The following is a 57,671-nucleotide window of genomic DNA, read 5'->3' on the forward strand; positions in this document are numbered from 1 at the left end:
AAATGCGGGCATGCAAAGAATTTTGACCGGTTTAATTTCATCTGTTTTCGGGATCATGCTGTTTGCACAAACAGCCGCGGCGCAGTCCGTTGACCATTCACTGGATGAAGCGTTTAAACCGGTTTCTGACAAGGTGCAGTCCATTGTTTTCTATTCCGTTAAAATCTTCAAAGGTACGGAATTTGAACAAAGCGCGCCGCTGATTTTGGCCTGGCTTGTGATGGCGGGGCTGTTTTTCAGTTTCTATTTCGGTTTCGTCAATGTGCGCATGTTCGGCCATGCGCTGGATTTGCTGCGCGGAAAATATGATAAGGAAGAGGGCGGTGAGGGTCAGATTAACCGTTTTCAGGCATTATCGACCAGTCTGTCGGGGACGGTCGGCCTCGGGAATATCGCCGGGGTAGCTGTGGCAATTTCCGTCGGCGGGCCGGGGGCGATGTTCTGGATGATGGCAATGGGCTTTTTCGGCATGTCGACAAAATTCACCGAATGCTCGCTCGCCGTTAAATTTCGTCACAAAAATCCGGATGACTCTTTTTCCGGCGGGCCGATGTATTACATCAGCGACGGCTTTGCGGAAAAGGGACGGACATTGGGGAAAATCGGACGGCTGATGGCAATGTTTTTTGCCGTTTGCTGTATCGGCGGCGCGATGGGCGGCGGGAATATGTTTCAGGCCAATCAGTCCTTTCAGCAATTTGTGAATATCACGGGCGGTGAAGCCAGCTATTTTGCGGATAAAGGCTGGCTTTTCGGTCTTATTCTGGCGGTGCTGGTGGCGCTGGTGATTATCGGCGGTATCCAGTCGATTGCCCGCGTGACATCGAAAATCGTTCCGTTGATGGCTATTATTTATATCTCGGCGGGGCTGGTGATTATTTTTATGAATATCACGGCCATTCCTGCGGCATTCGGCACCATTCTGCGTGAAGCTTTCGGCGTTGATGCGCTGGCGGGCGGCTTCTTTGGTGCCTTGTTGCAAGGTGTGCAGCGGGCGTCATTCTCCAATGAAGCAGGGATCGGTTCTGCGCCGATTGCACATGCCACGACCAAAACAAAAATTCCTGTCAGTCAGGGCGTTGTCGCCATGCTGGAGCCGTTTATCGATACGATTATGATTTGTACGATTACGGCGCTGGTGATTGTCGTCACAGGATCCTATAACAATGGCGGTAATATGGAGGGAGTCGAGTTGACGTCCCGCGCTTTTGCCAGCGCCTTTTCATGGTTTCCCTATATTTTGGGGATTGCCGTGATCCTGTTCGCCTTTTCGACAATGATTGCCTGGTCCTATTACGGGCTGAAAGCTTTCACTTATCTGGTCGGAGAAAATAAAATACTGGGCACGCTGTATAAGCTGGTGTTCTGCTCCGTCATTATTCTTGGCGCGGCGGCAAATCTTAGCAATGTCATCGGCTTTACCGATGCGATGATTTTTGCGATGGCACTGCCGAATGTGATCGGGCTTTATGTTTTGGCGCCCGGATTGAAAAAGGATTTGAAAGCTTATTACAAAGGCGTGATCAAGAAAGAGCATATTGCGGAAGAAAAAACCGCCGCCAAGGAAGCGAAAAAGGCGAAAAGCAAAGCGAAGCAATAGCGGCTGTTGCTTTTTACCGGAAAAGACGGTTATTATGCTAGGGTATGTGCTGTTCCACGGATAACCTGTGGTAGTGCATATCAAAACGATTTTTCTTTCAGGGAGGCGGCTTTGCCATGAGTGATGAAGACAACGATTTGCCGGAAGGCGGAAATGAGCCTGTTCAAGCAGCGGAAGCTTCGGAAGGCGGCGCAGATGATGCCGAATCCGGTGGTGTTGATTTCGCGGAAATGACAGATGAAATGATGAGCGCAGGTTTCGCGGATTCACCGAAGGATGTCGAGGCGATTTACGACATTCCGGTACAGATTTCCGCTGTTCTTGGTCGTGCAACCATGCAGGTCAGCCAGCTGCTGAAACTGGGACGTGGCGCGGTTGTCGAGCTTGACCGCAAAGTCGGCGAGGCGATCGACATCTACGTTAATAACCGTCTTGTCGCACGCGGCGAGGTTGTCGTGAATGAAGACCGGCTTGGCGTCACCATGACGGAAATCGTCAAATCAGACCGTACGCGGCAATAGCCGTCGTTATCTTATATTTTTATTGAGAGGCTGTCCGCAGGGGAATGGCAAAGGAAAAATCAGCATCGCAGGCGGATTCCGCCCCCGAAGGCGCGGATGTTCAGGTGAAGCTGCCGCAGGCCTCCGTGCTCAGGACGGTACAGAAACGCAAAGCGGATCTTTCCATTATTATCGGTTTACTGCTGGCGATCGGCTTGATCGTCGCAGCGCTGTTTATGGGCGGAACGCCGGAAGCCTTTCTGGATGCGCGGGCGCTGCTGATCGTGCTGTTCGGCACGCTGGCGGTGACGGCGGTGTCTTTTAACGGTGAAAATTTCAAAACGGCTTTTACCGTCATTGGCCGCGCCATGGTGCGGCATGAAATCAATTTCGAGCTGTCTTCAAAACAGTTGCTGGAACTGGCCTTGATCGCGCGGGCAAAAGGCTATCTGGAATTACAGAAATACGAAGCGCCGCTGCGTCATAACCGTTTTCTGCTGCAGGGGACGCAAATGCTGCGCGACGGCAGTACGGGAGAGGAAATCGCCCGTATGCTGGGGCGCGAGATTGATGCGCAAACCAGCATGTATTACAAAAGCGCGAGTATTCTGCGCCGTGCGGCGGAGGTTGCGCCGGCAATGGGATTGATCGGAACGCTGATCGGTCTTGTGCAGATGCTGGCTCTGCTGGATGATCCGGCCAGTATCGGCCCCAGCATGGCGGTGGCTTTGCTGACAACCTTTTACGGTGCGTTCCTGTCCACGGTTGTGTTTGCGCCGCTGGCGGCCAAGCTGGAGCATAACGCACAAAGCGAAGCGACGGAAAAACGCCTTGTCATCAATGCACTGATGTCGATGTCGCGCAAGGAAAACCCGCGCCGCCTTGAAATGATTTTGAACAGCATTCTGCCCCCGCAAAACCGTATCCGGTATTTCGACTGACGGGGGAAGGTAAAAGATTATGCGTCTAATGATCGTCGGCAGTCTCGAAGGACATATCAGCATGGCAGGCAAAATCGCCTTGTCACGCGGTGCTGACGTTATTCATTGCGAAGATATCGGCGAGGCTTTGGGCGCGCTGCGTGCCGGGCGCGGTGCTGACCTTGTCATGGTCGATGTGCGCCAGAATATCAGTGAATTCATCAAGGGGCTGGAGGCTGAACGTATCGCCGTGCAGGTCGTGGCCTGCGGGCTGGATAACGATGCCGCCGCCGCCGTGAAGGCCATCAAGGCCGGAGCAAAGGAATATGTGCCGCTGCCGCCCGATGCCGATTTGATTGCTGCGGTTCTGGAAGCCGCCTCGCAGGAAAACAGCGATATGATCGCGGGTGACCCCGCCATGAAAGCCGTGATGAAAATGGCTGACCAGATTGCCCCCAGCGAAGCAACTGTGCTGATTACCGGATCATCCGGTACGGGTAAGGAAGTCATGTCGCGCTATATCCACATGCACAGCAAGCGCAAGACCAAGAAATTTATTTCTCTGAACTGTGCGGCCATTCCTGAAAACCTGCTGGAATCCGAATTATTCGGCCATGAAAAAGGTGCCTTTACGGGCGCGGTGGCAAGGCGGATCGGGAAATTTGAAGAGGCTGACGGCGGCACATTGCTGCTGGATGAGGTCAGTGAAATGCACCCCTCCCTGCAGGCCAAGCTGCTGCGTGCCGTGCAGGAGCGTGTGATTGACCGTGTTGGCGGCAAGGAACCGGTCAAGGTTGATATCCGCCTGATTGCCACCAGTAACCGCGATCTGGCCGAAGAAGTTAAAAACGGCAATTTCCGTGAAGATCTGTATTTCCGTCTGAATGTCATTAATCTGCAATTGCCGGATTTGAAAGACCGTCCGTCGGATATTTTGCCGCTGGCAAAGCTGTTTGTGGAAAAATACACGGCAGAAAACGGGTTGCCGGTTGTGAAAAAACTCTCGGACGCGGCGATTGACAAAATGCAGCATTATCACTGGCCGGGTAATGTGCGCGAGCTGGAAAACACGCTGCACCGCGCCGTGCTGATTTCGACCGAAGACGAGATTGAGCCCGCCGCGATTATTCTGTCGGAGGCCGCGCCGGAATCCGCTGCCGCAGCGCCTGCCGCAAAAGCCGCGACGCCGCCCCCGCAGGAAGATGACGGCGTCGAAAACGCAATGGCGGCACTGGTCGGGCACAGTATGGCGGAAATGGAACAGGAAATGATAATGCGTACGCTGGATCATTGCCTCGGCAACCGCACCCATGCCGCCCGTATCCTCGGTATTTCCATCCGTACCTTGCGCAACAAGCTCAATCAATATGATGGCGACAATAAATCCGCATCGGGTTGAGCCTGTTTGCACGTTTTTTCGCTATATTCCCGCCCTTTTCCCGTGTTAAGATAACAGTGCGGAACTCTTGGGTTTTGCAAGCGAAGTGACAGGTATAATAAAAACGGATTACAGTCTTTATGGCTGATGACAGCTTACAAACAGCGGGAGCCGGTAAAGGTTTCGGCTTCAAAATGCGCGGCGATGTTGTCTTCGCGCTGCTGATCGTTTGCGTCATTGTTGTCCTGATTTTGCCGATGCCGACATGGATGCTGGATATCAGCCTTGCCTTGTCGATGAGTTTTTCCGTGCTGATTTTGATGACGGTTCTGTTTATCGAAAGGCCGCTTGACCTTAGCTCATTCCCGACCATATTGCTTGTTGCCACTTTGGTGCGGCTATCGCTAAACCTTGCCTCGACCCGTCTTATTCTGGCTAATGGCCATGAGGGACACGGTGCGGCGGGGCAGGTGATCGAGGCATTCGGCGCCTTTGTCATGCAGAATAATTTCGTGATCGGGATTATCGTTTTCGGGATTCTGGTGCTGGTGAATTTTGTCGTTATCACCAAGGGTTCTGGCCGTATCGCCGAGGTCTCGGCGCGTTTCAGCCTTGATGCCATGCCCGGTAAACAGATGGCGATTGATGCCGATTTATCCGCAGGACTGATCAGCGAAGATGAAGCCAAGCTGCGCCGCTCGGAACTGGAACAGGAAAACAAATTCTTCGGCTCCATGGATGGTGCCGCGAAATTCGTCCGCGGTGATGCCATTGCCGGATTAATGATTGTCTTTATCAATGTCATCGCCGGCATGATTATCGGTATTGTCCAGAACGGATTGACGTTGGGCGAGGCGGCGGAAACCTATACGCATCTGACGGTCGGTGACGGTCTGGTTAGCCAGATTCCGGCGCTGATCGTTTCCATCGCCGCCGGTATGCTGGTGTCGAAATCAAGCGTGTCGGGTTCGGCGGATAAGGCGCTGTTCGGTCAGCTGAGTCGTTACCCGCATGCGCTGGCGCTGAGCGCCGTGCTGATGATGGCGCTGGCGGTGTTGCCGGGTGTGCCGTTTTTCCCCTTTATGCTGATGTCTGTTGTGACAGGTTTTATGGCCTTTCAGGTCTTCCAGCGCTTTGATCGCGAGGAAGAAGAAGTGCGGATGCAGGAAGAGGCCGAAGCCGCCGAGAAACCGCCCGCAGAAGAGCCGATTTCCAAAACGCTGGCGATTGACTACATCCGGCTGGAACTTGGTTATGCCTTACTGCCGCTGGTCAATAATGAAAGCCCCGATGCTGCGCGCCTGACCGATCAGGTCAAAGGACTGCGCCGCCAGCTGGCAGAGGATATGGGCTTTGTTCTTCCCTCTGTCCGCATTCAGGATAATCTGCAGCTGCCCTCCAACACCTATGTGATCCGTATCAAGGAAATCGAAGCAGGACGCGGTGAAATCCGCCCCGATATGCTGCTGTGTATGAGCCCGACAGGCGAGGATATTGACCTGCCCGGCGATGCCACCCGCGAGCCTGCTTTTGGTCTGCCCGCGATGTGGGTCAGCAAAGATTACCGTGAGGAAGCACATTTCAAAGGCTATACGGTGGTTGATCCCTCGACGGTAATTACGACGCATGTGACGGAAATCGTCAAAGACAACATGTCGGAGCTGTTATCTTATGCCGAAACGCAGAAGCTGCTGGATGAATTACCGCCGACGCATCAGAAACTGGTTGCGGATATCGTGCCGGGGCAGATTTCCGTGACGGGTATTCAGCGCGTGTTGCAGAATCTGGTGACCGAGCGCATGTCGATCCGCGACCTGCCCGCCATTCTGGAAGGTATTTCCGAGGCGGCGGCCTATACCAATAACCTGACCATGATTACCGAACATGTCCGCGCGCGTCTGGGACGCCAGCTGTGCCATCAGAATGCCAATGCCTCGGGCGTGCTGCCGCTGGTGACGCTCTCGCCTGCATGGGAACAGGCATTCTCGGAATCGCTGATCGGTGACGGGGAAGACAAACAGCTTGCCATGGCACCGACGAAATTGCAGGAATTTATCTCTGCCGTCCGTACGGTTTATGAACAGATGGCGATGCAGGGTGAGGCACCGGTTCTGTTAACCAGTCCGGGCATCCGTCCCTATGTCCGTTCCATTGTCGAACGCTTCCGTCCGCAAACGGTGGTGATGTCGCAGAATGAAATTCATCCGCGCGCACGTATCCGTACTTTGGGACAAGTCGCTTAAAAACAGTTTTATATCTTAAGATTTGTTGCGGCGCAGATAGTTGCGCAAGGCGCTTTGCCGCATCGTGGCGGCAGGCATATCGGCATTTTTGATCTGTGCCAGATGCCCGATGGCATCTTCTTCCGTCCAGCTGTTCTCATCAACCTGTCTTAAGAAAGGTGCCAGATTTTGCAGGCGGAAATGTGCGCTTAATCCGCGCTTTTCGATGCGTGTTCTGGCTTCGCGCAGCAGCGGCGGCAGGGCGGATTTTTTCTCCGCATAGTGCCGTTCATTGCGGAATGCGTCATTGTCATTGGCTGTCTCCAGGCAGTCACGGGCATTTTCGCGCAGCTTTGTGACAAGGTCATGATCGCTCATTGCACGTGGAGACCGGTGGTAAGCTGATGTGGATTTGATATCCAGTTTGATCATGTCACCGCTGCGTAGCAGATCGGTTTTGTGTTCATTCTCATAGAACCATTCTTCGATCGCCTCTTCCAGCATGGCGCGGTCTTCCAGCGGGCCGGTATAGTCAAAAGCGGTGACGAGTGACATATAAGCGGCGTTATTGCCGCTGTCGAAAAAATTAAAACTGATATCATGCCCGCCGACGACACCTTGAAAACTCCACGCGAAGCGTTGCTCGAATTCGCAGGGTTGGGTGTTGATCTCTGTCAGGGTCAGTTTCATTGTGTCCGTCTCGAAATTGCTAAAGGGGGAGCATTTCTATCACGGCAGAGGACACTCTGTCAAATCGGAGGAAAAACCAAAGCTGTAAATCAGGGGGAGGGGCGGCCCGGCTTGCGGTTTTTGATATAGTTGCGCAACGCGCCTTGCTGCGCCTGATGAGACGGGTCGTCATTGGCCGGTGTTTTGTTGCCCGTATCCTTTTGTTCAGGCAGGGCGGCGAGCTGGCGGGCGGCATGATATTCCGTCCATGTGCTTTTCGGACAGTCATTCAGAAATGCGGCGACATCTTTCAATTGCGGATGGCTGTCTGCGCCGTCTTTGTCGATGCGTTTTTTCGCTTCGTCCAGAATTTTGGTGATTTCGCGCTCGCGCCCTCCGAAATAGGAGGACATGCGGTAAGCATCGGCATCTGCCCAGAAGTCCATATAGGCTTCGGCATCCGTGCGCAGTTTGTTTACGAGCTTGGCATCGCTCATATTGCGCGGTGCTTTCTGATAGGCTTTTGTTTTTTCCGGCTCCAGCGTGATAACATCGCCGACTTGCAGGGACATAACCTTGCGCTCGTCGCCGCCGATCCAGTCTGTTAAGGCTTCTTCGATAATATCGTCATCATCGGCATCGCCGCCTTCATAATAGAAATAGCTGAGCTCTGCGTCATAGGCGTTTTCCGGGCCGCTGTCATCATATTCAAAGCTTACTTCCGCGCCGTCAATGATGCCTTCGACAGAGCATGTGCTGCGGTTTTCCCACTTGCTTTTCTCTGTGACGATTTTGGTGATGTGCAATTCCATCAGAAAGCTCCCCTGTATAAGCATTATGAACCAAATGAGGATAAGGGGAATATGTCGCTATGTCAATGTGATATTGATTTTAGGTGCCGGTTTTGCTTTTGCTGTCAGGGCGGCCGAAGCGGGTGCGAATATAGTCATGCAGAATAGCCTGAAACTCTTCTGCGATATTGTCGCCACGCAGCGTATGCGCCTTTTTGCCGTCGATAAAGACCGGCGCAACCGGCGCTTCTCCCGTTCCGGGCAGGCTGATGCCGATATCGGCATGTTTGCTTTCGCCCGGCCCGTTGACGATGCAGCCCATGACCGCGATGCTTAAATTCGCAACGCCGGGATAGGCGGTTTTCCACATCGGCATTTCTGCGCGGATGTAATCTTCGATTTCACCGGCCAGTTCCTGAAAGACGGTGCTGGTCGTGCGTCCGCATCCGGGGCAGGCGCTGATTTGCGGCGCGAAAAAGCGCAGCCCCATGCTTTGCAGAATATCCTGACAGGCCAGAACCTCTTCCGTGCGTGACTCGCCGGGGCGCGGCGTCAGGGAAACGCGGATGGTATCACCGATGCCTTCCTGCAATAACACCGACATGGCGGTGGCGGAGGCAATCAGACCTTTGCGCCCCATGCCTGCCTCGGTCAGCCCAAGATGCAGGGCGTAATCGCTGCGTTCCGCCAGAGCGCGGTATACGGTAATCAGATCCTGCACGCGGCTGACTTTTGCCGACAGGATAATCTGTTCACGTTTAAGCCCGATTTCTTCGGCCTGCGCCGCGCTGTCAAGGGCGGAGCGCACCAGCGCTTCACGCATCACTTCATCAGCGGATTTCGGATCGGCGGATTGTCCGTTTTCATCCATTAATGCCGCCAGCATTTTCTGGTCAAGGCTGCCCCAATTGACGCCGATGCGCACGGGGCGGTTATGGCGGACGGCGGCTTCGATCATCATTTCAAACTGGCCGTCGCGTTTTTTGCCGAAACCGACATTGCCGGGATTGATGCGGTATTTATCCAGCGCTTCGGCACAGGCGGGATATTCGCTCAGCAGCTTGTGGCCGTTGTAATGAAAACAGCCGACCAGCGGCACATCAATACCGTCTTTCAGCAGCAGGTCTTTGATGACGGGCACGGCAGCGGCGGCGGCTTCGGTATTGACGGTAATGCGGACGATTTCCGACCCGGCGCGGGCAAGCTCTTTTACCTGTGCGGCAGTCGCTTGTGCATCTTCGGTATCGGTATTGGTCATGCTTTGCACAATAACGGGAGCATCGCCGCCCACCATGACATTGCCGACGGTGACAGCTTTTGTTTTATGCCGTATAATATCTTGCAGCGCGACCATGAGAGAGCGTTCCGTTTTTTGTTCAAAAATCGATTTTCGATAAGCCTATTGATACAATGCCGCATCTGAAATGTAAATTAAAATCAGGGCTTGCGAAGCACATCTTTGCTTAAGGGAGATACCGGAAAATGGCTGTAATCTTGATGATGATGTCGGTGCTGGCATGGAGCATCTATCCCGTTATTGCCGCATGGGGGGTGGAGCAGATTGCGATTTGGGAGTTTATTTTCTTTTCGCAGGTTTTCAGTATCGGTTCGGCATGGTTGTTGCTGCAATTGACCCCCGGCGCAAGCAGTGTGCCGTATAAGAGGTTTTTCGCCTATGAGCGTAAAGATAAATTGCGGCTTTTATACAATGTGATCGCGTTTCTGGGCTCGCAGCTTTGCCTTTTGGGGTCTTTTGCCTATATCACGAAATCCGGTGCGACAATCGCCTTTGAAACATGGCCGATTTTTGCCATGTATCTGACACCGGTCTTGATGAAAAAATCATGGGAGGTGATTCCGGCGCGTGATTATATGTTCGCAATTATCGCGCTTGCCGGTGTGGTTTTTATCCTCTGTCCCGAGGTGAGTAACAGTTTTTTTATCGGCGATAATGTCACGATGCTGCATTACGGTGCTATTCTTTTGCCTGTGTTCGGCGGTTTTCTGATGGCGGCAGCGTCGGCTTTCAAGGCAAGCGTGGCGCAGAATATCGAAGTGAAAGGGCATCCGGTTATTTCACTGCTGTCGATGCAGGTGGCAATGGGCTGGTATTTTCTGCCGATTACAGGAGCATTTGCGCTGTTCTGGCCGGGGCAGGAAAGTGTTTATACGGCGCAGAATATTTTTGCGCTGGCGGTGGTCGGTATCTTTATTCTGACGATGGGCGCGCTGTTTTATACATGGTCGCTGCTGCGGGCGACACGGTCGAATATTACGGTTCTGTGGTATTTTGTACCGGTTTTTTCCGCCGTCTGGTTCTGGTGGACGGGCACATCCGCCGTCACCGATTACATCATTATCGGTGCCATTCTGGTGATCAGTTCCAATCTGCTGATCTCGACCAAAGCGGATAGCAAATGCGCCTATATGACGACATTGGTCAGTCTGCTGGCAGTGGGGATTTTTTGCTATTTTACCGACGGTATTCCGGGGCTGGATGATTATTACGAGGCGATTGGCGTGCCGATTGTCTTTTTTGTCATTCTGGTCGCCTTTACGATGGACCGCCTGATCCGCCGTGATGTGACGGAAGAAAATCTGGCCATCAGTATTTTGCACAGAATATTCCAGAGCAAAAATATGACCAAGGCACACCGGAAGATCGTGGTGGAAAATGTGACGCAAATGCTGCGTACCAATAATGTTGAGAAAATCAACGCGCTGTATAAAAAAATCATCGCGATTAAGTATAAAAATCTTGCAGATGTTGCGGAAGATATTGACCGTCTGGCGCTGTCAAAAACCCAGAATACGAATTTCGGGGATTTGTTTGTAACGGCACTGATCGCCTTTATGACGGTCGGTGTGACCATCGTTTTCCGTATCGGTGATTTTGTTGCTGACGCTTTTTGCATCGGCATGACGGCTTCTGTGGTCTTTATCTTTTTCACGATTGTTGATCTCAGCAATTCCCGCAAAAGCTTTCATCTGGAGTTCAAGGAAAACGGCGAGCGTGTATTGGCGGATGAGGTCACGCGCGATAACAGCAGTGACATCATTCTTTCATCCATTTTGATTTTTATGCTACTGACGGCCTTTACCGGATTGCTTTGGTATAAGCATTATGGCTTTTAAAAAGGCTTACCGGTATTTCAGGCACTTCTTGGGATCGCAGAAATTGTCGGCTTGCCCCATTTTTCCGCGTGAAGCGTTCCATTCTGAGCCGCCGCGATAGGGGGATTTGTAATAATCATAATAGCCGTAACATGTGGCGACAAAAGAGAGTAAAAACCCGATAGACCAGAATGTGATGTGAAATTTATTGGCTTTTGCACTGCGGTCTTTATCTGCCATCGCCATGACGAAATAGGTGCCGGTATAGGCCAGCACCGTGCTGACGACGGCAATCCATAAGAAATGATGCTGGAAAATTTCCAGAGAGTTCTGGAAGGAGTTGCCCAGAATGAGTACGGCGGCACTAATTGCTCCGCCGATGGCGGCGACAAAAGCTGCTTTGATAAAATTCCCGGTTAATTTTTTAAATGAAAATTTTTGTGAGGCGCTCGACATATATGAATTCCGCTTCATTCCAGTAAAAACTTTTGTAAAACAGGGGTAATCTGTCTATATATCATTTAAGAATAGCTATGAATCCGTTCACGGAAAAGGATTATTTTTGATGCTGTCCATACGCGTTTTGACATTATTCCCCGATATGTTCCCCGGTCCGCTGGCGGGCAGCCTGTCGGGAAAGGCTCTGGAAAAGGGAGTTTGGTCACTGGAGGCTGTGGATATTCGCGGCTTTGCCGAAGATGTCCACAAAACGGTTGATGACACGCCCTTTGGCGGCGGCGCAGGGATGGTGATGAAGCCTGATATTGTCAGCCGTGCCGTGGAAAGTGCTGTACCGCGCGGACGGATGGTGTTTTTGTCGCCGCGTGGAAAGCCGTTGACGCAGGAGATGGTCAAGGAATTTGCGGCGGAAGAGCATCTGACATTGCTGTGCGGCCGTTATGAAGGGCTGGATCAGCGCGTCATTGATTATTACGATATGGAAGAAGTCTCGATCGGTGATTATGTGCTGTCAGGCGGAGAGCTGGGGGCAATGGTACTGATAGATGCCTGTGTGCGCCTGCTGGACGGTGTGATGGGTAATGCCGAAACGCCGGATGAGGAAAGCTTTGAAAACGGGCTGCTGGAATATCCGCATTATACCCGCCCGGCACTGTGGGAAGCGCCTGATGGCAGCAGTTATCCGGTGCCGGACATCCTGACATCGGGGCATCATGCGAAAATCGCGGCATGGCGGCATGAGCAGGCGGAGTCCCTAACGGCGGAAAGGCGTCCTGATCTTTGGGAGGCTTATACGCAAAAAAAAGCGGCGAAATCAAAATAATGCTTGTATTTTTGCCCGTTTTTCGTTAAAAACCTGTTCTGTGTGCGTGTCGGCCCTATAAGGGTCGTATTTTGATATGAAAACCATATCCGCCAATCAACGAATAAAGAGAACCGCCACCGCGCGAAAATAAATACGGTGATAACGGGTTCCGAAAACAGGAATGGTGAAAGGATTATTTAAGATGAATGAGATTGAAAAATTTGAGCAGGAACAAATTGCAAAGCTGACGGCGGAAAAAGAAATCCCCGATTTCAGCGCCGGTGACACGATCCGTGTCAATGTCCGCGTTATCGAAGGCGCGCGCGAACGTATTCAGGCCTATGAAGGTGTCTGCATCGCCCGTAGCGGCGGTGGGTTGAACCAGTCCTTCACAGTCCGCAAAATCAGCTATGGTGAAGGTGTGGAACGTGTCTTCCCGCTTTTTAGCCCGCGTATCGAATCGATTGTTCTGGTGCGCCGCGGTGATGTCCGCCGTGCGAAACTGTACTATCTGCGCAGCCGCCGCGGTAAATCCGCGCGTATTTCCGAGCGCACGACAGGTCACGGTCTTGATACCAAAGACAGCAAAGTTGAAAATGTTAAGTCGAAAACTGCGGCCAAAGTCAAAAAGGCTGAAGAAAAAGCGGCAAAAGCCAAGAAAGTTGCTGCCGGCTGAAAGCCTGACGGTGAAAAGATTTAAAGAGAGCCGGACATATGTTCCGGCTCTTTTTTTATTTACCGTGTTGTGATTGGCGGCGGCTGTGCAGGATGCGCATGGCGTTGCCTGCGGCGGCAATTGTGCGCTGGGGCATGGCGGAAAAGCGGCTCTGCTCTGCGCTCAGCGGTCCGTTCGAGCCGGAGACAACCGTGCTGACCATACGTGATGTAAAATTAAAGGTCTGGGACAGGACTGCGCCTTCGGGTGTTTTTTCGCTGGTCGTGACGCTGTTATGCCCGGTCCGGGTGAAATTCTCATATACCGGATACATCCGCTTATAGACCAGCCCCATTAGTTCCTGATTCTCGGTTTTCCTTGCCCAGTCCCACAGGCTTTCTTTCTTGTAATTCAGGATATAGGGGTCGGCATCGCGATCCAGCAGCAGGGCGGCCGTTTTCGGCTTTTGATGGTACACCGCTTCATTGACGGCGGTATCGCCGTCTTTATCCTGCGCATTGATGTCGATATCGGTATTATCCAGCAGCCATGTGATGAAATCCATGTCACCGCGGGATGCGGCGCGCATCAGCAGTGTGTATTGGTCATCGCCCGTCAGCTTGGCATCCGCACCGGTCAGAATGAGTTTTTTGACATTTTCTATTTTGCTGTTTTTCTGCGCGACAACAATCGCCGGATAGCCGTCGCTGTTGCGGATATTCAGGTCAATGCCCAGCTCCTGCCATTTTTGCGCGTCAAATTCCTCATCGCCGCGTAGCGCATTCCAGAACTGATCTTCAATACTGAGCGTGTTTTCAACAGCTTCGCTGTTTATGTTGGAATTTTCTAATCCACCGCCGGATCCGGGCATTTGTTTTCACCTTTAATCCATCATGTAAACGAAAAATATATAACATAATAAAGTGATATAGTCAAATATTTAGCCCTTGCCACAAGGGGCGCTTCTTCATAGAATAGGCGCAATTTCACCGACGCGCAGAGGTAAAGAGGGATGGGACAAAGCATGTATATCGGCATTGATCTTGGCGGCACAAAAACGGAAATCGTCGCGCTTGACCGTAAGAATAATGAAGAGCTGTACCGCAAACGCGTACAAACGCCGAAAAAGAGCTATGATACCGTCATCCGCACGATCGCCGATCTGGTGATCGAGGCGGAAAACTATCTGAAAAAAACCGGTACGGTCGGTATCGGTATCCCCGGCGCGATTTCACCGCTGACCCGCAAGGTCAAAAACGCCAATCTGCAGGTATTGAACGGCAATTCGCTTGAGGATTCTCTGGGAGAGCTGCTGCAGCGTGAAGTACGCTGTGCTAATGACGCCAATTGTCTTGCTTTGTCCGAGGCGATTGACGGTGCGGCGGCAGGATATTCCGTGGTGTTCGGCGCTATTCTGGGGACAGGTTGCGGCGGCGGTCTCGCTTTTAGCAACAAGGCATGGGCCGGCAAGAATTTCGTCTGCGGCGAATGGGGGCATAATCCGTTGCCCTGGATGACAAAGGAAGAATATCCGGGGCATAAATGCTGGTGCGGTCAGGTGGGTTGTCAGGAACTGTATCTCTCAGGTACCGGCTTTGCGCTGGATTACGCCATCAAAAACACCAAAGGCAAGGTCGTGACGACAGGGGCGGAAATCATCAAACGCATGCATAACGGTGAATCCGCAGCCAAGGATTGCTTTGACCGTTACATCAACCGCCTGTCCCGCGCCTTGGCAACCGTCATCAATCTGCTGGATCCCGATGCGATCGTGCTGGGCGGCGGTATGAGCAATATTGACGAAATTTATGATCTTGTCCCGCAGCAGCTGCCAGATTATGTTTTCGGCAAAGAAGTCATGACACCGATTTTGCGTAACCAGCACGGCGATTCAAGCGGTGTGCGCGGCGCGGCATGGCTGTTTGCGGAAGATAAAGGCTGGAAATAAATTCTTTTGAAGAGAATTGTAAAAACATATAAACATTGCCAAGCCTAACGGAACATCCGCCTGAAAGCGGAGGCAAAGAAATGCTTACGGTGTGGCGGTTCCGGATTGACCGGATTAACCGCATTGCCGCCTTCCGTGAAAAGCTCTCCCTGCAACATCTGCTTTATGGCCGGTTTCAGAAGATTATTCGCAACCAGTGTTGCGCGTACTTTCGCGACATTGTCTTCGTCCTGTCCCGTCCAGGGGCGGTATAAAACAACCTCGACGGTTTTCTTCTGTTGGCTGCGAACAACTTTGCCGTCACTCATGCGGTAGGTGGCGGTGTCATGCATCTCGATATTTTTCGGGCGGTTCGTGACCGCTGCGCATTCATCCCAGAATATCGTGCGTGCCTCTATATCCGGTGCGCTGCTGGGGTTATCTTCATCCTTGAAGGCGCGCCAGAACCAGTTGCGGAGGGGCTGGTGCAGTTGGAAGGCGCGCTGGTAGAGCGTAACGCCTTGCGCGGCTTCAAAGACGCTGCCCAGTGTCACCTCCATTGCTTCCCCTTTATGGCTGCCGCTTAATTTTGCCGCAGCAAAGCGGCTGCTTTTTTCCTTTTTTTTGTCACCCCATGAGGCATTGTAACGGTTGTCGGAATCCAGCAGTATCTTGAGGCCGATTTCCTTGCCGCTGTCATCCAGCATACGGATTACACCGGTATTGTTGCCGCTCAGATCATTTGATCCTTGTCCTGTTTCAGAGAATAATTTTTCCAAATCGCCGACAAGTTCGGGACGGTTGTCATCTTCAATATAATGTTTGTAAAGTTCAATTCCGGGATAGACGGCAATCGTGAAGGGGAGCTCGCTCTTTTCTTCCAGCGGGTGCGCTTTATCGTCAATCCAGCCAAGAGGCTGCAAAATTCCCGGATTCATCAAATCCTCGATATCGGTATGTCCGATACGGATAACGACGCCGTGACTGTCGAGGAATAGCATATCGTGATGCGTACCGCGGAAAATTTCCTCATCTTTCGGATAGGGCAGCCCCATCCTTTCCAGCACCTCTTTGACGCGGGATGCATAAGGCTCGTCTTTCATATAATCGGTGCTGCGGTAGTCTTTGCGGATATATTCGCCGGATTTATGATCGGTGCGGCATTTGCCGTATGTGAAGCCGGTTGCGGCTTTTGGTGCGGAATCCGGCACTGTCGCCTGTTCTTGTGCTGTGTCGTTTTGCCCCTCATCGGCCATAGGTAACACCCCTGTTACAACTGTTTTTCGTTTCCCTATATTACATAAAAGAAAATAAGAAAAACTTAACGGCGGGGCTTTTTCTTCTTTACCTTGGCGGCTTTGTTGACGGATTTATGCAGAAAGGAGAGTGCGCCGTTGCGCAGCTTTGATTTCAGCCCTTGCGAAATTTTGCTTGTCCAGGGCGTGTTCAATTTGACGTTATCGACGGTAAGTTCGGTACGGGTGACGGTCAGTTTGCCGTCCTCCGTAATGACGGATGTCCAGTGGCTCAGCGCCAGTTTCTTCGGTGCTTTGGTGACGGCGGCACATTCTGCCCAGAAATCCGTGCGGGCTTGTTCATCAGGCTGCGTCCCGTCTTTGAAGGCGCGCCAAAACAGGTTGCGCAGCGGCTGATGTTTCTGAAAGGCTTTTTGAAACGGCTTGGCATTCTTGGCACTGCGAAAAGCATCGCTGAGGGTGATGGCAAGGGCGGCGCTTTTATCCGCTGTTTTTTTCAAAGCCGCAGCGAATTTTTCCTTTTTGCTTCTGATTTTCTGCGGGTCGGAAGAATTATATTTATCATCCGGGTCCAGCAGGATTTCGACAACGACTGTTTTGCCGTCCTCATCTGTAATATTGATAATGCCGGTATTGCCTTTGCGGTTGATGTCGCCGGTTCCTTGTCCCGTTTCAATCAGGATATCGCGCAGCGCGCCGGCCAGTTCCGGACGATTCTCTTCTTTCAGATAATTTTCGTAAAGCTCGATCCCCGGATAGATGGCAATGGTAAAAGGAACATCCTTGCCGCCGCGATTGATGGTCAGGGCGGGGTCTTCCAGCCAGCCCAGCGGCTGCAGAATACCGGGATTGATTAGATCGGTGACATCAGTCGGACCGATGCGCAAGACAACGCCGTGGCTGTCCAGAAACAGCAGATCATGGTGGGAACCGCGGAAAATTTCGCTGTCATCAGGTTGCGGCAGGCCGAGCTTGTCCAGCATGTCACGGGTTTTTTCGGCATAAGGCTCGTCCTTCATATAGTCCGTCTTGCGGTACCAGCGGCGGATTTCCTTGCCGTCTTTGCGGTCGGTATAGCACCAGCCATAGCTGAAGCCGTCTTCGCCTGTTCTTATGTCGTTATGATCTTCGGCCATACCGGGTCTTCTTTTTACACATGATTATATATTACATAATATACAACATACGCGTCAAAAAGACAAATGGAAACCGCCTCAGCCGGGGCGGGTAAAGACAAAATCGCTATCCGTGGACAGCTCCGGCCGGTATTGATAGCCGCCATCGGAAAAGTTCTTCAGCTGCTCTGGTGTGTCGATGCGGTTTTGGATAATGTAACGCGCCATCGCACCGCGTGCGCGTTTGGCAAATAATCCGATTACCTTCGGCGCGCCGTTTTTGATTTCCTTGAAATGCGGGGTGATAAAATCCGCGCCCAGCGCCGCCGGTTTGATGGCTTTGATATATTCGTTTGAGGCAAGATTTATGACGGCCTTGCCCTGCTGTGCGCTGACATCGTCATTAACGGCTTTGGTCAGGGCATCCTGCCAGAAATCATACAGATCCTCGCCTTTCGGATTGGCGAATTTCGTGCCCATCTCAAGACGGTAGGGCTGCATCAGATCCAGCGGGCGCAGCAGCCCGTAAAGACCGGATAAAATTCTTAAATGCTCCTGCGCATATTTTAAATCATCACCGGACAGCGTATCCGCATCCAGCCCGACATAAGTATCACCGCGAAAAGCATAAGCGGCCTGTTTGGCGTTCTCGGGCGTAAAGCGCGGCTGAAAGTTCTGGTAACGCACATAATTCAGCTCCGCCAGTTTGTCTGATAATTTCATCAGGCGTTTCAGATCGGCGCGGCTTAGTTTCTTGGCCAGCGCAACCAGCTCACCGGTTTGTTTTTGAAAGCGCGGTTCGGTAAAGTCTTTGCAAGGGGCGGCGCTGTCAAAATCAAGTTTTTTTGCGGGCGAAATTAAAACAAGCATGATCTGTTGTCTCCTTAAATGCGGTTTTTGGCGCTTGCGGGGCGGATAATGATTGCCCCCAATCATGCCAAAAGGCATGATAAGAGTCGATGTTTTTTGTCTGTCCTGTGAAAGGAATACCATGCTATGAAGCTTCACCCCACACCGGAATCCCCGACACTTGTCATGCATAATATGGCTTCCTTGCGTGAAACCGCAGGCCAGCCTGTGATTAAATTCGGTTTTGGCCAGTCACCTTTTCCGCCGCCGGCGGTGGTGATTGAAGCATTACGCGCCAATGCCCACCGCCATGACTACACGCCTGTTGCGGGTATTCCGGCATTAAGGCAGGCGGTTGCCGCGCATCACAAGCAATTCGACGACATTGACTGCACGGATAAAAATATCCTGATCAGCGCGGGGTCCAAGGCGCTGCTTTATGCCGCGATGGCAGCTTTTCAAAATGCGGCGGTGATTATTCCCGCCCCTGCATGGGTGTCCTACGGGCCGCAGGCTGAATTGATCGGTCATGAGATTGTCCCCCTGCCGCGTATGGCAGGGAAAGACTGGCGGATTACGCCTGATGATTTGCAACAAGCAGCAGATCAATGCAGCGCAGGGCGTGATAAAATCCTGATTTTCAATGCGCCGGGAAATCCTGACGGTATTTGCTATGCGGCGGACGAGCTGCAAGCGCTGGCGGAAGTTGCACGGAAAAACGATATGCTGGTTATTTCGGATGAAATCTATGGGCGCTTGCATTTTGAGAACGCCCATTTAAGCATGGCGCGTTTTTATCCTGAAAAAACCGTCGTCACATCCGGTCTGTCAAAATGGGGCGGCGCAGGCGGCTGGCGTCTGGGGACGGCAGTTGTACCGGAAGCTTTGTCTGATTTGCGGGATGCGATGCTGGGGATTTTGTCCGAAATCGTCTCTTGTGCGCCGACGCCTATACAGATGGCGGCGCTGACCGCTTATCAGGACAGCCCCGAAATGCAGGATGCGCTGACCCGCCGCCGCAATATTCTGAAAGCAATCGGGACACATAGTTACGAGGTGCTGACATCTGCCGGGATCGGCTGCACCAAACCGGAAGGCGGCTTTTACTGCTTTGTCGATTTTATGCCGATGCAGGATGTTTTTGCCAAGCGCGGGATTAAGGATTCCTACGGCTTGTGTGAAGCCCTGCTACAGGAAACAGGTGTGGCGCTTTTGGCCGGTCAGGCATTCGGTATGGCGCCGGATTATCTGTCGGCGCGGCTGGCCTTTGTTGATTTTGACGGACGCGCAGCGCTGGACGCGGCGAAGACGGAAAATGTCGATGAGGCATTCTTACAAAAATATTGCGGTAAAACCTGTCAGGGACTTGCTGCGATCAAGACATGGCTGGAAGGGCTGAAATAGGAAGGCGGATTCCGCACACCCGTATGGAAAAGCACAAAACAAGCAAAACAAAAAGCCCTGTTGCAAAAGCCGGGCTCGCAAGCCAAAGGGCAAAGAAAACAGGTGAGAAGGTGCTGCGCATCAATCTTGAAAACCTGAAAATCAGCCCGCGTTTTGCGCTGTTTATCCTTAGTCTTCTTTATCTTTATGCCGAGCTGGTCTTTAACCTGTTGATGCTGGATGCTGCGGGAACCAGCATGACGACCCCGCGGGAAATTGATGACATCCAGTTTTTCGGACGGATGACATCGGCTTTCGGTTTTACGCTGCTGGTGCTGGGCCTGTTTGCAAAAAACGGCTTTGTCCTGAAAACACCGACCGATTGGCGCGTGGCATGGGCAACGGTCTTTCTGTGTTCCTTTCCGTTATTTCTGACTTACGGCGATATTATTTTCGGAACAATAACGGGACGCGGCATCCATGATGCCTCCGTGAATCAGGAAATGCACTGGTCTTTTGTCACGATGGGCGGCTGTGTCATATTCCTTGCAACGCGCGGCAGTAATGCCGTTTTTACGATTTTCGGCATTGTGATGATGGCCTTTCCGGCCATGTTTTCAGGGCAGAAATTGCTGGTGGAACGTTACGTTGTTTCCCCGACATCATGGGAACAAAGGCTGGTTGCACGTCATATGCTGATGGCGCGCAGCAGCGCCGAGGAATGTATGATTAAACTCGGCACGCTGGATTTGTGTCATGTTGCGATCAAGAATGATGATCTGCGCAGTTTGAATGCGGTTTTCGCGACCTATATGGCCTTTGCCTATAAGGAGGTGCTGGCGGAACTGGAGGCACAGAAAGAAACCGTGCTGTGGAACATGGTGATGAAAAACACATGGTTCGGCGTGGATGAGGCCTATACGCGTTATCTGTACAAAATCGAAGACGCGAATAAGGCGGTACAGATGCAATACGAAAATGTGATGGGGCAGTATGCCAAGCGTAAAACCCGTTTTATGCAGACGCTTTACAGCCAGTATACCGAAGCGTCTTCACGTTATTACCGTGCGCTTGACCACCGCAAGGCGCAGGAAATCGCCGCAGATGCCTGGGAAAGAATTGAGAAAAAGAAAAATGAAGGCTGGGATCAATACCGGCGTGCCGCTGTTAATTACAATACGTCGCTGGACGGAATCGCGCGGGACATCAAGGCAAAGCTGATGCGCGTTTATAATCTGTCGCGCTGTTTCGAAGCGCATTGTGAGCGTGAAACGCGGCAGGCCTATAATTTGCTCTATGTGGAATACGGGGCCTATGCGAAAGAGCTGGAGAAGGCGTGCGGCGGCGATCTGATGGAGCATCCCTGCGCGTTGACGGAAAAAGAGATTGCGGATTATCTTCACCACAAAAAAGATCCGGAATTTATTGCATCCAGCGGTCTGCCGCCTGATCTGGACACGCGCGCGGCGTTTTTGGCGCATGAGAAAATAAAAGAAAATACTGATACCGCCATCAGGGAAGCCTTTGCGGCGGAGCTGGAAAAGCAGAATATCAGTCTGCGGAATGAGAAAATACCGGTGTTCCTCTCGCAGCAGGATATCGAGAATTATATCATGCGGAAAATGCAGGAACGTGCCGATCAGAAATGGGCGGCACTGGTTGCCGGAAGTCTTGGGTTTTACGTGCCGCCGGGCTTAAGCTGGGAAGAGTTTTTTGCCGTGCTGGATGAAAAGCCGGCGATGATTAAATTGCGTAAACAGGCGGAAAGCATCCCGCCGCCGCCGGAGGTTGAAGCTCTGAACCGCGAGCAATTTGTACAAAAATACATCATCCCGGAATACCGTTCGGAGGCGATTAAATATTTTGATGAAATCAAAAAAGAAGGACCGGAATACGCAAACGGACAACGTCTTGCCAATCAGGGCAAGGATTATGTGCGCGCCATGTTTATTCCGTCAATTGCACTGGGATTGTCGCTGTTTATCGCGATTTTGACGATCGGAAAAAATATAATCTTTCTGCTGTCCTATTTGTTTAAATTTTCCTATTTTGCGCTTGGCGGTGCAGCGGAGAAATTCCGGCGGGCGGAGACGGGTTTTTATACGCTGGCATGGGGGATTTTCGCGCTGCTGTTTTCCTTGCTGGTGGTTTTCAGCCACAATGTCTATACCGAAAACGAGACTTATAAACTCTATTATCAGCGGGTGGCAGAGCGTTCGAAACCGATTGCCGTCGGTCTGGATACGATTGTGCGTATGCAGCCGATTATTTACGGGCAGGGGCAGAAAGTCGTCGATTATCTGGGAGGATTGCGCCGCTAAAAGCAGCGGCGCCGCGCCCCGCCGCGACAGGCGGCAGGGCGGGTGCACAAAAATTATTTTTTTGTCTTGGTCGGTTTCTTGGCGGCAGGCTTTTTCGCCGCAACTTTCTTTGCTGCGGGTTTGGCGGCTGCTTTTTTAACAGCAGGCTTTTTTGCCGCAGCTTTCTTGGCAACAGGTTTCTTGGTAACGGTTTTCTTTGCCGCGGGTTTTGCAGCCGCTTTTTTAACGGCAGGTTTTTTGGCGGCACTTGTCTTCTTGGCAGTAGAGGCTTTGGCGGTTTTGGCTGCTGTTTTTGCAGTTTTTGTCGCCGTCTTTGCAGCAGTTTTCTTAGCCGGAGCAGCTTTCTTTTTTGCCGTCGCGGGTTTGGAAGGCGTCGCCGCCTTCTTGGTCGTCGCTTTTGTGCTCATAGAGATATTCCCCTGAATGTTGCGTTGAAGATGCAGCCGCGGTGCAGAACGCACATGGCTACAGCTTTTATTATACCATAATTGCGAATCGGATATATGGTTTTTCTGCAACAGTGCTGCAACATTCTGCATTTTTATTTTGCAGCAATATGGCATCTTAAAAGTGTATTATCTTTATAATATCGCTGAATAATTCCGCGCCGCCGGATGGGGGGATTCCTTATTTTCCGCGCGTGTGTTTGCGCCATGCGGAAACGTTGCGGTTGTGCTCTTTTAGCGTTGCGGCAAAAGCATGGCCGCCGCTGCCATCGGCGACAAAATACAGGTAATTGTGTTTTTCAGGATGCAATGTCGCCACAATGCTGTCATAGCCCGGATGGCAGATCGGTCCGGGCGGCAATCCGGCAATCTGATACGTGTTGTAAGGATGGGCAAGGGACAGGTCTTTTTTGTAAAGCGGACGGTCCATCGGTTTTTTGCCGCCGTCGGTCAGCGCATAAATCACCGTCGGGTCGGTTTGCAGCGGCATACCGCGTTTCAGGCGGTTCAGAAATACGCCGGCCACGCGCGCACGCTCACCCGCGATACCTGTTTCTTTTTCAACGATAGAGGCCATGATGACGGCCTCCTCCAGTGTTTTGTAAGGCAAGCCGTCTTCGCGTTTTTCCCATTCCTCTTCCAGCATTTTGCTCATTTGCATCTGCATGCGCCGGATCAGATCATTGCGCGTGGTGCCGCGCGTGAAATAATAGGTTTCAGGGAAGAGTGTGCCGTCTTTCGGCACTGTTTCAATCTCGCCGGTCAATGTTTCATCCGCATTCAGCATGGCAATAATCTGCCACGAGGTCAGCCCTTCGGGAATGGTCAGGCGGTTCTGGTGCATCTTGCCCGAGACAAGAACATCGATCACTTCCGCAGCGGAGCTGTGGGCGAGAATATCATATTCCCCTGCGCGCAGCTGTTTATCGGCTTTTTTGATACGCGTTCCCAGCAGGAACACCCAGTCGTAACGGATGATGCCGTCATTTTTCAGCTGCCGTGCGATGGCGGGAACGGACGCGCCGGGGGCAATGAGTATGACACGATCTGTGTCAAGCGGGCCGGGTTTGTGTAATTCGTGATAGCTCCACAGCCCGGCGCTTGCGGCGACAATCACAGCCAGAATAAAAAGCGAAAACAGGGCGTGGAACAAAGCTTTCATCGGGAGGCGTTATATCCTCTTCACTGCGGTATGCCGCATATTATACTTTGCGGAAAACAAGTGAGGCATTGGTGCCGCCGAAACCGAAAGAATTCGACAGTGCAACATTGACCTGTTTTTCCTGTGCCTTATGCGGCACCAGATTGAAACCTTCGCAGGCATCCGAGGGATCATCCAGATTAAGCGTCGGCGGAACGATACCGGTTTCCATCGCTTTCAGCGTGTAGATGGCTTCAACCGCACCGGCAGCACCCAGCAGATGGCCGATGGATGATTTTGTCGAAGACATGGCGATGTTTTTGATGGCATCACCGAACAGTCTTTTCACGGCGCGCAGTTCAATATCATCGCCCAGGGGTGTTGATGTACCATGTGCATTGATATAATCGACATCATCGGCGGAAATTCCGGCGCGGCGCAAAGCATTCTGCATGGAACGGAAACCGCCGTCGCCGTCTTCGGCGGGGGATGTCACATGATACGCATCACCGGACATGCCGTAACCGATCACTTCACCGTAAATTGTCGCACCGCGGGCTTTCGCATGTTCCAGCTCTTCCAGCACAACAACGCCTGCACCTTCGGCAATCACAAAACCGTCGCGACCTTTATCAAAGGGACGCGTGGCTTTTTCCGGGCTGTCATTATATCCGGTGGATAAGGCACGGCAGGCGGCAAAACCGCCGACACCGATGCGGCTGATGGCGGCTTCGGCACCGCCGGCAACGATGACATCGGCATCATCCAGCATAATCAGGCGCGCGGCATCACCGATCGCATGCGTGCCCGTGGCACAGGCCGTGACGACGGAATGGTTCGGGCCTTTAAAACCGTATTTGATCGAGACCTGCCCCGAAGCCAGATTGATCAGGGAAGAGGGAATAAAGAAAGGGGAAATCCGGCGCGGGCCTTTTTCCTGTAAAATGATGGAATTGTCATGAATATTGATCAATCCGCCGATGCCCGATCCGATCAGCACACCGGTGCGGTTTTGCTGTTCCGGCGTCGCGGCAACCCAGCCGCTGTGTTCCACGGCTTCCTGCGCGGCGATCAGGGCGAAATGAATGAATTTATCCATTTTGCGCTGGTCTTTTGAAGAAATGTAATCCTCAAGCGTTAACGCGCCTTGCGCGGGAGCATCCTCCCATGATGTCAGCGGCACTTCCCCTGCGACCTGCGAGGGCATATCGGAAGGGTCAAAGCTTTTGATATTGCGGATGCCGGATACGCCAGACGAAATTTCCTGCCAGTTATGCCCGACACCGACGCCCAGCGGGCTGACCATGCCAAGTCCTGTCACAACAACGCGTCTCATGGGATATCGTCTTTCTTTATTTTTTATCTATTAGAGGCGAAAATCTGTACGCATAAAAATGCGGCTATACAAGTATAAGCAAGTATAGCCGCATTTCAATTCGTTTTAAGCCAGTCAAAAAGCGGCCCTTAAGCTGCTTCAGCGTTTTGCTGGATGAAATCGATTGCATCCTTGACCGTCATGATTTTTTCAGCGGCATCGTCGGGGATTTCCACGCCGAACTCTTCTTCAAAAGCCATGACAAGCTCAACCGTATCCAGGCTGTCTGCGCCCAGATCATCGATAAAGCTTGCGGAGTCCGTAACTTTGTCTGCTGCAACGTCAAGCTGGTCAACGACAATCTTTTTTACGCGTTCTGTAATATCGCTCATCGTATTTTTCCTTTCGCGAACTGTTTTACATTATAGTGATGAGAAACCTGAACCAGAAATCTAGTACAGAGGAACGGATAACACAATCTTTTTTCTTTGGCTAGGATAAAAAACCGGATTAAGCCCCGAGCTTCTCGGCGGCGCGCTGTGCCGATTGTATGGCTTTTTGCGGCATATCGGCGAATTTCGTGATACAGCTTGCCGCCGTATGTCCGTAATCGGTGGAGGTTGTGACGATCTGAAAATTGAAGTCGAAGACATGCATCTGCACGAATTTGTCTTCATGGGAGGTGATATGCGCAATGATGCCTTTGCCCAGTTTCATAAAGCCGTCATTTTTCTTCAGCTCTTCTTCGCTGAAGGGGGTGGGGGCGGATTGCTTTGCCAGCAGATTGAAAATTTTTTCCAGCGTTTTCGCGGCATCCTTTGTATTTGCGGCCGTTTTGTCGAGACTTTCACCATAGACATAGGACATGTTTCTTTTACCTTTCGCGCCGTTGAATGCGTGAGAACTGCTGTCCGTGCGTCTTACCGGAAACCGCCTGTTGCGCATCACTGACCATTTTTGCAGGCATTTCGGAGAGCTTTTTCGTCTCGGTTGCCGCAAGCCGGTTCTGCTGGAACGTCATAACAGTGGCAAGACCGGTTTCAAAATCGAACTGATAGAGTTGCGTCAGGTCGCTGCCGATTGTTTTGGCTTTGACGGCTGTCTGGGCATCGAATTTATAAAAGCTTCCGTCTTTGGGAGCCTGTTTCAATGCCTGCGGCAGTTTCGGCGCTTGTGAGTCAAAGGCGTATCTTAACGCATCGATCTCTTTTTTCAGCGGCTCCGTCGCCATGCTGTGTACGGCCTGCTCTATGACTTTTCTGTCCCAATAATCAAAGCTCATGATATCCCTCCTTTAGACGCATTTAAAAACATGAAAATAATAATATGAAAAATAATAAAAGTCAAGCAGCGTCAGGCTTGCGGTTGCCGAAAACGGCGGTGCCGATACGGATTTCCGTGGCGCCGAATGTGATGGCGGTGTCGTAATCTCCACTCATCCCCATGCTGAGTTCTTTCAGGCCATGGGCTGCGGCCAGTTTATGAAGCAGGGCGAAATGCGGTGCCGCAGCCTCGTCAGCGGGCGGGATGCACATCAGCCCGCGTATATCCAGTTTGCAGTCTTTCGTGCAGAAATCGAAAAATCCTGGCAGGTCACGGGGGGCAATCCCCGATTTTTGCGGTTCTTCACCGGTATTGACCTGAATATAGCAGGGAATCGCACAGTCATGCGCCGCAAGAGATTCGGCAAGTTTTTCACGATCCAGCGTTTCGATCAGGTCGAAAATCTCCAGAGCGGTTTTGACTTTGTTGGTTTGCAGCGGGCCGATCAGGTGCAGTTCCACTTTTGGAAAACCTTCTTTCAGCGCCACCCATTTTTCGACCGCTTCCTGCACGCGGTTTTCGCCGAACAGCCGGTGTCCGGCTTTCAGGTAAGGCACAAGAATATCCTGCGGCTGGGTTTTTGAGGCCAGCAATAGCGCAACATCGGCAGGATCCCTGCCGCAAGTCTGTGCTGCGGATTTGATATCCTCAGAGAGTTTTTTCCAGTTTGCAATGCTCATTTTTTGCCAGTTTCTGTTCGACTTTATCCCAAAAGGTTTTTTCCAGCGCCATGCCGTACAAGCTGTTTGCGGGGCGCACCGTACCGGGGGAGATGATATTGATTTCCACCAGCCAGTCACCCAGCATATCGATACCGACAAAAAACAAGCCCAGCTCTTGCAGCCGCGGTGCCAGCTTACGGCAGAGCGCGTATTCATGTTCCGTAATGTCGGTTTTTTCAATTGTGGCGCCCAATGTGATATTGGCCGGCATATCCGGCGCGGACGGCACGCGCAGCAAAGCGGCAACGGGGTCGCCGTCAAACAGGATAATGCGTTTGTCGCCTTTTACCGCTTCGGGGATATATTTCTGGATGATGAACATGCCCGGGCAGCCTTGGCGGAATTCTTCATAGATCGCAGCGGCGTCGGCATCGGGGCGGATACGAAAAATTCCCGCACCGCCATATCCGCCGACGGGTTTGAGAATGTTGTCCGGATATTCTTCGCGAAAGGAGTCGATAACGGCGAAACTGCTGCCCATACGGTAGGGGACAACGTAATCGGGAAATTCATTGGCAAAGAATTTTCCGTTCAATCCGCGCACGGCTTTGGGATTGTTAAAGACATGCGTCGTCTCCGGCAGATAATCGAGTATATAGGTGGAGAGCAGATATTCCTGATCCACAGGCGGGTTCTGGCGCATCAGAATCACATCGCAACTGCCCAGATCAAGTTTTTCAAGCGGCCCGGTGAAATGCAGCGTGTTGACATCGCCGGCATCAATCTTGACGGGACGCGCCATGGCACAGGCTGTACCATTGTCCAGAAACAGATCTTTCATCGTGTAATAATAGACTTTGTCGTAGCGTAAACAGGCTTCAGCGCCCAGCAGCAGCGTGGTTTCCTTCTTCGGATCCATATTTTCGAGAGGGCAGGCCTGCAAAGCGATGGTTAAATTCATGTGTTTTTTATCCTGAATGCGGGTGATTCTATGATGTTTTCAAGGCGTTTCTGAGCGTTTTCAGCAGAGAGTTCCCTTATAAAACAAAGGATTCTGATTTTACAGTACAATTTTTTGTTCATCTGTGATACTATTTTCATCAACCAAGAAAACGGCAGTAATTTTTCAAGGGGGGCATATCATATGGAATGCTGGATCCTTTACGACGGTGAGGCCGAATCTTCAGGGCCTGGTGCCTATGAGGTCAGACGGTTCATCGAGGCAGGCAAGAGACAGAACATCAATGTGACGGTTTTCCGTCCTGAACAGTTCGAGCTTGTCGTAACGCAGGACGACCGCGACAGTATTCTTGTCAATGGTCAGGTTGCCCAGCTTCCCGATTTTATCCTGCCGCGCATCAGCGGCCATGTAAATTACTTTACGCTTGCGGTTATCCGCCATCTTGAGCGGCTTGGCGTGCAGGCTTTCAACGGTTCTGAAACCATTGATGCGGTGAAAGACAAACTTCACACACAGCAGATTCTCGCAGAAAACAACATCCCCGTTCCGGCAACGATGCTGGCGAAGTTCCCTTGTGATACGGAGATTGTCGAGCGTATTTTTGACTTCCCGCTTGTGGTGAAAACCCTGGTCGGAACGCATGGCAACGGTGTGTTCCTATGCGAAACCAAAGAAAAACTTGAAGATATTATGGAGCTTTTGAAAGAAACAAAGCCCGATATTCAAATGATCTTCCAGGAATTTATTTCCTATAGCCATGGCCGTGATCTGCGTGTTTTCGTGATTGACGGCGAAGCGGTTGCCGCGATGCAGCGGACGGCGCAGGACGGTAGCTTCAAAGCCAATGCTTCGCGCGGTGCCAAAGTGGAACAATATCCGATGAATGACGAGATTCGCCAATTGGCCATCGACAGCGCCCGCACCCTTAATCTGGATATTGCCGGTGTTGATATTCTGTTTGACGGGCAGGGCGGCTATAAAATCTGTGAAGCTAATGTCGCTCCTGATTTCCGCGCTCTTGAATCCTGCTGCAATGTCAGCATCGCGGATGAAATCCTGTCCTCCATCGCGCGCCGCCTGAAAAAGCAAAAAGGCGAGGACACTGTTTTTAGCTTTCCCGCTCTTGCCAGACAGCAAGTTTCCTAGTAAAGTAATGCCCTATCATAAATATTTATGTGAAGGGCAGATACTGCGTGACTTCTTTAAAAGACGATATTGACGGTTTTATCGATGCCGCCGCACGCGGGCAGCTTGACGAGGTCAAGCGCTACGTCAAAGCAGGGATGGATATCAATGCCCGTTGCCCGCTGGAGGGTGATACGGTTCTGAATTATGCCGCCAGTGCCGATAATCTGTTGATGGTCAAATGGCTGATAAAACATCAGGCTGATCCGAATCTGGCCAATGATTCGAAAGAAACCGCCCTTCATTACGCGACCTTTAACGGCAGTCTGGATATTATGGCGGCATTGCTGCAGGGCAAAGCCAACCCCGATTTACGGAATGATGACGGTATGACGCCGCTGGCCTGGGCGGCGCGCCGCGGACAGAGTGATGCCGCAAAACTGCTTCTGGATGCGGGTGCTGATCCCGATATCGCTGACCGCAGCGGCAATACGCCTCTGCTTTGGGCGGCAAAAATGGGCAATGCGCCTTTGGTGACGCAGCTGCTGGAGAAAAATGCGTCTTTAAAACATACCAATCTGTCCGGCGAGGATGCTGAAAAACTTGCGCGCAAAGGCGGTCACAAAGATGTTTTGACAGCGCTTGCCGCCTTCCGCGAACAGCAGCGCACCGACAAACTGCAAACCCGTCAGGATCGTCTGCGCCAATATCTGCGCCGCAAACCCTAAAGGTCGCGTTCTTGCGCCTTTCCGACAAAGACTCTTGCCAAACCGCCCGTTTTTGTTCATCCTTGAAGAAGGGGGAAGATACCCGCCTTTAACAACCAGCCTTAAGCGTTTTGTAGATGTCTGAACGAACGCCAAACCGTTATTTTTCGCTTTTTTTATCCTGCGCCCTGTGCTGCGGGATTTTGGCCGTTCCCAATCCGGCAACGGCGCGTGATCTTAAGGAAACCGTAACGCGCGCCGTGCTGACGCATCCCGATATCAAAGCAGGGCGTGCGGCACATGACGGTCTGGAACAGACGGCAAAAGAACATTTCTCTGATTTTTTTCCCGCATTCGGCGCCGAGGCGGGGATCAGTGCGATGAATGTCAATAATGACAAAACCCGCGCGGCAACAGGCGGTGATGCCTCCGGCTATGCGGGGGAAGGCACGCTGCGCGTCACGCAGATGATTTATGACGGCAAAAATACCTCCAACAGTTACCGCGCCGCCCGCGAACGGATGGATGCGGTTGATTTTGATGTGAAAAACCGTGTTCTGGATATTGCGGTGACAGCTGTCAGGGCGCATTTGAATGTGTTGCGCGCCGCCGCGCTGGACAGGCTGACCGGTGATTATATCGCCGATATCGGCGATTACGAACAGCGTATCCGTGATCTGGTCGATGCGGGGGCGGCAGATGAAGGCGAGCTGCTGCAAGCCAAGGAAATTCTGGCATTGGCCAAAAATGCGCAGCTTGATTATCAGGAAAAAACGGAGCTGGCGATTGCGGAATATCTGCAAGTGGCCGGAGAATGGCCGGACAGTATTCTGGAGATTTCCGGTGAGGATAAACAGGCGGCAACACTGATTCCGGCCAGTGTGGATGAGGCATTGGCGGTATTGGAGCGGCGGCATCCGTTGCTGACCTCGATTGAAAAGAATATCACGGCGCTGGATTACGAGCTGAAAGCGCAAAAAGGCGAATTACTGCCGCGCGTTGATGCGGAACTGTCGTATTTTCAAAAAGAGCAGGAAGAGGAATTCGGCGGCGAAATTGAAGATGCCGCGGCGATGCTGCGTCTGCGCTGGAATTTTGCAGCAGGCGGCGCACAGAAAGCACGTATTGAAAAGCGGCGTCAGGCGCGGCAGGAGGCCGCACAGCGCGCCCGCACTACGGAGCGCGAAGTTGAACGCAAACTGCGGCAAAGCTACAGCCGTTATCAGGTGGCACAGCAGCGGCTGGCGCTGGCTGCACAGCGCAAACAGACCAATGAAGGTATTTTAGAGAATTACCGTAACCAGTTTGAAGGCGGTAAGCGCACGGTGCTGCAATTGCTGCATGCGCGCAACCAGAATTATCAGGCGGATGCAGCGCATCTTCAGGCGGGATACGGCGTTTATCTTGCCCAGTATGATCTCTTGAACGCGATGGGCATTTTGTCCGATGCGCTTGGTGTCGGCGCGATAGAGGCGGCAACGATCGCGCAACAGGACAACACCCGCTGATGCGGCGGTGGTAGCGATATTATGGCAGAAAAAAAGCAGGATAAAACACCCGCAAAGCAGAAGACGGCGCAGAAAACACCTGCGCTGAAACAACAGACCGGCGGGCAGGAGCCGCTGCTGGCTTGTTTGTCATGGCTGACGGGTTATTTCGGGGAGGCGCATAGTGCGGCGGCACTGGCGGAGTTCCTGCCGGAATTTGAAACGGGCGGTATGACGGCAGAGATGTTTTGCCGTGCTGCGGCCAGAACGGAACTGCAGGCTGAAGCCGTTCCCCGCAAAATCGAAAAAATTGACCCCGCGCTGTTTCCCGTTGTTTTACTGCTGAAAGACGGGAATGCCTGCGTGGTGCAGGGGCAAAGCGGCGATAAGAAGAGTTTTTATACGGTTTTTCCGGCAGCGGAGAGCGGCATTGAAACCCTTGAAACACCGCTGCAGGAGTTGAAAAAACAGCAAAGCGGTACGGTGATACTGGTCAAACCGTCCAGATTGACCGAAAAGCTGCTGATGCGTGACGGTGAGGAACAGGATTTTACCGGTCACTGGTTCTGGCAGGTGGTCTGGAGCAATAAGCCTGTTTATCTGCGTGCCTTGCTGGCGGCGTTTTTTATCAATCTGTTCGTCTTGGCAGCGCCGATTTTCATTATGAATGTTTATGACCGCGTGCTGCCGAATAATGCGATTGAAACGGGCTGGGTGCTGGCCTTTGGCGTGTTGTCTGTTTTTGTTTTTGATTTTCTTTTTAAAAATCTGCGCGGCTATTTCATTGATATTGCCGGGCGGCGCGGCGATGTGATCTGGGCGCGGCGGCTTTACGACCATGTGCTGGATATGCGCACCGATGTGCGGACGGAACCCGCAGGCGTTTTCGCCAATCATATGCGCGAATTCGAGCATATCCGTGATTTTATGACCTCTGCGGTGATGGCCTCCATCATTGATTTCCCGTTTGCGTTATTGTTCATTTTTGCGATTTACCTGCTGGGCGGCACAGTCGCTTTTGTACCGCTGGTGCTGTTCGTGATTGTGTTTGTGCTGTGTCTGCTGCTGCAGATGCCGGTGAAAAGCCTTGTGCGCCGTGCAGCGAAAAGCAGCGAGGAAAAACAGGGGATTCTGATTGAAACCCTGAACGGTCTGGAATCAGTCAAGGGTTGCGGTGCAACGCGTCATTTCCGCAGCGTTTACGGACGTTATGCGGCGGAAAGCGCGCTTTACGGACAAAAATCGCGCTTCTGGTCGGGCTTGTCGGTGCATGTGGCGACATTTGCACAGCAAATCAGCGCGGTCGGTATTGTGCTTTTTGGCATGTATATGGTGCGGGACGGGGAACTCAGCACCGGTGCGCTGATTGCTTGTGTCATCTTGGCCGGACGGGCGATTGCGCCGATCGCACAAGTGGCGGGGCTGATTAATAAATACCATTATGCCCGCAGTGCATTGAAAACGCTGAACCGTGTCATGAAAATGCCGGAAGAACGCCCGCAGAACCGCCGCTTTTTACATCGTCCGGCTTTGCACGGGCTGTATGCGGCGGATAATCTCGGCTTCACTTATGCGGGGGCAACAGTTCCTGCCTTGCAGAATTTACGTTTCGCTATTCAGGCGGGGGAGCGTGTCGGCATCGTCGGACGTATCGGCTCGGGGAAATCGACGCTGATCAAATTACTGATGAAATTCTATCAGCCGGAAACCGGTGTCGTGCGGCTGGACGGTACGGATTTACAGCAGATTGATCCGGTAGATCTGCGCCGCGATATCTCCTATATCGGTCAGGATACGACACTGTTCCGCGGCACGGTGCGTGAAAATATCGCGATGGGGCATCCCGGTGCAACGGATGAGGATGTGCTGAAAGCCGCACAGGTTTCCGGTGCCCATGCCTTTATCCGCCATCACCCGCTGGGTTATGACGCGCCGGTCGGTGAGGGCGGACGCGGTTTTTCCGGCGGGCAGAAACAGGCTATCGCTATTGCCCGCGCTCTGGTCGGGAATCCGCATATGCTGATCTGTGACGAACCGACGAATGAAATGGATAATGTCTCCGAAAACCAGCTGGTTAAATCCCTGCAAAGCTGGCTGGATGAGGGCAAGCGCGGCTTGATTGTCGTGACGCACCGTTTCTCGCTGCTGGAGATGGTTGACCGTCTGATTTTGATGGATCAGGGTAAAATCCTGATGGACGGGCCGAAAGAGAAAGTCGTCGCCGCCCTCAACAGCGGTCAGCTGCCTGTGCAGTCCACTCCGCCAAATACTGCGGAGGGAGGCTAGGCCATGGCAAATCCCGACAAAAACTACCTGTCTGAAATGGAAGAAGCCGCACGTCTGAAACCGCATTGGAGTGCGAGCCTGCTGACGGTATTGATCGCCGTTTTTGTGATCTGGATGCTGGCATGGGCGGCAATTGCAGAGGTGGATGAGCGGGTGCGCGGTGTCGGGCGTGTGATGCCGTCCAGTGATATTCAGACATTGCAAAGTCTGGAAGGCGGTATCCTGTCGGAATTGCTGGTGCAGGAAGGCGACCGCGTTGCCAAAGGGCAGGTGTTGATGCGTATTGACGATATTCTGTTTGCCTCGGAAGGGCGCGGGATTGAAGCGCAAATGATCGGGCTGCAAATCCGCAAGGCGCGGCTGGATGCCGAATCCGAAGGGGTGGCGTTCAAATTGTCGCAGGAGCTGCGCGAACATGCGCCGCAAATTGCGGAGAATGAAGAAAATCTTTATGCCTCCCGCCAAAAGGAACTGGCCACCGCGCTGGAAATCATTACGCAGGAAGAAAAAGAAAGCCGCGCCAATCTTGCGGAAATTAATGCCAATATTGCCAAATTGGCGCAAAGCCGTGACTCTTTAAAAAAGGAGCTGGATATCGCCAAGGCGCTGGTGGCAAAACGTGCCATGCCGGAGATTGAAAAATTGCGTCTGGAGCGTCAGTATAATGAAACCCGCGGCAGCCTTGCCACAGCGGCGCAAGCTAAAAAAGGTCTGGCTGCAAGGCTGGGCGCGACCGAGCAGAAACGCAGTGAACGTCTGGCCGCTTTCCGTTCCGATGTGCTGGGACAGCTGAACGAAACCGAAACCCGTATTACGTCTATCAGCGAGGCCTTGCGCTCTGCCGAGGACCGTATCAGCCGCACCGAATTGCGCGCGCCTGTTGACGGTATTGTCAAAAGCGTGGCGATTAAAACCGTCGGCGGTGTCATCGAACCCGCGCAGCGTCTGGTCGAAATCGTTCCGGTGGAGGATGAGCTGATGGTGCGCAGCCGCGTGCGCCCCGAAGATATCGCCTTCCTGAAACCGGGGCAAAAGGTGAGGGTCGGTATTACCGCCTATGATGCGCAGATTTACGGCTCTCTGACCGGCAGTCTGGAACGTATCGGCGCGGATGCGGTGATGGATGCGGATGGCGCAATGTATTTTGAAATCGATGTCCGTACCGACAAGAACAATCTCGGCACAGCGGAAGAACCGCTGCTGATCAGCCCGGGTATGGTGGCGGAAACCGAAGTCATTACCGGTAAGCGGACGATTTTGTCTTATCTGCTGAAGCCCGTTCTTAGGCTGAAAGACCGCGCTTTCACCGAGCCGTAATTAACCGTTCGGTGAAAATTTCTTTTGAAAGACGCGGGTCTGCGGCGCAGGTGTCGGATTAGCCTTTTCCTGCATCAGCACATATTCCGCATAGCTGATAACGGTTGATCCCGGCGGGACAATGGCATCACCTTCATATTGCTTCGGACTGGCGACGACGATTTCATCACCGACACTTTCATAGGAATATTTGCGGTTATTCAGATATGAGGAGGGGGCGAGGCTGTGACACAGCTTATCGAAAGCGTCCTGTATATTCATCCGGGTTGTGTATTTTGAAAGCGCGGATTCGGCCTTCATACCTTCCTGACTGTTAAAATCGGTCGTCAGATATGTTCCCGCACGATTTGTTTCCATGACCCAACCTTCCGGCAGAGGGGCATTCGGGTCTTTCATGCTGTATTCAAAACGGTTGGGATAACCCGCCATCGGCGTTGCGGCAATGCCGATACTTTCGGCATGTAAAATCAGGTCTTTCTTTGCCTGTGCGGCGGCGCGTTCCAGATAATCAATAATCTGCATGGTTTCGCCACCGGCGATGGCATAGACATATTCTTCTTTCGCGGCGTTATACATGTGATATGCACCCTTTCTAAAATGACGTTATATAATTGTCATATCATGTAGGAGGCGGTGAGTCAATATAGCTATGGTAAATAATGGCGGGGTTAGTCTGCCGTATTATTGCGCCAGTAATTACGGCTCTGCGATGCGGGTTTGTTTTCCGTGTCTTGTGCAGCCTCCGCATCCGCGGTGTTCACTGTTTTGCCGTCTGCCGGAACAGTTTCCGCATCGGCATCAGGCGTGATAACGGCTGTTTTTCGGCGTTTTTCGGCCAGCATTTCGTGGCATTTTTTTTCCGCCTTATGCCGGTATTTTTTTTGGAAGGACAAAAGATCCGTTTCCGGTGCGACTTCGGCAACGCAGTCAGCCAGTGTGTTATCGCTGTAATGTTGCAGATTCTGGTTCGCCGTGCTTTTCAGCCCGGCCGTCATGCCGTTGACCGGCCATAGCAGGAAGAAAACAATCACGCTTGTGTAAAAAACGATACGGATCATGGCTGTTACCAGTAATCCCTGCGGCTGTTATAGCCGTCATTATAGTAACGGTCACGCTTCGGCGGCGGTTTGCCTTCGGCATAGGCTTTGACCAGATTGGTGATTTGGTAATGATTGCGCTGTTCTGCCAGATCAACGGCGGTAAAGCCGACGCTGTCGGCAATTTTCGGATCCGCACCGTTTTCCAGCAAATATTCGATCACCGGCTCATTGCCGTGTTTGATGGCAATATGCAGCGGCGTGTTACCGTTGACATCTTTGCGGTTGACCGGCAGTTTTGCCGCGACAAATTTCTTGGTCAGGCTGACACGGGCCTTTTCAGCGGCCTGATGTAAAAAACTGCGGCGGTCGGTTTTCGGCAGGATATGCAGATTGGCACCTTTTTCGATGAGCTTGTCAATCGCGCCTTCCTCTGTTGCGGCAACGGCAAAATATAATGCCGTGCGTCCGAAATTATCGGTGCTGTTCAAAGGCGCGCCTTTTTCAATCATTTTGCCGACAAAAGCGGTTTGTCCGGCATAGGCGGCCAACATCAACGGCGTGCGGCCTTCATAGTCGCGCACGTCAAGATCGATATTCTTTCCGCCCTTACTGTCCAGAACCTTCTCCAGAAAATCCGCTTTTCCGGCTTCTGCCGCCATGTGCAGCAGGGTGCGACCGTTTTCATCCGGTGTATTGAAATCACGCCCGTTCTGTTTGGCCAGATAGATTGTGGCCTCTGCGCTGTTATTATAGGCGTTAAAGGCCTGCACCAGCGGCGTTTTACCTTCTGCATTCTTCTCGTCTGTTTTTGCGCCCAATCCGACAAGGAATTTCAGCGTTTCAACATCACCGGATACGGCGGCCAGATGCATGGCGCTGTTGCCTTTGCCGTTTTTGGCGTTAATATCCGCACCGAAATCGCGCAGCATTTTTGCCAGCGCGTAATGTTTTTTGTTACAGGCGGCGATGAAGGGGGTTTCCTCTGCGAAATCGGTACTCAGCGCTTTGGCATCCGCACCGTTTTCCAGCAGATAGCGGCAGGTCTCAATATTGTTGGCAGAGACGGCATGCATCAGCGGCGAGGTATTTCTGCCGGAGGTTTTGCCATCCAGCGCTGCGCCGTGGCGGTGCAGCAATTTCAGCATTTTTAGCGTTTTCGGTGTTTCCTTTTGCTGTGCGACGATACTGACAGGGCTTCTTGTCGTATCGGGATTGTTGGTTTTTGCACCGTAATCCAGCAGCAATTGCGTGACTTTGTAACGCATCTTTTCAACGGCCACGGTCAGCGGCGTTGCACCCATACGGTTGGTTTCTTCAATCTCCATGCCGCTGTCCAGCAATTTACGGATCAGATCAATCGACCCGTCTTCCTCAATCAGCTTGTGCAGCATATAATCGGGGTTTGACGGCATGCCGTTACCGGCGGCCGTATTGTTGACATTATCATTCACGGGGCGGTAGCTGCCGGAATGCGGATCATAACCGCCGCGGTTCGTATTATAGCGCGGTGCAATCTGTCCGGGAATATTGCGCGGAATGTCGGAGCCTTTGGACAGAAGGTAATCCATAATCTGTGGAATATCGGTTTCGAATTTGTTGTTGTACAAAACCAGCGCAACGGCGTTTTTGCCGGTTTTATCGGTATCGTTCAGATTTGCGCCAAGCTCCACCAACCGTTTGACCGTGGCGTAATCGTTATGCGTTACGGCAACCATCAGCGGCGTATAGCCGTCCTGTTTGCTTTTATCTTCATTCAGGGATCGTAATACGTCGGGACGGTCGAGAAGCAGGTCAATCATGTCCTGATTATTGTGCCACAGGGAAATATGCAGCGGGGAATAACCGTTTTCCTCTTGCGCGGTTGCATCTGCTTTCAGATCCAGCAGTGTTTTCGCGGTTTCAACGGCACCGCGTTTGACAGCCTGTATCAGCGGCGTAATGCCGCGCTTGTCACGGGCGTTGACATCCATTCCGGCAGCCACGAAAAGCGGCAATAATTCGTCACGTCCGGCGGAAACCGCCTCATGCATCAGAGTTTTGCCTTCGCCGGCGCTTTCTTTCAGATCTGCACCGGATTTCAGCATGGTTTGAATTGTCGCGGCGGAAATACCGGCATGAACCGCATCGTAAAGCGGGGTATGGCCGCCGGTTTTTATGCCGTTTACGAGCTTCGGGGCTTGTGCGGCAAGAAATCCGGCAACATCCTCGCGTCCAAGGCGTATGGCAACATGCAGAATATTGCCGCTGCCGTTTTCCGTATCGCGTGCATTCAGAAATAAGCCGCTGTCTTTTTTCCACAGCTCTTCGATTTTTTCGAGTTTTGCTGTCGCGACCAGTTGCAAAGCGTCGGGTTTTGCAGGCGGCGGCGGGGGCTGTTGATTGCGCTGGCGCATTTTTTCAAGCAGTCGGTCATGCGGCTGTTTCATGGCTATTCCGTAGTTATGTATTTAGTTTAAGGAATGTCAGCCTATCAGATCGATATAGAAAAGAAAAGGAAAGAGTCGGTGTTTTACGGAAAAAAAATATGCGGGCATGATCACGGGCATGATCAAAGGTGTCGCAGTTATTCCGATGTGGGCGGTTCCGCACGTTGTCCGGATGTGGGCGGTTTCGCCCAGGGCCGCCGCGGCGGGCGGCGCAGGCTGACCGGCAGGCGGGGGACAGGCGCGCCTGTCATGGTCGAAATGGCTGCGATACGTTTGTCAATCGGCGGATGGGTGGCAAACATACCCATGAAATGATGGGAGTTTTCAATACACATTTGCTGAATATCATCCGGCATGTCCTTGATACGGTCATGACCGGAGATACGCATCAGGGCGCGCATCATGCTTTCGGGGCTTTTTGTCAATTCCACCGCGCCGGCATCGGCCAGAAATTCGCGTTTGCGCGACAGGGCAAAGCGCGTCAAAATGGCAAAAATATAACCGATCACCAGAATGGCAAGGCCGATCAGCATAACGGCACCGCCGCCGTTATTGCGGTTATTGCTGCGCCCCGAACCGTAGCGCATGCTGGTCGTGTGCCGCCCATGTACCAGCATACGGAACACCATCTCCGCAAAAAAAGCGATCATGCCGACAAAAATAACGCTGATAATCAACAGCCGGACATCGCGGTTGATGATATGTGTCAGCTCATGCGCGATCACGGCTTCCAGCTCGTCATCCTGCAGGGCTTCGACAATGCCGCGCGTCAGCGTAATCGTATAGGTTTTTTCCGAGATGCCGCTGGCAAAGGCGTTCATGGCGGGGGAATCGATCATCTCGAATTTCGGCATCGGCAACCCGCGCGCAATACACAGATTTTCCAGCATATTATAAATTTTCGGATAGTCTTTACGCGTCACGGGCACCGAGCCTGTGGCGGCGCGGATCATTCTGCCGTGAAAGAAATAGGCAAGTGTAAACCAGCCTAGTGTGAACAGGATCAGGTAATGCAGATAGGATAATGTCGTGCTGAAACCGTATTGCAGAAAGTCGGCAGGGCTGCTGCCTGCAGCGGAGGGATTGATCTTTGGCCCGGCAAAGGTAAAAAACATCCAGACCATCATAAATAACAACACGGGATAACAAAGCAGCAGTAAAACCGATTTGATGTGATTGTTATATATATGTGTTGAAAGGCCGACAGAGCTTAATGCCATGTGATTCTTACCTTGAGAGGGGCGTGTTGTCTTGCTTGCATTTCAAAATAAAATATTTGCGGGGTAAAGGTAAAGCGTAAAAAGCGGCGGCATGTCCGCGCTTTCCGGAAATTATAAACTTATGAAAAAATATTTCGGCGATCTCTATTGACATAAGACCATGAATCTGATAACTTAACGAAGTATTAACAAGAACACGATTCTGGCTTCCTTTAGAGAAGCATGCCGGATATACGGCAAAAACGGCGAAACAACAGGTAAAGTTAAGGTTTTAAGGAGAGGGTCATGGCAGAAAAAGAGGGTAATCAAACTTACCGTTGGAATCCCGTTCTCGGTACGGATTGCCGCACATTGGAATTCCGCAATATCGCGGGGGATGATCTCGAAAAACATATTCGTATGCAAAAAGCCAATGAGCAAGCCATTAAAGAGCTTGCTGATGAACTTGGCGTTTTAAAGCAAACCGAAAAAGAATACGAACTCGACGAAGAGACGAAAAAAGTTGACCCGACCAAACGCCTTGTCGAGACTTTTGAATACTGGCAGGCCTTTCAGGAAGGCCAGGACAAGCAAGGAAATGATACATGGTCGGTTCAGGCGATTGAAACAACGGTTCTGCAAGACGGAACGGTTATGGAGACCCCGCAGGCTATTTCCAATGACAATAAAGGCCTGACTGCGATTCAGGCCATCGGCAAACTGGCCGCTTTCGAAGCCATTGCGCTGCAGGATAAAGATATTTACGAGCTTCCCGGCGAAGCGGACGGAAAAACGGCGACCGCAGCACGTGAAGAACTCGGTTTCGAGCATTTCAAAGCATTCGGCGAGCGCGAAGGTCTGCTGTTTGATGCGATGGATATCACCCCTTATGTGCGCCAGAACGAGCGTGTTCTGCCGCTGGGCGGACGTTTCAACAAAGCTGACCGCGAAGGTGCGAATAAGCGCTGGAAAGAAGGCCGCGATAAAATCGCCAATGCGAATATTGATGCGCAATCCCTGTTGGACAGCGTTGTTGCCAATGCGCCGAAAACGGCGACCATTGACCGTGTGCTGCAATCCTTCAAGGCCGTCGAGATTATGGATGAATTTGCCCGCAAAATTGAAAGCGCCCGCGAAAATCTTGAAATCTATATCGGACGCTATACCCGCAAAAATCAGGGTGAATATATTGAAAACGCCATTAATGCACTGGTTGACAAGAAAACCGGCGCACTGCCGACGCTTGAGCGTCTGAAAACGGAACGCATCCTGCGCGACACAACGGAATTTGACCGCTTTATCAAAGAAGCGCATATCGCCTGTTACGTAATCCATGCGCAAGCCATGCTGGATATGCGTAGCCGCGGTGCGTTCGATGATGAAAAAGAGCGTGTCGAGGTTGAAAAAAGCCTGCGCGCATTGGAAAAAGATATGGTGAAACAGGCCACAACCTACGGCCTGCCCAGCGATACAATCAGCAAGGCACAAAACGCCATGGCACTGCCGGGCGGCCCGAAAATGCCGGAATTGCTGAACAATTATTTTGACCATTACAAGCAACGCAAAAAAGCCTATGAGCAGCGCCGCGATCAGGGGTATATCCCCGAGGCCGATACCGCTCTGCCGCCGACGCGTAAGCTGACGGTAAAAACACCGGGGAGGTAACAGCAGAATTTGAAATTTGTTTCGCCAAAGGCGGGACTCCATAGGGCTTCGGTATTACTGAAACTTTCCTTTTGACGTTTATGTCACTTCTTTGTTTCTCCTGTTCCTGTTGTTAAAGGGGGGGTGGAATGATACCGGGGCCCCACCAGTTTCAAAGAAAAGCGCGGCATCACTGCCGCGCTTTTTTATTTATATGCAATAATTGCGTCATTGTTTTTTTAATATTTTATTGTAGATTGAATCCCATCATCAAAAGAAATGCAGAAAACATGTTATCAAAAGGTTCGGATCAATGTGGAAATATACCCGTAAATTCTCGCAAGCAATCTTACCGGTGCTGCTGATATTGTTGTTGACAGGCTGTACAGGATCAGAACACTATCTGGCGAATGTTTCTGATGCTGACCTGCTGAGTATGAAAAGTGAAATTGACGCGAATGGCAAGAAATATGCAGCGCGGAAAAACAACCGCAGCGATGCTGCGAACCGCGCAATTGTTTCAAGGGTATTTAAGCGGCTGTATAAAAAGGCACAACCGCTTTGTGATTATACAGGCTATACAAGTTGCAAATTCGAAGTCATTTATGATGAAAGCGATGTCGTGAATGCCTATGCATCTGAAAGCAGCAAGATCACCATGTTCCGCGGGCTGATGCAATATTTGCGCAATGATGAGGAAACCGCTTTTGTGATTGCCCATGAAATGGGGCATCACCTTGCTAATCACAATCAGGAAAAAACAAGGAACGCAGCGGTCGGCGCGACGATTTCCGGTGTTTTGACGGCTGTGCTTCTGGCGGCGGCAAATCAGAATAATCCCAATTACACTGTCTATCAAAGGCAGCAGGATGAACAAACCGTCAGAAATATGACGAAGACCGGCGCCATGATGGGGGCGTTATCCTATTCAAAAGAAGAGGAACGCGAAGCTGATCTGCTGGGACAGTATCTTTTGGTGCGTAGCGGCTATGATCTGAAAAAAGCCGAACGTGTTTTGTGGATTTTGCTGGATATAGAGACAACAGGCGGTGACAAAATTAACCAGTCGGCCTTTGGGGAATCGCACCCCGCAGGGCCTGAAAGGCTTGCGGCATGGCGGAATACGGTCAAGGAAATCAGGAACAATCCGTCAAAACTGCCTTATAAGGCAAGCGAACAGCCGGGGCAACCCGCCAAGGCAACGCAAAAACCGCAAAAAGTGGCTTTGCCCAGCAGAAAGCCGGAATAATGATATGATGACAGAAAACGCGGCGGTTATCTGGCGGCATAAAGGATGAAAGGGGGCATGATTTAATGCACCCTTTTTCGTTTACACATCTTTTCCGTCCTGATATGTTGCGGACGTGCGGAAAACCGCCTTTTGCAGCGTGATTCTTTTTCATGTTTTGGTGGGGTGCGCAGGCGGCTATTTTAAAGGAACAGAAAAAATGGGAAACAGACCAATGAAAATTTTGTCCGGTACCAGCAACCCCGCATTGTCGGAAGCGATTTCAACCTATCTCGGCATTCCGCTGACCAAAGTCTCGATCCGTAAATTTGCGGATGAGGAAGTCTTTGTCGAAATTCTCGATAATGTCCGTGGCGAGGATGTCTTTGTCATCCAGCCGACCTCGAAACCCGCGAATGACCATCTGATGGAACTTCTGATTATGATCGACGCGCTGCGCCGCGGCTCGGCACGCCGGATTACGGCGGTGCTGCCCTATTTCGGTTATGCGCGGCAGGATCGCAAAACCGTTTCCCGCTCGCCGATTACGGCGAAACTGGTCGCCAATCTGCTGACAGGCGCGGGCACGGACCGCGTTTTGACGATGGATCTGCATGCAGGCCAGATTCAGGGCTTTTTCGATATTCCGCTGGATAACCTCTATGCCGCAGGGCCGGTCTTCCTGACCGCGATGAAGGAACGCCGCACCAAAAACCCGCTGACGATTGTTTCGCCGGATGTCGGCGGTGTTGTCCGCGCACGGGCGATTGCCAATAAACTCGATGCCGGTCTGGCGATTATCGATAAACGCCGCGAAAAGGCAGGCATTTCCGAAGTGATGCATGTGATCGGTGAGGTTGACGGCCATGACTGCATCATGGTGGATGATATTGTTGACAGCGCAGGAACGCTCTGCCACGCCGCCAAGGCGCTGAAAGAACATGGTGCCGCCTCGGTACGCGCCTTTGCCACGCATGGTGTTCTATCCGGTCAGGCCGTGGAGCGTGTGAAAAACTCGGTGATGGAAGAACTGGTCATCACAGACAGTATCCGCGTGCGTGATGATGTTGCCGCAGAAAAGAAAATCGGTGTGCTGACGGTTGCGCCGCTACTGGGTGAAGCCATGATGCGCATCAGCGAGGAACGCTCGGTTTCCAGCCTGTTTGAGCAAACACTGCCTGCAACAGCCTAGAGCTTGCAGAAAATAGTGTAAAAGCAAGAAAATGCTTGCATTTTAACGTGCAAACCGTTTAAATGCGGCGTTCTTCTGTAAAAAAGTGAGAATGACGGAAGAGCTAGGGCATCCGCACCCCTGGAGGCGGATGTTTTTTTGAAAACAGAAAGATATAAGGAATAAGAACATGGAAAAAATTCAATTACAGGCGCAAGCGCGCGAGGGAGCCGGCAAGGGGGTGGCCCGTGCAATTCGTCGTGAAAAACAGATTCCCGCAGTCATTTACGGTGACGGCAAGGAACCCGCCCTGATTACCCTTGAAGGCAAAGAAGTATTCAAAGCGCTGCATTCCGGCGGTTTCTTCACACAGGTTTGTGATATCGAAGTTGACGGAAACAAGCATCTGGTACTGGCGCGTGATGTCCAGCTGCACCCGGTAACGGATCTGCCGCTGCATGCGGATTTCATCCGTGTGACCGAGAAAACAAAAATCTGGGTCAATGTTCCCGTTCATGCCATTAATGAAGAAAAAAGCCCCGGTCTTGATCGCGGCGGTCTGCTGAATATGGTGATGCACGAAATCGAACTTTTCTGCCGCGCAACCACCATTCCGGAATCTTTGACGATTGATCTGGAAGGTCTGGATATCGGTGATTCCATTCAGCTGAATGCCATCAAATTGCCGGAAGGCGTCGAAGCGTCCGCCGATATGGATGCAACGGTCGCGACAATTGCCGCACCTGCTGCTGTCCGCTCTGCCGGTAAAGGCGAAGAAGGCGAAGAAGGTGAAGAAGGCGTCGAAGGTGAAGAAGGCGTTGAAGGCGAAGGCGAAACAGCTGAAGCCGGCGAAGCCGATTCCGAATAAGCGCACGCAATGTCTGATCCTTTTATGCTGGTTGGGCTGGGAAATCCCGGCAGCCAATACGAAAACAACAGACATAATATAGGCTTTATGGCGGTGGACGAAATCGTCCGCCGCCATCGCTTTTCCGCGTGGCGCAAAAAATTTGACGGGCTTATCTGCGATACCGTCATCGATGATGCAAAAATTTACGCGCTAAAACCCCAGACTTTTATGAATCTCTCCGGTAATGCCGTACAGGCAATGGCGGCTTTTTATAAAATCCGGCCTGAAAATATCATCGTTTTTTATGACGAGCTGGATCTGGCGCCGGGAAAATTACGGGTGAAACAGGGCGGCGGTGCAAACGGCCATAACGGGTTGAAATCCATCGACGCACATCTGGGAAAAAATTACTGGCGTGTGCGCATGGGCATCGGCAGACCGGAAGATAAGGAGCGCGTCACAGGCTATGTTTTGGGCAATTTTGCCAAGGGAGATGCATTATGGCTTGATAAGTTACTCCCTGTAATTGCAGAAGAATTCCCCTTGCTTTTACAGAAAAAAGATGGTATGTTTATGACGAATATTGCACGCGCCATGCAGCCGGAAAAGCCGAAGCCGAAACCGGCATCGACACCGGAAAAACCACCTCAGGAAAAGACAGAGGAAGGGCAGAACGGATGACATCCGGACAGGATCGCTGGCAGCAAATGCAGGATGATATCGGTGAATTCACCGAAAAAACATTCGGCAAAGGCACGGTGAAGGGAAAGATTACGCATCTGGCTGAAGAGCTGGAAGAAGTGCTGGCAGACCCGGATGACCGCCATGAATGGGCTGATTGCATGATTTTGCTGCTGGGTGCGGCACGCTGCGCAGGGCTTGATATGAATGATTTATATCAGGCCATGCAGGAAAAAATGGATATTAACCGCAAAAGGAAATGGGGTCCCCCCGATGAAGACGGCATTGTACGCCATGTTAGATAGCCAGAGGATCGACGCGAAATTCGTCGTTCTTTGTCTGTTGATGCCTGGCGGGAATATCGTTCTTAGCCTGGTACTCGGACGTTATTTGTTGCGCTTTGTTCCCGCACTCTCTATAAAAAACAAAAAAGCGGCCTGATCTCTGCCGCGACAGTCACGGAAAACAGATGAAAGGCGAGGCGGCATATGGGCTTCAACTGCGGTATTGTCGGACTTCCGAATGTCGGAAAATCCACATTGTTCAATGCACTGACGGCAACAGCCGCAGCGCAGGCGGAAAATTTCCCTTTTTGCACGATTGAACCGAATGTCGGGCGTGTCTCTATTCCTGATCCGCGCCTTGACGAAATCGCTAAAATCGGCGGCTCGCAAAAAATCATCCCCACACAGATGGAATTCGTTGATATTGCCGGATTGGTCAAAGGTGCCAGCCGCGGCGAAGGTTTGGGCAACCAGTTTCTGGCCAATATCCGCGAAACAGATGCCATTCTTTATGTGCTGCGCTGTTTTGAAGATGACAATATCACCCATGTCGAAGGCTCCGTCGATCCGCTACGCGATGCGGAAACCATTGAAACCGAATTAATGCTGGCCGATCTGGAAAGTCTGGAAAAACGTCTGCCCGCAATGGAAAAAAAGGCGCGCAGCGGCGATAAAAAAACGCAGGAACAGATTGAGCTGATGAAGCGCTTTCTGGCTGTCTTGCAGGAAGGACGCCCCGCGCTGACAGCGGGATGGAGCGAGGATGAAGCGGAAGCCGTGCGCCAGCTGCAGCTGCTGACGACGAAGCCGATTTTATATGTGTGCAATGTGGCGGAAGCCGATGCCGCAAACGGCAATGAATGGACAAAAAAAGTCGCGGATATGGCGGCGGAAAAAGGCGCTGAATCTGTTGTAATCTGTGCCGCGATCGAATCGGAAATCGCACAGCTTGACGATGCGGAAGAAAAACAGGCCTTTCTGGAAGAAATGGGGCTGACGGAACCGGGGCTGAACCGCGTGATCCGCGCCGGATATAAATTACTGGATTTGATTACGTTTTTTACCGTCGGCCCGAAAGAAGCGCGGGCATGGACGGTACGCCGCAACGCAAAAGCGCCCGAAGCGGCAGGCGTCATTCATACTGATTTTGAAAAAGGTTTTATCCGCGCCGAAACCATTGCCTGCGATGTGTTCTTGTCTCTGGGCGGAGAGCAAAAGGCAAAAGATGCCGGAAAAATGCGTCAGGAAGGCAAAGACTATATCGTGCAGGACGGCGATGTCATGCATTTCCGCTTTAACGTCTAAGGAAATTATTGCTGCCCGCCGGCTTTTTGTTGTTCGATCTGTTCCTGCTGGCTTTTTGTCCGTTCCCAGATTTTGATTCCGGCTTTGTTCTCGGTTCTCCATTCCCGCACGGCATTTTGTACCTGCCGTTGTTCACGCAGGCTCAGCCGTGCCATCATATTTTTCAAATCCTGCCGCGCCCGTTCCGAGGCATCCGATGTGTCGTCACCGTAAAATTCAACGGAAAGCGACAACCATTTTGCGGCATTCAGAACATCACGTTTTACGCCCTGTCCGCCAAAATAACGCACGCCGACATGGTGCATGGCAAGAGGCTGGAAATTCTGCGCGGCACGTTCCAGCCAGCGCAATGCCTGTACATCATCCTGTTTCGTGCCTTGTCCTTGTGCGAACATCATGCCGACCATTTCCTGCGCTTCGGCGCTTCCGGCGCGTGCGGTCGTAATAAATTTTTCGAAGGCTTCCTCATATTTTTCTTCGGCATAGATGGCAAAGGCCTCGTCCAGCTGTGCGCTGAGCTCAACGATATTGGCGGCGCCTTTTTCCGTGCGCAGAGCCTGGCTGTTATCTTCCATGCCCGACAGCAAATGTTCCTGCCCTTCCTTCAGCAGGAGGCCGATTCCAAGGCTGCGGTATTCCTCAAAATCATCGGCAAATTTCTTTTCCTCCGTCTTTTTGTCCTTGGCTGCATAGGCAGGCACGGATATGGCGAGGCAGAGTGTAAGGACGAGAGCGGTGAAAATTGTTTTACGCATCTTTTGCGTCTCCTTGGAATTGGCAATAAGGGCATCAGCTATGCATTTTTTTTATGATAGCACAGAGTTCTTAAAAAAAAACTATTCCCGGCAACCTAAACGGGGTAGACGGGCGGCATTGTCTGTTCAAGCCATGCGCCGATATCCAGAACGCTGATATCGTCCAGCGCTGCGCCGATAATCTGTACCGCCAGCGGCAATCCGTCAGCGGAAAATCCCGCAGGGACGGAAATCGCAGGCAGCCCCGCCATATTTGCCAGAAAGGTAAAGGGTGTCCAGTCATACCAGATATCACCGGTCTCCGGATGAGGCGGAGATTGCACACCTGCTTGAAAAGCCGGGGTTGGTGTTGTCGGCATAATGAGAAAATCATATTTTTTGAAGAGTTTTGCACAATATTGCCGCAGTTCCAGCCGTAATTGCCGGGCATGCAGAAAGCGTGAGAGCGGCATATTCTGCCCCATTTCACCGAAGAGCCGCATTGAGGTGTCCATTTTTTCCAGCGATTTTTTATCGGGAAAATGCTCAATGATGGTACTGGCACCGGCCAGCCAGTTGATATTGGTCAGCTCGACCAGCCGTTCCAGCTGCGGTGTGATCTCTTCGACAGAGGCGATGTCCTGCAGATGTTGTGCGGTTTCTTTTACCGCTTTTGCGGTATCCGGATGCACGTAGATACCGGCGAAATGTGGAATATAAGCGGCTTTCAGAGTCTTTTTGTGCCGTTTCGATCTTTTGAAGGCGGATGTGACCTGCGTCGGATCACGGGAATCGCGTTTGCGCAACGCCGGCAGGCAGCTTGTAATATCGTCAATGCGTGCGGCCAGCAGCCCCGGTGTGGAAAAGGAATAAAAAAATGTGGCCGGAAAAATCGGCAATGCGTTTTGCGTCGGTTTATAGCCGAACACACCGGTAAAGCTCGCAGGGATACGGCAGGAACCGCCGGCATCACTGCCCAGATGAATCATCCCCATATTCATCGCTGCGGCAACGGCGCTGCCGCCGGAAGATCCGCCCGGTGTTTTTTTGGTGTTCCACGGGTTGCGGGTAATACCTGTGAGTGGACTGTCAGTCACACCTTTATGCCCGAATTCCGGCGTGGTGGTCGTACCCAGAAAAACAGCGCCTGCTTTGCGCAGATTTCTGACAACCGGCGAATCAGCTTTTGCCGGGCGCTCCGGCATCAGATAGGAACCTTGCCGCATCACCTGACCTTTGATCTCGAATAAATCCTTGATACTGGCGGGAATGCCGTCAATCGGGCTGAGAGCTTTGCCGCTGCGCCATCTTTTTTCCGATTCATGTGCCGCGGCGAGGGCGGATTCTGCCGTAACCAGACAAAAAGCGTTCAGTTTTTCATCATGGGCGGCAATATTTTTCAGGCAGTCCTGCACCAGTTCCACCGGCGACAAAGAACCGTTTTGGAACAGGGAGGTTGTTTCCGGTATGCTGCGCCGCGTCTTGGAGGAAGGTAAAGGATTGTTTGAAAACATTTTTTGTCTCGTTTGTAAAAATTGCAGAGAAAATATGCTATAATATTACTATATGTTTTTTTTCGCGCTATGATAACAATCATATGCGCGAATACGGCTGTACACCGTATAGCCTTACTGGGTTTGGATGTTAGATAAAACGGGTTGTTGAAGGATGAAGAAAAAACTGATTATTGCCTGTGTGGGAATCGCGCTGATGAGCGGGGTTGCCGCTGTGAAAACACCGGTCATGGCGCAGGATAGCGCTTATCCGGGGGTTTTGGTTCCGCAACAGAAAGATCCGGCCCGCAAAAAAGTGGAAGAGGAGCGCCCGGGTTACCGCGGCCTGATTCCCGGATGGCTGCCGGGCAGACGCTCCCAGCAGGAACAGCCGGAAGATATTGTGGAGAAAAATCCGGCGCAGCCTGTGGAGCCGGATGTACGCAGAACGGCACGTGGCACGCCCTGGCAGACAACAGCCCCGCAAAATATGCAAAGCTCGGTCAAGCCGGCATCTATTGAAAGCAAAGCGCGCCGGAAACCCTATTCGGTGAATGATCTGAAAATGATGGCGATGGTGCGCAATGAGGGCAGCTTTACGATTGAGGACAGCATTCTGGAGAATGTCTCTTTGCCGCCTTTTGTCATTGATGCCCTGTCGAAAGAGCCGACATTGCGCAAAGACGGTTTATCTTCTGCGGAATATATCGCCAAGCTTGAAATCACAAAAGCGATGAATGTGCTGGAAACGACAAAAAACGCGAAGGAACGCAAGGAAACCGCGGCGATTGTGGATGACTTTTTTGCGTCACTGATTGACCGTTATCAGATGGAGCGTGATATTCCGCAACGTGTGAAGGAAAAAGTCGGGCTGCCGAAAGTATATATCGAGCGGCGCAACAAGGAATTAACAAGCGCCATTAAAATGGTGGAAGATGCGCGCAAAACATTGCGCAGGCAGTTGTAAAAGAATGTAACCGGATTATTTTGGAAAGTGAGGACCGGGATGGTGAAGAAAGCAATACTATGTGGTGCGGTGGCCGTACTTTTGGCAGGAACAGCTCCTGTGCTGAGTGCGAAAGCGCAGAGTTTTGTATTGGATCCGAATAATAATGCCCCCCGTCAGTCTTCACGCGATGCCAAGCCTGCTTACGGGGGCGGTGTTATTGTCCCCTATAACCCGGACAGCAGCCGCAGCAGTTATCAACGCTCGCAAACGCGCACGCGCCAGCAGCAGCAACAGACGGGGCCGATTTCTTATGGTGCGCCCCGCGACAATAAAGGGCGTGCCGGCAGTATTTATAACGGCTATAGCAATCCTGAAGAGGAAAAGGCGGCCAGAAAAAGAACGCCGGATCACGAAGCAAGATTGCTGGCCTATAGAGAGCGGCAAAAGGCGCATAAGATCGAGCGTGAACAGAAAATACGGGAGCGCGCAGCAGCGCAGGAAGAGGCCATGGCGCGCGCCAAAGAGGAATATGATGCACGCAATGGCGGTGAGGAATAAACATTCCGGCATTGATAATATAAAGAAAGAAGCCGCATCACGCGGCTTCTTTTTTATTTTATGTGTCGTTTATGTGCAGAATAATCAGAGATGCTGTAATGAGGCTTTCAGCTTTTCGACATCTTCCGCGAGGGCGGGGTCGATGGTCATCAGCTCTTCGATCTTGCGTGTGGCATAAAGAACCGTTGTATGGTCACGACCGCCGAATTGCCGTCCGATATCGGGCAGGGAGGCGGGTGTGAGAATTTTGGACAGATACATCGCCACCTGACGCGGACGCGCCACTGCGCGCGCACGGCGCGGCGAATCCATATCGGCGGGACGGGTGCCGTAATGTTTGGCGACACCTGCTTTGATATCCTCCACGGTGATTTTGCGGTCATAGGCGCGCAACAGGTCTTGCAGAACCGTTTGTGCGGCAGCAAGGCTCATTTCCCGCCCCGTCAGTTCCGTATGCATGACAATGCGGTTCAGCGCCCCTTCCAGCTCGCGAATATTGGAGGTGATCTTCTCGGCCAGAAATACCAGAACGGCCTCAGGCACGCTGACAGCGGGCATCTGATTCAGTTTGGATTTCAGGATTTTCAAACGCAGGGCTTCATCTGCCGGATGGATATCCGCCACAAGTCCGCCGCCCAGACGTGACCGCAGTCTTTCGCCGAAACCGTCGATATCCGAGGGCGGACGGTCGGCGGAAATAACGATCTGCTTATTCTGGTCAATCAGAGCGTTGAAGGTGTGGAAGAATTCTTCCTGCGTCGAGGTCTTGCCGCTGATAAACTGCACATCATCAATCATCAGAATATCAACGGAGCGGAACATCTCCTTAAACGACACCGTGTCTTTATGCCGCAACGAGAGAATAAATTCATACATGAATTTCTCCGCAGACATATACATCACTTTGCGTGTGGGGTTCTGTTCCTGAACGGCCCAGCCGATGGCGTGCATCAGATGCGTTTTGCCCAGCCCCACACCGCCGTAAAGAAACAGCGGGTTGAAAGAGACTGTGCTGCTTTCTGCGACACGTTTGGCGGCGGCCAGCGCCAGTTCATTTGATTCACCTGCAACGAAATTGCCGAAGGTGAATCGAGGGTCCAAGGCACAATGGATACGCGGGGAGTGGGTGTTGTTTACTTCGCTTGATTCTTCTGTCTGCCCGTCGTCTTTTGCGTAGCTTTGTGCCAAAGAAGTTTTGCCGCCGGTTTGTTCCCCGTCATTGGCCGTGGCGGCATTGGCGGCCTCCATCGGTGTGCTGAATTCGGGGGCAACGATAATATCAATACCGATGACGTCACCGGGATAGGCGGCTTCCCAGATGCGTTTGATTTTATCGGCATAGTGCATGGCAACCCAGTCACGCACAAAGCGTGTCGGGGCGGCAATTTCGACCACGCGGTTTTGTACCGCGCAAACGGAAAGCGGGCCGATCCAGTTACGGAATTCGGTGTCGCCGATCTGTTTTTTCAAAAGTTTGGAGATGTGTTCCCATTTATGGTCGATGGAAAAATCGGAACCCTGGCCGTTAGCGGAAGAGGCAGTCGTGTCATGTGCCAATGAGTGTTTGCTGTGCAACATGTGTTTTCAAATGCCTTTTTTAAATGCTTCCGTTAATCCAATACACCCTTAAAAAAGACACAAGGATACCGTTTGCGGAACGGCGGATTTCCGCGCCTGCCACGTTGTTTTGTGTCTATAGGATAAAAAAGAAAGTACACAGAAACCCCCCTGTCTGACAAGACAGGAAATACAAAAAAACAGCATAAAATGGCAAAAAAACATCTTGACAGTTTTTGGGGTGAAATTCATGCGGCGGTTCAAAAAACGCGGAAATCATGTATTACGAAAATAATTTTTTTCCTGCTGTCCGGGTACGGAACAGGTATTTTATTCTTATTACAAAGCGATGCCGTTTTTTGCTTTCGGGAATTCTCAGCGTCAATTTTTCGAAGATTTGAAAAGTGATTCTAACGGCAGCTTATTTGCACGAAAAGCAGCCGTCACAGTATTGGCCATCAGACAGGCAATTGTCATTGGTCCGACACCGCCGGGAACAGGTGTAATGGCACCGGCGATTCTTTCCGCTTCTTCAAAACAGACATCACCTGTGATTCGGCCATCGGCAAGACGGTTGATTCCCACATCAATGACGGTGGCGCCGGGTTTGATCATGTCGCCGCGAATCAAATCCGCATTCCCTGTTGCGACAACAAGGATATCGGCCTGACGCGTCAGAGCGGGCAGATCTTTCGTTTTGGAATGGGCGATACTGACGGTACAGTTTTTTTGCAGCAGCAGTTGCGCCATCGGCCGCCCGACCAGCGGCGAGGCACCGACAATAACGGCATGCAGACCGTCAAAATTTGTCACGGCGCTTTCCAGCAGAATCAGACAGCCTGTCGGCGTGCAGGGCATCGGCTGCCCCGTCTGCTGCCAGAACAGTTTGCCGGCATTCAGGGCGTGCAGGGCATCGACGTCTTTATCGGGAGAAATTCTTTGCAGCAGATCGTAAGGGTCGGGGCGTCCGGGCAGCGGCAGTTGCAAAAGAATGCCATGCACCGAATCATCGCTATTCCATGCGGAGATTTGCGATTCGACCGCGTCCAGAGACGTCTCCTGCGGCAGGGTTTTGACAATGGATTTAATGCCGAGCGATTCTGCCTTTTGGCGTTTTTTACGGACATATATTTCGCTGGCGGGATTGCCTTCAACAAGGATGACACCCAGGGTCGGGGTGATGTCATGATTCGCTTTCAGCGCAGCGGCTGCGGCTGCAATTTTGCTTTCCAGCTTGCGGGCCTCATGGCGTCCGTCAATGATATCTGCCTGATGTGTTGCTGTTTGTTGTGTCATGCCCATAACCGCCCCGCCGCATATATTGATAGGTTAAAGCCCGTATAGCAGCCTTTGTAACATAGTAATGCCGATAAGCAAGATCAAAGGCGAAAAATCAAACCCGCCCACCGGGGGCAGAACCTTCTGGATACGTTTATAGGCGGGGTCGGTTGCGCGGGTCAGCAGATCATTGATCTTTTTTGCGATCGGATTGCGGATATTCAGAACCTGCAACATCACCAGCCAGTTGACGATGACAGAGGCAATAATAATGTAAAGATAGACTGTTAAGGCCAGTATCAAAAGATCGGTGATAAACACGGCAACACGCCTCCCGTAAAAATTATTTTCTTTAGGGATACTTTAGGCGAAGCTGCGCAATTCCTCAAGGGAACTTAGCGGCGTGTCGTGATCTGGAATGTGCTGTTCAGCAGATTGTTACAGCTATCCGGCAGAACGGTCGCACCGTTATCTTTCATGTGCTCACAATTTTGCAGCATTTGCTGATCGCGCTGGCTCAATGTCTGTGTGCCTGCGCCGTTATTGCCGGGCTGGTAATAAGAGCTGCCGCTGTTGTTCTGCTGCTCTTGTTGAAGCTTCATCGCTTCCAGTTGCAACCTCAATGCCTCGTTCTGCGCCTGCAAAAGTGCGAGCTGCTCATTCGGTCCGTTACGAATACTTTGAATTTCCTGCTGTACCTGAGTCTGTACGATCTGGCGCTCCATATTATATTGATCGCGTTGGCGCTGTGCTTCGATTTGCGCCTGTGTTTTGTTATCGGAACGGATGGAGCTGTTGACGGTGTGGCTGGGGCTTCTGTTGCCGGAGCCGCTACGCGTATCAACCGAGATTGTACGGGTTGTAATCATGCCGCCGTTGCCACCGCCGCCATTGGCACCGCTACCGTTGATGATGGCTTCGCGCTGGGCGCTCTGATTCGCCGTTGTTCCGGTTTTATAGGTGGCATCACGTTCGTTACGGTCATGTTCCATACGTTCGCGTGCACTTTTAAATGCGCCGCCCAGCCAGGATTTGAGTGTTTTGTTGACTTCGGTGACAACTTCTTCTTTGACGCCGTCGCCGACGCTTTGCGCATGCGCTTGTGACGGGGCAAATGTCATAGCGCCGACTGTCAGGGCAACCCCGATCATCAGGCTATGCTTAAAATTTCTTCCAACATTACGGTATTTCTTCTGGTCCATGACCCACACTCCCTTAAAGGCACAATTCCTGCATTTGCTCTATAAAGAACATAATACATGAACAGAGTGTATTTGTCAAGGTTTTGACATAATAAAAATGCGGGAACCGCATGAAAAGGGAAGATTTTTAGATGTCGATATCCTGCGCAAAGCGGGCATTCTCCTGAATAAACTGGAAACGGGCCTCGGGGCGCTTGCCCATCAGCTGTTCGACCAGATCACCCGTGGTGGCCACCGCGATTGATTCGCCTTCCACAGCGTCTTCTTTGGGCAGAACCACGCGCAGTAATCCGCGTTTTTTCGGATCCATCGTGGTTTCCTTCAATTGTCTGGCGGGCATTTCACCAAGACCTTTAAAGCGGCTGATATCAATTTTTTTCTTACCTTTGAAAACCGTCTGCATCAGCTCATCCTTATGCGCATCGTCACGGGCGTAAAAACTCGTACCGCCCGCGGCAAGTCTGTAAAGCGGCGGCATGGCCAGATACAGGCATCCCGCTTCAATCAGCTCCGGCATTTCCTTGTAGAAAAACGTCATCAGCAATGCGGCAATATGTGCGCCGTCAACATCGGCATCGGTCATAATGATGACGCGTTCATAGCGCAGCTTGTCCAGATCGAAATTCTTGCCCGTACCGCATCCCAGCGCTTGCAGCAGATCGCTGATTTCCTGATTGGCGCGGATTTTTTCCGCGGTGGCGCTGGCGACGTTCAGGACTTTACCGCGCAGCGGCAAAATGGCCTGTGTCTCGCGGTCGCGCGCCTGTTTTGCGGAACCGCCGGCACTGTCGCCCTCAACAATGAAAATCTCCGTGCCTTCGGCGGATTTGCGGCTACAATCGGACAGTTTGCCGGGCAGGCGCAATTTGCGTGTCGCGGATTTACGCGACAGCGTCTTTTCCTCTTTTTTGCTGAGACGCTCTTCCGCAACTTCCAGCACATGGGCGAGCAGTTCATCCGTCATTTGCGGATTACCGGTCAGCCAGTGATCGAAATGGTCGCGTATGGCGGATTCGACCAGACGCGGCACTTGTGCGGAGACCAGTTTTTCTTTCGTCTGTCCTTGAAATTGCGGTTCGCGGATAAACAGTGACAGCATCACCGCCGCTGTGCCCAGTACGTCATCGGCGGTCAGAATACCGGCGCGTTTTTGCCCGACCATCTCGGCATAGTTTTTCAGGCCTTTGATCAAGGCAGAGCGCAAACCGGTTTCATGCGTGCCGCCCAAAGGGGTGGGAACGGTGTTGCAATAAGAGCGGATAAACGCATGGGAGGGATGTGTCGGCCAGGTCACGGCAAATTCGACTTTGCCCGCACCATCCGGCAATTCCGCCATATTGTAAAAAGGCTGCGGCGTGACCAGTGACGTTCCCGCGATTTCGGCAGACAGGAAATCCAGAATGCCGTTTGGAAAATGTATGGTTTCCTGCTGCGGCGTTTCCGCATTTTCTTCCAGCAGTGACGGGTCACAGGACCAGCGGATTTCCACGCCTTTGAACAGATAGGCTTTCGAACGGGCAAGTTTATAGATCAGGCCGGGTTTGAATGCGGCTGTTTCACCGAAAATTTCCGGATCGGGGTGAAAGCTGACGGTCGTGCCGCGCCGGTTGCTGACAGGCCCAAGGTCTTTCAGCTTGCCCAGTGCCACACCGCGTGAAAATTCCTGTGCAAAAAGTTTTTTATCGCGGGCGACTTCCACGCGCAGATGATCACTTAAAGCATTGACGACGGAGACACCGACACCGTGCAAACCGCCTGATGTCTGATAGGCCTTGCCGCCGAATTTACCGCCCGAATGCAGCGTTGTCATGATGATTTCCAGCGCCGATTTTCCCGGAAAGCGCGGATGGTCGTCAATCGGGATGCCGCGGCCGTTATCGCTGATAGTGACCAGATTATCCGGCGCAAGCGAGACTTCAATACGCGATGCGTGACCGGCAACGGCCTCATCCATCGCATTATCCATGATTTCGCTGACAAGGTGGTGCAGGGCGCGCTCATCCGTGCCCCCGATATACATGCCGGGACGGCGGCGGACGGGCTCCAGCCCTTCCAGTACTTCGATATCCGTCGCCGTATAGCTGTCGCCGGATTGTTTTGCGGTATTGTCAAAAAGCTCGGTCATTTATTTTTATTTCTGCTTTCGTCCGGACTGAGGTCAGATTAACCTTTGATAAAACTGTATGCGAGATAATATAATATGAACGTCGTATTGAAAACAAGTACGGAAGCAACCGCCGAATATGGATCAGACTGAAAGAATACCCGCGCTGCGCACAATTGCGATGCCTGCTGACACCAATCCGCGCGGCGATATATTCGGGGGATGGTTGTTGTCACAGATGGATTTGGCCGGTAGTGTTCTGGCGCAAAAGACGGCAACACAGCGCGTGGCAACGGTCGGCGTACAGGCGATGACCTTCCACCAACCGGTGTTTGTCGGGGACGAGGTGAGCTGTTATACGGAGCTGGTACGTGTCGGCAATACCTCGGTGACGGTGCAGGTTGAAAGCTGGGCACGGCGTTGCGACGAAGAAACGGAAATAAAAGTCACGGAAGGGCAGTTCACTTATGTCGCAATTGACGAGAATCGCCGCCCCGTGCAAATACCGAAAGACAGTACCTGAGAATACCGGAGGGGTAAAATGACGCAGGAAAACGGAAAAATAAAATTTATCGGAAAAGCATTCTGCGTGATGGCGCTGGGGCTGTGTCTGGCGCTGGGCGGTTTTTCAGGCTCTGCCGCAGCATGGTCACTGAAGGGCATGAAACAATCGCGGGATCGCGATGCGATGCATCATGATGCCGCATCTTCCATCACCGATCTTTTTACCAAGGATAAACCTGTCTCCGCAGTTGAGAGTCTTGGCGATTTGCCGGATTTTAAAATCAAGGACGAGGCAAGCTTCCAGAAATACACGGTGGAAATTCACGAAGTTCCCTATAACGAGACCACGCTATCCTATCGGTTGCGTCTTCCCGAAACATGGGACAAAAGAACACAGCATATGGAGCAGGGTGTCCAGCTGCACAAAAGGCTGATGTCGCATATTACGACATTCATGGCACCGCCGATTGCCGATGTCCGCCCCTCTATGACCATTCAGGCCAAGAATCTGGAACATGAGATTGATGCGGCGCATTGGCTGCGCCATTATCTGCTGGTCAACGGTTTTACCTTGAGCGGTGAAGTCGAGGGCAAGGATCTGCGCAATGCAAATGCGCATTTCGTCTATGTGCGTGACGAGGCGGCCTATGCCGGATATGCCCGCGCCATTTTTCACGGCAATATGGTGACGCTGGCGCGTTTTGATGTGCCGCAGCGTTTTGTCAAATGG

General features: G+C 51.9%; 54 protein-coding genes (1 of these 54 only partly in view). 27 read left to right on the forward strand and 27 right to left on the reverse strand.

The features are described 5' to 3' along the window. Positions 1-10 precede the first annotated feature (10 nt). The 5 genes from HND56_02935 to flhA all read left to right on the forward strand — a co-directional run bounded on the left by HND56_02935 (position 11) and on the right by flhA (position 6,641). A complete protein-coding gene (locus tag HND56_02935) occupies positions 11-1,600 on the forward strand; it encodes an alanine:cation symporter family protein (GenBank protein ID QKK04704.1) in 1,590 nt (529 codons plus the stop codon). Positions 1,601-1,830: 230 nt separating this feature from the next. Beyond that, complete coding sequence (fliN, locus tag HND56_02940) at positions 1,831-2,121, forward strand: flagellar motor switch protein FliN (protein ID QKK06534.1); 291 nt, start codon at positions 1,831-1,833, stop codon at positions 2,119-2,121. Positions 2,122-2,165: 44 nt separating this feature from the next. Continuing rightward, positions 2,166-3,041: a biopolymer transporter ExbB gene (locus HND56_02945; GenBank protein QKK04705.1), complete on the forward strand. Its 876-nt coding sequence runs from the start codon at positions 2,166-2,168 to the stop codon at positions 3,039-3,041. A 19-nt stretch (positions 3,042-3,060) separates the two neighbouring features. Further along, positions 3,061-4,419 (forward strand): sigma-54-dependent Fis family transcriptional regulator, encoded by a 1,359-nt coding sequence (locus tag HND56_02950; protein ID QKK04706.1) that lies wholly within the window; start codon positions 3,061-3,063, stop codon positions 4,417-4,419. A gap of 119 nt (positions 4,420-4,538) precedes the next feature. Further along, positions 4,539-6,641: a flagellar biosynthesis protein FlhA gene (gene flhA, locus HND56_02955; GenBank protein QKK04707.1), complete on the forward strand. Its 2,103-nt coding sequence runs from the start codon at positions 4,539-4,541 to the stop codon at positions 6,639-6,641. Positions 6,642-6,656: 15 nt separating this feature from the next. On the opposite strand, the gene HND56_02960 is transcribed toward flhA, so the two are convergent. From HND56_02960 to ispG, 3 genes are all read right to left on the reverse strand, one after another. Further along, positions 6,657-7,310 carry a hypothetical protein gene (locus tag HND56_02960; GenBank protein ID QKK04708.1) on the reverse strand — a complete coding sequence of 218 codons (654 nt, stop codon included), beginning with the start codon at positions 7,308-7,310 and terminating at the stop codon, positions 6,657-6,659. 89 nt (positions 7,311-7,399) lie between these two features. Beyond that, entirely contained in the window at positions 7,400-8,101 is a 702-nt protein-coding gene (locus HND56_02965) for a hypothetical protein (GenBank protein ID QKK04709.1), read from the reverse strand. A 79-nt stretch (positions 8,102-8,180) separates the two neighbouring features. Further along, entirely contained in the window at positions 8,181-9,434 is a 1,254-nt protein-coding gene (ispG, locus tag HND56_02970; protein ID QKK04710.1) for a flavodoxin-dependent (E)-4-hydroxy-3-methylbut-2-enyl-diphosphate synthase, read from the reverse strand. Between the two features lie 128 nt (positions 9,435-9,562). On the opposite strand from ispG, the gene HND56_02975 reads away from it, so the two are divergent. Next, entirely contained in the window at positions 9,563-11,215 is a 1,653-nt protein-coding gene (locus HND56_02975) for a DMT family transporter (GenBank protein QKK04711.1), read from the forward strand. 6 nt (positions 11,216-11,221) lie between these two features. On the opposite strand, the gene HND56_02980 is transcribed toward HND56_02975, so the two are convergent. Then, positions 11,222-11,650, reverse strand: a complete 429-nt coding sequence (locus tag HND56_02980) for a hypothetical protein (GenBank protein ID QKK04712.1) — start codon at positions 11,648-11,650, stop codon at positions 11,222-11,224. A gap of 109 nt (positions 11,651-11,759) precedes the next feature. Between HND56_02980 and trmD the strand changes: the two genes are divergently transcribed. Then, the gene (gene trmD / locus HND56_02985; protein ID QKK04713.1) at positions 11,760-12,476 is read left to right on the forward strand and encodes a tRNA (guanosine(37)-N1)-methyltransferase TrmD; all 717 of its coding nucleotides are present in this window, start codon (positions 11,760-11,762) and stop codon (positions 12,474-12,476) included. Between the two features lie 184 nt (positions 12,477-12,660). Continuing rightward, positions 12,661-13,134 carry a 50S ribosomal protein L19 gene (gene rplS, locus HND56_02990; GenBank protein ID QKK04714.1) on the forward strand — a complete coding sequence of 158 codons (474 nt, stop codon included), beginning with the start codon at positions 12,661-12,663 and terminating at the stop codon, positions 13,132-13,134. A 55-nt stretch (positions 13,135-13,189) separates the two neighbouring features. Here the strand turns inward: rplS and HND56_02995 are convergent, their stop codons facing one another. Then, positions 13,190-13,984 (reverse strand): ankyrin repeat domain-containing protein, encoded by a 795-nt coding sequence (locus HND56_02995; protein QKK04715.1) that lies wholly within the window; start codon positions 13,982-13,984, stop codon positions 13,190-13,192. Between the two features lie 153 nt (positions 13,985-14,137). Here HND56_02995 and HND56_03000 point away from each other — a divergent pair, with 153 nt between their 5' ends. Continuing rightward, positions 14,138-15,061 (forward strand): ROK family protein, encoded by a 924-nt coding sequence (locus tag HND56_03000; GenBank protein QKK06535.1) that lies wholly within the window; start codon positions 14,138-14,140, stop codon positions 15,059-15,061. 44 nt (positions 15,062-15,105) lie between these two features. Here HND56_03000 and HND56_03005 read toward each other — a convergent pair whose 3' ends face one another. From HND56_03005 to yaaA, 3 genes are all read right to left on the reverse strand, one after another. Continuing rightward, positions 15,106-16,296, reverse strand: coding sequence for a hypothetical protein (locus HND56_03005; GenBank protein ID QKK04716.1), 1,191 nt, complete (start codon positions 16,294-16,296; stop codon positions 15,106-15,108). A 65-nt stretch (positions 16,297-16,361) separates the two neighbouring features. Continuing rightward, positions 16,362-17,432, reverse strand: a complete 1,071-nt coding sequence (locus HND56_03010) for a hypothetical protein (protein ID QKK04717.1) — start codon at positions 17,430-17,432, stop codon at positions 16,362-16,364. A gap of 78 nt (positions 17,433-17,510) precedes the next feature. Then, on the reverse strand, positions 17,511-18,281 hold the full coding sequence (yaaA, locus tag HND56_03015) for a peroxide stress protein YaaA (GenBank protein ID QKK04718.1): 771 nt from the start codon (positions 18,279-18,281) through the stop codon (positions 17,511-17,513). A 126-nt stretch (positions 18,282-18,407) separates the two neighbouring features. On the opposite strand from yaaA, the gene HND56_03020 reads away from it, so the two are divergent. After that, positions 18,408-19,664: an aminotransferase class I/II-fold pyridoxal phosphate-dependent enzyme gene (locus HND56_03020; GenBank protein ID QKK04719.1), complete on the forward strand. Its 1,257-nt coding sequence runs from the start codon at positions 18,408-18,410 to the stop codon at positions 19,662-19,664. A gap of 23 nt (positions 19,665-19,687) precedes the next feature. Beyond that, positions 19,688-21,964, forward strand: a complete 2,277-nt coding sequence (locus HND56_03025; GenBank protein ID QKK04720.1) for a hypothetical protein — start codon at positions 19,688-19,690, stop codon at positions 21,962-21,964. Between the two features lie 53 nt (positions 21,965-22,017). On the opposite strand, the gene HND56_03030 is transcribed toward HND56_03025, so the two are convergent. From HND56_03030 to gshB, 8 genes are all read right to left on the reverse strand, one after another. After that, a complete protein-coding gene (locus HND56_03030; protein QKK04721.1) occupies positions 22,018-22,371 on the reverse strand; it encodes a histone in 354 nt (117 codons plus the stop codon). A gap of 220 nt (positions 22,372-22,591) precedes the next feature. Then, on the reverse strand, positions 22,592-23,572 hold the full coding sequence (mltG, locus tag HND56_03035; protein ID QKK04722.1) for an endolytic transglycosylase MltG: 981 nt from the start codon (positions 23,570-23,572) through the stop codon (positions 22,592-22,594). 40 nt (positions 23,573-23,612) lie between these two features. Then, entirely contained in the window at positions 23,613-24,887 is a 1,275-nt protein-coding gene (gene fabF, locus HND56_03040) for a beta-ketoacyl-ACP synthase II (GenBank protein QKK04723.1), read from the reverse strand. Positions 24,888-25,015: 128 nt separating this feature from the next. Then, on the reverse strand, positions 25,016-25,258 hold the full coding sequence (locus HND56_03045) for an acyl carrier protein (protein ID QKK04724.1): 243 nt from the start codon (positions 25,256-25,258) through the stop codon (positions 25,016-25,018). Positions 25,259-25,376: 118 nt separating this feature from the next. Continuing rightward, positions 25,377-25,733, reverse strand: coding sequence for a hypothetical protein (locus HND56_03050; protein ID QKK04725.1), 357 nt, complete (start codon positions 25,731-25,733; stop codon positions 25,377-25,379). A gap of 7 nt (positions 25,734-25,740) precedes the next feature. Continuing rightward, positions 25,741-26,148 carry a hypothetical protein gene (locus HND56_03055; protein ID QKK04726.1) on the reverse strand — a complete coding sequence of 136 codons (408 nt, stop codon included), beginning with the start codon at positions 26,146-26,148 and terminating at the stop codon, positions 25,741-25,743. 61 nt (positions 26,149-26,209) lie between these two features. Beyond that, the gene (locus tag HND56_03060) at positions 26,210-26,869 is read right to left on the reverse strand and encodes a YggS family pyridoxal phosphate-dependent enzyme (protein QKK04727.1); all 660 of its coding nucleotides are present in this window, start codon (positions 26,867-26,869) and stop codon (positions 26,210-26,212) included. Next, on the reverse strand, positions 26,838-27,812 hold the full coding sequence (gshB, locus tag HND56_03065; GenBank protein QKK04728.1) for a glutathione synthase: 975 nt from the start codon (positions 27,810-27,812) through the stop codon (positions 26,838-26,840). Before gshB ends, HND56_03060 begins: the two co-directional genes overlap by 32 nt. 183 nt (positions 27,813-27,995) lie before the next feature. Between gshB and HND56_03070 the strand changes: the two genes are divergently transcribed. From HND56_03070 to HND56_03090, 5 genes are all read left to right on the forward strand, one after another. Further along, positions 27,996-28,958: a RimK family alpha-L-glutamate ligase gene (locus HND56_03070; protein QKK04729.1), complete on the forward strand. Its 963-nt coding sequence runs from the start codon at positions 27,996-27,998 to the stop codon at positions 28,956-28,958. Positions 28,959-29,005: 47 nt separating this feature from the next. After that, positions 29,006-29,665: a hypothetical protein gene (locus HND56_03075; protein QKK04730.1), complete on the forward strand. Its 660-nt coding sequence runs from the start codon at positions 29,006-29,008 to the stop codon at positions 29,663-29,665. A 116-nt stretch (positions 29,666-29,781) separates the two neighbouring features. Then, positions 29,782-31,152, forward strand: coding sequence for a TolC family protein (locus HND56_03080; GenBank protein ID QKK04731.1), 1,371 nt, complete (start codon positions 29,782-29,784; stop codon positions 31,150-31,152). Positions 31,153-31,173: 21 nt separating this feature from the next. Beyond that, positions 31,174-33,417 (forward strand): type I secretion system permease/ATPase, encoded by a 2,244-nt coding sequence (locus HND56_03085; protein QKK04732.1) that lies wholly within the window; start codon positions 31,174-31,176, stop codon positions 33,415-33,417. 3 nt (positions 33,418-33,420) lie between these two features. Further along, positions 33,421-34,734 (forward strand): HlyD family type I secretion periplasmic adaptor subunit, encoded by a 1,314-nt coding sequence (locus HND56_03090; protein QKK04733.1) that lies wholly within the window; start codon positions 33,421-33,423, stop codon positions 34,732-34,734. Here the strand turns inward: HND56_03090 and HND56_03095 are convergent, their stop codons facing one another. The 4 genes from HND56_03095 to HND56_03110 all read right to left on the reverse strand — a co-directional run bounded on the left by HND56_03095 (position 34,735) and on the right by HND56_03110 (position 39,420). Continuing rightward, on the reverse strand, positions 34,735-35,310 hold the full coding sequence (locus HND56_03095) for a hypothetical protein (GenBank protein ID QKK04734.1): 576 nt from the start codon (positions 35,308-35,310) through the stop codon (positions 34,735-34,737). A 92-nt stretch (positions 35,311-35,402) separates the two neighbouring features. Next, positions 35,403-35,792, reverse strand: a complete 390-nt coding sequence (locus tag HND56_03100; GenBank protein ID QKK04735.1) for a hypothetical protein — start codon at positions 35,790-35,792, stop codon at positions 35,403-35,405. Positions 35,793-35,797: 5 nt separating this feature from the next. Further along, complete coding sequence (locus tag HND56_03105; protein ID QKK04736.1) at positions 35,798-38,200, reverse strand: hypothetical protein; 2,403 nt, start codon at positions 38,198-38,200, stop codon at positions 35,798-35,800. A 137-nt stretch (positions 38,201-38,337) separates the two neighbouring features. Further along, a complete protein-coding gene (locus HND56_03110; GenBank protein QKK04737.1) occupies positions 38,338-39,420 on the reverse strand; it encodes a M48 family metallopeptidase in 1,083 nt (360 codons plus the stop codon). Positions 39,421-39,705: 285 nt separating this feature from the next. Here HND56_03110 and HND56_03115 point away from each other — a divergent pair, with 285 nt between their 5' ends. From HND56_03115 to ychF, 7 genes are all read left to right on the forward strand, one after another. Beyond that, positions 39,706-41,064, forward strand: coding sequence for a hypothetical protein (locus HND56_03115; protein ID QKK04738.1), 1,359 nt, complete (start codon positions 39,706-39,708; stop codon positions 41,062-41,064). Between the two features lie 292 nt (positions 41,065-41,356). Next, entirely contained in the window at positions 41,357-42,292 is a 936-nt protein-coding gene (locus HND56_03120) for a M48 family metalloprotease (protein QKK04739.1), read from the forward strand. Positions 42,293-42,506: 214 nt separating this feature from the next. Then, positions 42,507-43,463, forward strand: coding sequence for a ribose-phosphate pyrophosphokinase (locus tag HND56_03125; GenBank protein QKK06536.1), 957 nt, complete (start codon positions 42,507-42,509; stop codon positions 43,461-43,463). Positions 43,464-43,632: 169 nt separating this feature from the next. Beyond that, positions 43,633-44,310: a 50S ribosomal protein L25/general stress protein Ctc gene (locus HND56_03130; protein QKK04740.1), complete on the forward strand. Its 678-nt coding sequence runs from the start codon at positions 43,633-43,635 to the stop codon at positions 44,308-44,310. A gap of 24 nt (positions 44,311-44,334) precedes the next feature. Further along, a complete protein-coding gene (locus tag HND56_03135; protein QKK06537.1) occupies positions 44,335-44,973 on the forward strand; it encodes an aminoacyl-tRNA hydrolase in 639 nt (212 codons plus the stop codon). Further along, positions 44,970-45,278: a DUF550 domain-containing protein gene (locus tag HND56_03140; GenBank protein ID QKK04741.1), complete on the forward strand. Its 309-nt coding sequence runs from the start codon at positions 44,970-44,972 to the stop codon at positions 45,276-45,278. The genes HND56_03135 and HND56_03140 overlap by 4 nt, the downstream gene beginning before the upstream one ends. Positions 45,279-45,461: 183 nt before the next feature. Then, on the forward strand, positions 45,462-46,562 hold the full coding sequence (gene ychF, locus HND56_03145; GenBank protein QKK04742.1) for a redox-regulated ATPase YchF: 1,101 nt from the start codon (positions 45,462-45,464) through the stop codon (positions 46,560-46,562). 5 nt (positions 46,563-46,567) lie between these two features. On the opposite strand, the gene HND56_03150 is transcribed toward ychF, so the two are convergent. Further along, positions 46,568-47,317, reverse strand: coding sequence for a sel1 repeat family protein (locus HND56_03150; GenBank protein ID QKK04743.1), 750 nt, complete (start codon positions 47,315-47,317; stop codon positions 46,568-46,570). A 95-nt stretch (positions 47,318-47,412) separates the two neighbouring features. Beyond that, positions 47,413-48,810 (reverse strand): amidase, encoded by a 1,398-nt coding sequence (locus tag HND56_03155; GenBank protein ID QKK04744.1) that lies wholly within the window; start codon positions 48,808-48,810, stop codon positions 47,413-47,415. A 154-nt stretch (positions 48,811-48,964) separates the two neighbouring features. On the opposite strand from HND56_03155, the gene HND56_03160 reads away from it, so the two are divergent. Continuing rightward, the gene (locus HND56_03160) at positions 48,965-49,756 is read left to right on the forward strand and encodes a hypothetical protein (GenBank protein QKK04745.1); all 792 of its coding nucleotides are present in this window, start codon (positions 48,965-48,967) and stop codon (positions 49,754-49,756) included. A 39-nt stretch (positions 49,757-49,795) separates the two neighbouring features. After that, complete coding sequence (locus tag HND56_03165; protein QKK04746.1) at positions 49,796-50,296, forward strand: hypothetical protein; 501 nt, start codon at positions 49,796-49,798, stop codon at positions 50,294-50,296. A gap of 84 nt (positions 50,297-50,380) precedes the next feature. Here the strand turns inward: HND56_03165 and dnaA are convergent, their stop codons facing one another. The 5 genes from dnaA to parE form a co-directional block, all read right to left on the reverse strand. After that, positions 50,381-51,874, reverse strand: a complete 1,494-nt coding sequence (gene dnaA, locus HND56_03170; protein QKK04747.1) for a chromosomal replication initiator protein DnaA — start codon at positions 51,872-51,874, stop codon at positions 50,381-50,383. A 360-nt stretch (positions 51,875-52,234) separates the two neighbouring features. Continuing rightward, positions 52,235-53,149, reverse strand: a complete 915-nt coding sequence (locus HND56_03175) for a bifunctional methylenetetrahydrofolate dehydrogenase/methenyltetrahydrofolate cyclohydrolase (GenBank protein ID QKK04748.1) — start codon at positions 53,147-53,149, stop codon at positions 52,235-52,237. Between the two features lie 33 nt (positions 53,150-53,182). After that, positions 53,183-53,452, reverse strand: coding sequence for a YggT family protein (locus HND56_03180; protein ID QKK04749.1), 270 nt, complete (start codon positions 53,450-53,452; stop codon positions 53,183-53,185). A 74-nt stretch (positions 53,453-53,526) separates the two neighbouring features. Then, the gene (locus HND56_03185; GenBank protein ID QKK04750.1) at positions 53,527-54,333 is read right to left on the reverse strand and encodes a hypothetical protein; all 807 of its coding nucleotides are present in this window, start codon (positions 54,331-54,333) and stop codon (positions 53,527-53,529) included. 127 nt (positions 54,334-54,460) lie between these two features. Further along, positions 54,461-56,458 carry a DNA topoisomerase IV subunit B gene (parE, locus tag HND56_03190; GenBank protein ID QKK04751.1) on the reverse strand — a complete coding sequence of 666 codons (1,998 nt, stop codon included), beginning with the start codon at positions 56,456-56,458 and terminating at the stop codon, positions 54,461-54,463. A gap of 118 nt (positions 56,459-56,576) precedes the next feature. Here parE and HND56_03195 point away from each other — a divergent pair, with 118 nt between their 5' ends. Both HND56_03195 and HND56_03200 read left to right on the forward strand, forming a co-directional pair. Further along, positions 56,577-56,960 (forward strand): acyl-CoA thioesterase, encoded by a 384-nt coding sequence (locus HND56_03195; protein ID QKK04752.1) that lies wholly within the window; start codon positions 56,577-56,579, stop codon positions 56,958-56,960. Between the two features lie 18 nt (positions 56,961-56,978). Then, positions 56,979-57,671, forward strand: partial view of a hypothetical protein gene (locus HND56_03200; GenBank protein QKK04753.1) — the 5' portion only. 564 nt of this gene lie beyond the right edge of the window; the window shows 693 of its 1,257 coding nt (coding positions 1-693); it begins with the start codon at positions 56,979-56,981; its stop codon lies off the right edge, out of view.

It is taken from the genome of Pseudomonadota bacterium, from assembly GCA_013285465.1.
Classification (GTDB): domain Bacteria; phylum Pseudomonadota; class Alphaproteobacteria; order Micavibrionales; family CSBR16-224; genus CSBR16-224.

What these genes read in the sequence shown, in the direction of transcription:
- HND56_03095 (QKK04734.1), bottom strand. Translation starts at nt 35,310, where the DNA reads ATGTATAACGCCGCGAAAGAAGAATATGTCTATGCCATCGCCGGTGGC.
- yaaA (QKK04718.1), bottom strand. Translation starts at nt 18,281, where the DNA reads ATGCTTGTTTTAATTTCGCCCGCAAAAAAACTTGATTTTGACAGCGCC.
- ispG (QKK04710.1), bottom strand. Translation starts at nt 9,434, where the DNA reads ATGGTCGCGCTGCAAGATATTATACGGCATAAAACAAAAGCTGTCACC.
- HND56_03055 (QKK04726.1), bottom strand. Translation starts at nt 26,148, where the DNA reads ATGAGCTTTGATTATTGGGACAGAAAAGTCATAGAGCAGGCCGTACAC.
- HND56_02965 (QKK04709.1), bottom strand. Translation starts at nt 8,101, where the DNA reads ATGGAATTGCACATCACCAAAATCGTCACAGAGAAAAGCAAGTGGGAA.
- HND56_03060 (QKK04727.1), bottom strand. Translation starts at nt 26,869, where the DNA reads ATGAGCATTGCAAACTGGAAAAAACTCTCTGAGGATATCAAATCCGCA.
- HND56_03105 (QKK04736.1), bottom strand. Translation starts at nt 38,200, where the DNA reads ATGAAACAGCCGCATGACCGACTGCTTGAAAAAATGCGCCAGCGCAAT.
- HND56_02935 (QKK04704.1), top strand. Translation starts at nt 11, where the DNA reads ATGCAAAGAATTTTGACCGGTTTAATTTCATCTGTTTTCGGGATCATG.
- fabF (QKK04723.1), bottom strand. Translation starts at nt 24,887, where the DNA reads ATGAGACGCGTTGTTGTGACAGGACTTGGCATGGTCAGCCCGCTGGGC.
- HND56_03115 (QKK04738.1), top strand. Translation starts at nt 39,706, where the DNA reads ATGGCAGAAAAAGAGGGTAATCAAACTTACCGTTGGAATCCCGTTCTC.
- HND56_03165 (QKK04746.1), top strand. Translation starts at nt 49,796, where the DNA reads ATGGTGAAGAAAGCAATACTATGTGGTGCGGTGGCCGTACTTTTGGCA.
- dnaA (QKK04747.1), bottom strand. Translation starts at nt 51,874, where the DNA reads ATGTTGCACAGCAAACACTCATTGGCACATGACACGACTGCCTCTTCC.
- HND56_03185 (QKK04750.1), bottom strand. Translation starts at nt 54,333, where the DNA reads ATGGACCAGAAGAAATACCGTAATGTTGGAAGAAATTTTAAGCATAGC.
- ychF (QKK04742.1), top strand. Translation starts at nt 45,462, where the DNA reads ATGGGCTTCAACTGCGGTATTGTCGGACTTCCGAATGTCGGAAAATCC.
- HND56_03020 (QKK04719.1), top strand. Translation starts at nt 18,408, where the DNA reads ATGAAGCTTCACCCCACACCGGAATCCCCGACACTTGTCATGCATAAT.
- HND56_03130 (QKK04740.1), top strand. Translation starts at nt 43,633, where the DNA reads ATGGAAAAAATTCAATTACAGGCGCAAGCGCGCGAGGGAGCCGGCAAG.
- HND56_03175 (QKK04748.1), bottom strand. Translation starts at nt 53,149, where the DNA reads ATGACACAACAAACAGCAACACATCAGGCAGATATCATTGACGGACGC.
- HND56_02980 (QKK04712.1), bottom strand. Translation starts at nt 11,650, where the DNA reads ATGTCGAGCGCCTCACAAAAATTTTCATTTAAAAAATTAACCGGGAAT.
- HND56_03125 (QKK06536.1), top strand. Translation starts at nt 42,507, where the DNA reads ATGAAAATTTTGTCCGGTACCAGCAACCCCGCATTGTCGGAAGCGATT.
- parE (QKK04751.1), bottom strand. Translation starts at nt 56,458, where the DNA reads ATGACCGAGCTTTTTGACAATACCGCAAAACAATCCGGCGACAGCTAT.
- HND56_03085 (QKK04732.1), top strand. Translation starts at nt 31,174, where the DNA reads ATGGCAGAAAAAAAGCAGGATAAAACACCCGCAAAGCAGAAGACGGCG.
- HND56_03080 (QKK04731.1), top strand. Translation starts at nt 29,782, where the DNA reads ATGTCTGAACGAACGCCAAACCGTTATTTTTCGCTTTTTTTATCCTGC.
- fliN (QKK06534.1), top strand. Translation starts at nt 1,831, where the DNA reads ATGACAGATGAAATGATGAGCGCAGGTTTCGCGGATTCACCGAAGGAT.
- mltG (QKK04722.1), bottom strand. Translation starts at nt 23,572, where the DNA reads ATGAAAGCTTTGTTCCACGCCCTGTTTTCGCTTTTTATTCTGGCTGTG.
- HND56_02950 (QKK04706.1), top strand. Translation starts at nt 3,061, where the DNA reads ATGCGTCTAATGATCGTCGGCAGTCTCGAAGGACATATCAGCATGGCA.
- HND56_03140 (QKK04741.1), top strand. Translation starts at nt 44,970, where the DNA reads ATGACATCCGGACAGGATCGCTGGCAGCAAATGCAGGATGATATCGGT.
- HND56_03155 (QKK04744.1), bottom strand. Translation starts at nt 48,810, where the DNA reads ATGTTTTCAAACAATCCTTTACCTTCCTCCAAGACGCGGCGCAGCATA.
- HND56_02945 (QKK04705.1), top strand. Translation starts at nt 2,166, where the DNA reads ATGGCAAAGGAAAAATCAGCATCGCAGGCGGATTCCGCCCCCGAAGGC.
- HND56_03030 (QKK04721.1), bottom strand. Translation starts at nt 22,371, where the DNA reads ATGAGCACAAAAGCGACGACCAAGAAGGCGGCGACGCCTTCCAAACCC.
- rplS (QKK04714.1), top strand. Translation starts at nt 12,661, where the DNA reads ATGAATGAGATTGAAAAATTTGAGCAGGAACAAATTGCAAAGCTGACG.
- HND56_03050 (QKK04725.1), bottom strand. Translation starts at nt 25,733, where the DNA reads ATGTCCTATGTCTATGGTGAAAGTCTCGACAAAACGGCCGCAAATACA.
- HND56_03005 (QKK04716.1), bottom strand. Translation starts at nt 16,296, where the DNA reads ATGGCCGATGAGGGGCAAAACGACACAGCACAAGAACAGGCGACAGTG.
- HND56_03150 (QKK04743.1), bottom strand. Translation starts at nt 47,317, where the DNA reads ATGCGTAAAACAATTTTCACCGCTCTCGTCCTTACACTCTGCCTCGCC.
- gshB (QKK04728.1), bottom strand. Translation starts at nt 27,812, where the DNA reads ATGAATTTAACCATCGCTTTGCAGGCCTGCCCTCTCGAAAATATGGAT.
- HND56_03135 (QKK06537.1), top strand. Translation starts at nt 44,335, where the DNA reads ATGCTGGTTGGGCTGGGAAATCCCGGCAGCCAATACGAAAACAACAGA.
- HND56_03195 (QKK04752.1), top strand. Translation starts at nt 56,577, where the DNA reads ATGGATCAGACTGAAAGAATACCCGCGCTGCGCACAATTGCGATGCCT.
- HND56_02975 (QKK04711.1), top strand. Translation starts at nt 9,563, where the DNA reads ATGGCTGTAATCTTGATGATGATGTCGGTGCTGGCATGGAGCATCTAT.
- HND56_03010 (QKK04717.1), bottom strand. Translation starts at nt 17,432, where the DNA reads ATGGCCGAAGATCATAACGACATAAGAACAGGCGAAGACGGCTTCAGC.
- HND56_03120 (QKK04739.1), top strand. Translation starts at nt 41,357, where the DNA reads ATGTGGAAATATACCCGTAAATTCTCGCAAGCAATCTTACCGGTGCTG.
- HND56_03045 (QKK04724.1), bottom strand. Translation starts at nt 25,258, where the DNA reads ATGAGCGATATTACAGAACGCGTAAAAAAGATTGTCGTTGACCAGCTT.
- HND56_03090 (QKK04733.1), top strand. Translation starts at nt 33,421, where the DNA reads ATGGCAAATCCCGACAAAAACTACCTGTCTGAAATGGAAGAAGCCGCA.
- HND56_03100 (QKK04735.1), bottom strand. Translation starts at nt 35,792, where the DNA reads ATGATCCGTATCGTTTTTTACACAAGCGTGATTGTTTTCTTCCTGCTA.
- flhA (QKK04707.1), top strand. Translation starts at nt 4,539, where the DNA reads ATGGCTGATGACAGCTTACAAACAGCGGGAGCCGGTAAAGGTTTCGGC.
- HND56_03000 (QKK06535.1), top strand. Translation starts at nt 14,138, where the DNA reads ATGTATATCGGCATTGATCTTGGCGGCACAAAAACGGAAATCGTCGCG.
- HND56_03025 (QKK04720.1), top strand. Translation starts at nt 19,688, where the DNA reads ATGGAAAAGCACAAAACAAGCAAAACAAAAAGCCCTGTTGCAAAAGCC.
- HND56_03160 (QKK04745.1), top strand. Translation starts at nt 48,965, where the DNA reads ATGAAGAAAAAACTGATTATTGCCTGTGTGGGAATCGCGCTGATGAGC.
- HND56_03110 (QKK04737.1), bottom strand. Translation starts at nt 39,420, where the DNA reads ATGGCATTAAGCTCTGTCGGCCTTTCAACACATATATATAACAATCAC.
- HND56_03070 (QKK04729.1), top strand. Translation starts at nt 27,996, where the DNA reads ATGGAATGCTGGATCCTTTACGACGGTGAGGCCGAATCTTCAGGGCCT.
- trmD (QKK04713.1), top strand. Translation starts at nt 11,760, where the DNA reads ATGCTGTCCATACGCGTTTTGACATTATTCCCCGATATGTTCCCCGGT.
- HND56_02960 (QKK04708.1), bottom strand. Translation starts at nt 7,310, where the DNA reads ATGAAACTGACCCTGACAGAGATCAACACCCAACCCTGCGAATTCGAG.
- HND56_02995 (QKK04715.1), bottom strand. Translation starts at nt 13,984, where the DNA reads ATGCCCGGATCCGGCGGTGGATTAGAAAATTCCAACATAAACAGCGAA.